The following is a 43,038-nucleotide window of genomic DNA, read 5'->3' on the forward strand; positions in this document are numbered from 1 at the left end:
TACTATAATCATCAGCGACCGCATCAATCGCTCGACAATCGAACACCTGTTGAGGAGGAGCTAAACTAGACAGTGCCAAGCAAATCGATACGTACCAGAGGAATCAGATCACGTTCATCGACAACAATTCTCTCAATCGTTTGCCACAGAATACGTGCTTTGACATCGAATCACTGACTGGCTGTCAACAACGTTCGAGGATGGGATCGGTGGCCGAGCTCACTCTGGCCGTGGCGCATTTTCGTATTTAACCATCTTCTCAGATTTGTCAGAGATCGTTTCGTAGATGCGTTGCAGGGTCTCTTCAGCGGCGAGGAGATTGTGTGTCTTGAGGAACTTGCGACCCTCGTCTGTCAATCCATAGAATTTCCAGGGATATCCCTGTCGGCGCTGGTCGTCGGAAAGTGCAACCTCCTTTACGATACCTGCCTCGATCAACTTTTGGATGTGTTTGTACACGGTAGCGTCGCTGACACTCGGGTTAAGCTGTTCGAGCTCGTACATTGACGGGAGTTGTCGTGGGTGTTGAAGGATATTGGTGAGGAGTGCAAACCGAGTCTGTTGGGTCACAAAATGTACCAGTTCGCGGTTGTCCGCACCGTCACCAGTTCCCAACTCTGTACTCATATCACTAGCTACGAACTGGTGGCTCAAGTAGTTTACTCTAAGGTAAATTACTCCAGAGTAAACTGAACCTCTTTATTCGGTAAATTACTTAGTAAACTCTTTATCTCCTGTGTAATATAGGTCCCGTATGCCAGACGAGGAGTCGCCGATTCCAGAGGACATTCTCATGAGCGCGACGTCACAACTCGACCAAGAAGAGATCTCGCTGGCCGACAACGAAGAGATCATTCACACGCTAAGTGAATTGTCACCCGTGTACGAGAACGACCGCTCGTACTTCGTTCTCGGAAACTACGATCGAGAGCCAATTCGACGATTGAACCTGGTCACCGATCGTTTGAATCGTCGGGAGGACGCCTATGCGTTCCGAATGGTCGATATCCGCGGCGAGTGGGACAACAGCATCCAGAAATTCTGTCTTATCGCCGACCTCGTCACATACCTCGTCGGTGTTGCTGAGAAAGATCCCAGCGACTTCCTCGTCGAACAGGGGCTGCTCGTCGGTACCACCGAGTACTTCTCGAAAAGCTATGTTCTCAAACGCGAGTATGATGATGAAGAGCATCCGTTTGGGTGGATGCAAGATGGAGTTTTTGATCTCTTCGAGAACGAAGGACGGTTGTATCGATGGCGAACGGACGATGATCTTCTCGAAGCTGCCGAGTCACTTCCGTGACCTGATTAAGGATACCGAGGACCAGGCATTCCAAAATGTACTCCCTGTGGTATCGGTGATGGTGTTTCTTCTCTTCGACCCAAACACGGTGGCCAGTACTCATGAGTAGTCATTCAAAGTTAGTCCCGTCACGCGTCAAATCGGGACATCCAAATTCGCGCTCATGATGGGGTACTTGTTACATGTTTAGCGATTTCGGACATTTTATCGAACTGACTAGGTCATTGGTTTCGAAATCAAGATTCCATTTTGAGAGCTACTCGTTGCCTCGTGAGAGTTTCGTTATCCTTCCGTCCCAGGTAGATATTGCTAGGCAGGACGATGAGACCGTCCAGTCTACTTGGGGGAACTCTAACGGTGCCCTTCCTGAGACGCCAACAACGACGTGAGAAGCTCGTCTTTCGGTCATTGTCAAGGTTGGCTGTATTTTGCTGGCATAAAAATAAATAACATACTTCGATATCGTATCACTACTGTCGGAGTGCCTCTGACCAACTCGTCTCCGACATACCGTGAGGTCGCTTGGAGGGCAGACCTCACAGGTCTTCTGTGTCCAAGTATTTCCCAGCAGAACTACTGAGTTCTATAGTGTACTTCTTCGGTCGATCAGACCACCAATCCAGAATTTTGCTGGTTTGCAAGTGACTAACAAACATCCATACATCCCAACCAATGTCAGGTAGTCCATTCAACTAGAAATCATAAGCCTGACAACTCGTGGAGAAGTAGACGGTTCTCCTCCACGAGATCCACGGTATCGTGAGCTAGATGGGGATTTGTCGGAAGTAGCCATGTATAGAGATCGAATACATCTATTGTCGGAATCTCTCGCTAGCACCACTACGTATTCCGAGCGATTCGTAGATGAGGATAGTGTAGTCGCTCCGAACGGTTACAAGATAGTCCTCGATCGTGAATCGCACTTTTGAGTCACTCTTTTTGGACGCACTTGCTTCGATGATGTCTCCGAGTGCATCTGGATTCACATATTCGTACAGCGAGAACGTGGTCTGACCCGCTGCTGGCTCAAGCACGTCGATGAGTACATCGACAACGCCGGTGACAATCTCCGGACGCGATGCTCCGGTGTCAATCGTCTCAGACGCGACTAATGCGTATTGGGATGAGAGACTCGGGCCAGAAGCTTCTACGCTAGAGCCAAACCAAGTGGTCGTTTCGATGGTCATTGTGGTACTCAGTATTAGTTCGATACAGACTACAATTCATTAAGTACCTCCTGCCATTTATTTCGTTTAATATTTATCGTATTGTTTGTGCTACTCTCGAGGCGATCTTGCTCTCGTTGTTCAACTCTTCTTGCTTCACAGTATCTTGTTAGACGCTGCCACCACCAACTCAAAACTAAAATCAGATTTTGTGCTTACGGTACCTCCTTTATGTTCCTGGTCGTTGGTTTACATGCACTCACACAGTCCATAACAGAGCCACACTGTCTGGCGTCATCACCCAGAGACATCCTTCATGAGGGGCTGTCTGTGAGTTGCACCCCGAACTGCCGCCGTCCTCCCTTCTGACTGGATCTTCCATCGCTCATCCCATACTGGTTGTGATGAGTCCTTGGCTTTCGGAAGCGTGAATCGGAAACGGACAAATCAAGGGGGATTACTCAATATGGTCGGATTGTTTTGGAGTCGAATTGATGCACGTTTTGGTGCGATAGTCCAGTATAAATTCCTTCGGCAGCGTCCATCGATCTCCGAGGAATTACTCTGATCACTCATAGTGTTATCTTCGATCGATTCACCAAGCCGATTTCTTCACAAGTAGCTCCATGCCGCCCGGATTTCGCGTGCAAAGAAGATTCCTCTCTAGTCGAACCCGATGGACTGAATCGAATTTGTTGCACCGTTCTCACGGTGGTGTCGTCAGGTCAGAACTGCCGCCAATCTCGGTCTTGATTCCTTCTCATTATCCCAGTCGGCAGGTGGCGCTACCGATGCGTGTTGACGGCTGTTGTTGACGACAGTGGCGTGGAAATCAACGAGGTTGCATTTAGGTTCCAAACAGCAACCCAACGAGATCTTGAGCAGACCACAATTGCGGATGCAGTCGACACAGCGCGACAGAACGCCACTGCTGGTGCCGCCGGTGAGGATCTGACCGTCGGTAGTGTGCACTCGATCGTGACTGACTCTGGCTCGCTTCCTCGTCATTTGCGGGCCGGTCAGGCATCGACGATGGATACAGGTGCTTCGGGAAGTCCTAAAAGTGGTCCCAATCGAAGTTTCGGTTAGTGTCGAAGTAGAATATCGCCTTGAAGAACCCTAAGACGTAATCTTATCATCTAATCCACCTCTCGTCCGTTAGAGATATTTCTCTTCTAATAGCGTCTGTTTAGGATATGGATATTTTCTCATTTGAGCTAGATCGTAGTGACGTGTAGGGTAAATTAATAATGAAATAATCAGTTCCAATCCGACAGGCGTCTCTGCCATATCAACGGTGTCTTCAGTTACTACCTACATTTGTCATCAAATGCAACAACGTGTACAAGATCCAGACGACACAACCGATCCAGAAACAAACCCACCGACTGACGTGCTTTCCGAACTTCCACCAAGTGCAAAACTGGTCGCGAAAGTACTCGAATACAATGACGATGGGCTCACGCAATCTGAACTTGCCGATGAAACCCTGCTCCCAGCACGCACGGTTCGCTACGCACTCACGCGACTCGAAAACCACGATCTCGTCGACTCACGTTTCTCATTTACCGATGCCCGAAAACGCTGCTATTCTCTTACCTTCGACTAATTACGTATAAATGGTGTAAGAGACGACGGCTCTCAACAATCAACTCAATATTACACTGAAATCTGTGATGAAAATGAACGACGGTTGCTAACTGAGGTACCTATTGCTTTGCAATTCACCAGATAACGACCCATGGACTCAATTTCCTTCGTCCCATCTCAACCGCATCTGCGACCCACCAAGCGGTCACCGCTGGAAACTCGGACTCAGTATGCTCTCGATCGGTTTCCGTCATGATGGCTCGGTATCGGCTTATTGCCTGCAGGTTTTGTATCGCTTATTGGCGATCGCAAACCCTTTGCAACATCTCAGAGTATGAAATATAATGAATCCTCGCCGTCAAGGTACCTGGCTCGTCGTAATCGGTGTCATCCTTTTTGTATTGACTGTAGTGGTCAGTGGGGTCCTTGCGCCAGAGATTGGTTCCGTCGGTGATAGCGATAGCCGCCGAACTTTGGTGGGATCACAAGGTGGTGGACCTGGTTGGCACGAGTATGGAAGTGTATATCTCTTGACTGGGAGAAATGTGACGTGGCGCGAAGCCAGTGCAGGTAGCTATTTCGACGTAACGAAGACGGGCAACGGAACAGTATTGGCAGGGTTTATGGATGGAGGATATCAAAAATGTGCTCCGTATGAATCTCCATGTTCTCGCTCAGGGTTTCGTGTGATTGATCCCACACCCACCCCCCATGTCATCTCGGAATATAGTTTCCCAGTTCGAGACAAAAAGGACAGTGAGGTCCACGATGTTGAGCGTCTCGCTTCAGGGGAATATCTGATGACCGATATGGAACACGAGCGCATCTTTACGGTAAAAAATGGCGCAGTTACATGGCAATGGGACGGGCGTTCATTCTACGACGCGCCAAGTGATCCAACAAAGTCTGATTGGCTGCATATCAACGATGTCGACGCCATTGGTGATGGTCGATATCTGATTTCGATTCGGAATACAAACCAATTATTGGTCATTGAACGAGGCAAAGGTGTTGTCGAGGTAATCAACAAGGATACATCAACAAGCTCTGATGCAAGCTGTCGACGATCGGGGCAGTTGGCTGATTATGATAACGATGGCGATGTTCGCTGTGGTGACCCTTCCGTGCTTAATCATCAACACAATCCACAGTGGATCGGAGATGGTGCCGTACTCGTTGCCGATAGTGACAACGACCGCATTGTTGAACTTCACCGCACCGAGAGTGGGGAATGGCGTCCTATTTGGACGGTGGGAAGTGCTAGTGGCGTCGAATTTAATTGGCCACGTGACGCTGATCGGCTGCCAAATGGAAATACGCTCATCACCGATACACTAAACAGACGAATCGTCGAGGTGAATTCCGATGGCGAAGTCGTGTGGAGTACCAGAACACCACGGATTCCGTATGAAGCGGATCGACTCCCCGTGGGCGAAACAGTCGGTGGACCGCAATACAGTTCGGGTACGTCATCAATCGTTGCTCCGGGGAATGATATCCCGATTCTCTCATCGATCCTCGTTCTCATTCGAGCGATTGTCCCAGCGACACCGTTCTGGTTCGGTATCCCGCAGTTAGTCTTGTCACTGCTCTCACTCGCCTTGATCCTTATTGGAAGTATTCGATATCTACGTCATTGATGATTGAGGGTCCTCAAATCGCGGATGGACTGGCTGTCGTTTCACCCGAACCGTATTTGTTACTCACAGGGTGGTCATTGCCAGAAACTCGAACTTGCGAATCACTTGTAGAACAGATGCCCATTATATCGACTATCAATCTCATCTAGAGAGCTTAAACTTCAAGGAAAATTCCCAACAGGACACCATTTAAGAATGAGCGAGGAACTGCTTAGTGATTCTATAATTAAGTGGTGTGGATTTGTGACTAGCGGTAATGTACTATGTGGGCGTCGACCTGGGTGCAACCAACGTTCGTGCTATTGTCGGTGACGAAACAGCGACAATAATCGGCAGCGCACGAGACTCAACCCCAGGTGGACCGACGGGAAGAGCGATCACAGATTCAGTTTTACAAGTGGTAAAACAAGCCTGTAATGATGCGGACGTTCCCTTGACAGCCATCGCAGGGGCAGGTATCGGATCAATGGGAACAATGGATTCAACTGCCCGTTCGATTGAGATTCCAACAAATATCTCGACCGAGATTGATTCAATCCCACTCGTTGAGCCACTTTCACGGCTTTTACACACTAATAACGTTCACTTATGTAATGATACCGTTGCGGGTGCTCTTGGTGAACGGTTCTATAACTACCCGTCGGTCGACAATCTCGTCTATCTCACAATTTCTTCCGGAATTGGCGTGGGAATAATAGCCAACGGAACGGCATTTTCGGGCCAAGGTGGTAATGCCGGGGAAATGGGGCATACGACAATAGATATTGATGGGTTCATGGAATGCAGTTGTGGGAAAACTGGCCACTGGGAAGCGTATTGCTCAGGGAATAGTATCCCACGTTTCGCTAACGCTCTTTATAAGAAAGACCGCGTCGAAACAGGGCTCCCAATCGAAACCCCCGAGTTTACTGCAGAGGATCTGTTTGAACACGGTGGAACAGATGCGTTTGCAGACCGTGTTATTGATCGTCTCGCACATCTGAATACTGCTGGTATTGCGAATATCGTTCATGCATATGATCCATCAGTCATCAGTATCGGGGGTGCTGTTGCACTCAACAATCCAGATCACGTAGTCGAACCTGTCAGAGCGAGACTTAGTGATGCTATTCTTGTTGAAACTCCCGAAATACAGTTGAGTGAATTAGGTACTCAGGCGGTACTAAAAGGTGCTCTCACCCTTCCAATCACTGAAAATAGACAAACCTATCCAAAGATCTGATCCTCAACCAGAGCCACGAGAACCCCAGAGACCACCAGTACAGTATCTCTATTCGGTTGCATGCCCTGACTGATCGGTCGTAAGCGACACGGAGGGCGGGATCAATCGTGCTCCGGTTAATGTACTCTACATTCAGCAAGCTTGCTGAAACCACTCTGGTAGCCGTCAGACCAACCCCATCAACTACTATCAAAAGACACGTACTTAGGTGGGCACGGGTGCGCGTAGCGCTAAGAGGACACCAATAAGGGCGACTCCACCGGCGACGAGGAACGCCGAGCCGTAGCCTGCACGGTCGATAATCGTGCCGGCAGCGATGGGTGCAGCGAACGCACCCAACAGACCGACGCTCGTCAGCAACGAAACGGCTGTGGTCCGCACCGCCGCCGGGACGAGTTCGGCGATGTACGAAAAGAGCAGTCCAGTAACGAGCTGGATAGCGAAGCCGACGACGACCACCGCCCCGCTGACGAGCCCGAGCTGCGAGACAAACGCGAAGGCGACGACGGCGGGTGTAGCAACGACGAACGACAATACGACAACGGGGCGACGTTTCCCGCCGAAAACGCGGTCAGAGACGACACCACTGCTTGACCGTCCAATCGCTCCAATCGCCGGGAACAGCGCGGTCAGCAGGCCGCTCGCCGCTAGCGAGATGTCAAACTCGTTGACTAGATAACTCGGCAACCACGTGTTAACAAAGAGATACAGTGAGTAGGCGAGAAAACAGAGCACACAGACGATCCAGACCGCCTGATTAGTGAACAATTCGCGCAGTGCTGTACGATCCGGCGCAGACGCATCAACCCCGGGAACGTGATGACGGGTCGCGAGCAAGAAAATAGTGACACCGACGACGCCCATGGCGGCATACAGTGGAAGGATTGCAGGCCACCCAGCAACGGTAGCGATGAGGGGACTGCCGAACTGGCCGAGCGCGAATCCAACAGGTGCGCTTGCGGTAAACACGCCGACTGCGGTCGCCCGGTGGCGCGGTGCAACGGCGCTTCCAACGACGTTCGCACCCGCGTTCCAGAAGATGACATACGCGATACCGCCAAGCACACGCGAGACGAGCAGCCAGAGAAACGCACCGGCAGTGGCCGCATACCAGCCCCAGACCCCCGCGACAACAAGTGCGACGGCGCCGAAGATGGTCATTCGACGCACCGAAAAGCGGTCGATGGCGATACCAGCGGGAACACTGGTGACGACCGCAGTCGCGTACATAATGCTCACAAGCCACCCTGCTGTACTTGCCTTGAGTTCGAGTGATTCTTGTATCACTGGCAAAACGCTCGCCGGGGCGATTTCATAGGCTGCGGCCGCTGTCGAAAGCACGAAAAAACCGATGAGCAGACCGAGCGTCTCGTGGTGAAAACTTCCTATAGTTGGTCGGTCATTCACAGTCTGTGTACTCGATTCTCGGAGTGCTGGCAAACCCTTTCTGTTTCTTCACGAAGACAAATATTCGAAGAGCTATGCGGCAAACCCCGCTTTGCCAATCTGTATGCGGGACGATTGCACTAGAGATGACTGGAAACCGGTGTTCACCGTATTTCATCCCGACTTAGAATATGACTGCCGCGAAGATCTCCCTCCGAGGGGAGCACTATCAGAAAGATCGTCTGGAGTCATAACGCCGCTTACAGCCAGGCCACCGGCACCAAGGCTGATGGTTGCGACCAGAATCCCTGCCACTCGTGAAATTTTCATTCGATGACTGCCGGCTCCTAACCCCTCGCCTGTCGCCCGATATGCAGACAAATTGTTCCCCAAACCCGATCTCCTATACAGTTAGTGATGCTTCAACTGTCGATTGATTGGTCCGTATTCTATATGCCAAAGAATCGACTAATAATATGACAGAATCACCGTGCAAGATGTAGAGGATGTAGTCAGTATCTCCAGTACTGCACATACCAATCACCTTCCTGTCATTGACTTCGAATAAGGTTGGGCTTCGATGACCCCAACAATGATGCCATGGCCGAGCGTTAACCTAGAAGTTATGCTCAAAGATTCGCTCGAGGAGGCATTGAACGAACAGATCAACGCTGAGCTCTACTCGGAGTACTTGTACCTCTCGATGGCGGCCTACTACGAGGATGAAGGTCTGCCCGGGTTCGCGTCGTGGATGCGGGCCCAGGCCGACGAGGAGAGTGCTCACGCGATGCGAATTTATGACTTCGTCATCGAGCGCGACGGACGGGTTACTCTGGATACTATTGACAGTCCGCCAAGGGAATGGTCCGGTCCGTCTGACGCCTTCGAGGCAGCCTACGAACACGAGGTCGAAATAACCGAGATGATCAACGACCTCGTCGCACTCGCCCGTGAAGAGAACGACAACGCGACCGAGAACATGCTCCAGTGGTTCGTTGCGGAGCAGGTCGAGGAGGAGGCGACAGCACAGGCCGTTCTGGATAAACTCAAGCACGTCGGTGACGACGGTCCCGGCCTCCTGATGGTTGATCAGGAACTCGGCCAGCGCGGTGGCGCCGGAGGGGACTCGGGCGGAAACGGAGCTTCCACATCTGAGCCCATGGGCGAGTAGTCAGAGACAGTGGCGTTGAACTTCCTATCGTCACATGATGAATGAGCGCTCTGTAGCTCACACCGTAAGGGAACTATCTGCTATCGGGCATCAGAGCGTAGAACTTTGAATCCATCAGTCCACGGTTGACGGACCACTGAATTCACATCGAGAACGGTGTCTCGGTGCCAGTATCCCCCTTACAACAGTTACTCAAATTAACCGCAGTGAATCGCCGGGAGCATCGCCGATTATATCTGTGACCCCGTACACTGAAATCGCATCTGTGTACCCTTATGCGCTAACCGCCCGTTCAACACCCTTTCTGGCTGGCTTATCGTCGATAAAACCAGCAGTCGACCGGTCTCGAAGGTATTGAATGGCTAATCCTGCAAGAATCGCAGCCGCCTTTTCGATCTCGTGTTCGGGTCGGGCAGTCTCATTCGCGATCGTTCGTCTGGCGATATCGCTCGCTGCGATGGCATCTCCGTCCGTTGGTGCTGGGGCGTCGATGACTTCGGCCCAGCCCTCGTCAAGGGCGATACGGACACGATCTGTCTCTGGGCCACCGATCTCACCGATAACGCGGTGAGGCAGTTTGAGTACGACGCCAGCGGCCTGCACCGCTCGTCGGAATCGTTTGTACCGCTGGTTTGTCGGATGCCCAATCGCCATAAAGATGTTCGCGTCGACGAGGACGTCCGTCTCTGGGGACAGCGGCGTATCTTGATCCATTTGTCCTGATCACTCGTCGCCCAGTGGCGGTTCAACCGGCATCGTCTCCATGTCCTCAAGAGCAGGGAGATCCATCTCATCATGGACATCTGGAAACAGATAGTCGAAGTAGGGATCGTGATCACGGCCGACGGCGAGCGCAGGGGCGAGAGCATACACGATGCACATCGCTTCCGTCTCACGGACATCGATATCACTCCCAATCATCCGCTGTGTTGTTTTCCCCGCGAAGTGCAGACCAGCACCGCGCAGCGCCGCGACGAGTTTGCCGATCCCATATCGATCAACAAAATATTCGACATCTTCGTCGACTTCCTGCAGCGCAAAAGCATGCAGCACAGTCGGCGTAATGATGATCGGGAGGTGCTGCTCAATAAGCACAATCGGATCGGCAGTCAACTGCTGAGGACGGGTTGAGTCATCACGCTTCACGAGACCGAGTGCGACGAGCCGGTCGACGTATTCGTACGTCGTCGATTTGGACAGCTCGAGTCCGTCCATCACCTCCGGTGGCGACACGGGTCCCCAGTAGCAAATGTACACGTAGACTCGGGTGAGTGCTGGGTGATTGAGAAGCTCGACGACGGTTTCTAAGCCGGGTGCGTTCTGTGCGAGTGTCTCTGGGGCAAGCGTTTCCTCGTTCAACGCGTCGATAGGTGGGTCGAGCGTGTCAATGCCTCCATCTGGGAGGGTACGACCGGGATTGGGTGTCTGAGTCATAGCTAATAGTCCGAAATCCATGTACTTCAGACTACCGCTGATTCCAAGGGAGCATACTTGGCGTACCACTATCCCATATAGACTGATCGGTCGCGAGCGATGCGAAGACTAGTGAGACGCAGTCTCACGTGGTCGCGGGATGCCAAACGGCCGAGGGCTTTCAGGGAATATGAGACTTACCACGGTTGACATTCCCTTGTCCGGCTTGTGAACCGCGAAGTTGGCCGGAAACAGATGATCCAATGTCTACATCAAGAGATAGAGACGTCCGATACCATAACCGGTGATCAGCAACCGCAGTATACTATCATCGAAATTCCTCTAAAGTTTCTTGATAAATCGCGTCGATCGTCGATACGAGGGCGGGATTCTCGATCACATGCTCGGTAAATGCAGTGTATAACGCTGTGATGTACGCAGTGAAGAAGTCAGAAGAATCAGCAACTGGAATATCATACGTCGCCTCAATCTGATTGTGCATGTTGCCAGTGAGTGTTGCACGAGCAGGGAGCGCTGCCATGATCTCCTCGCGACGTGCTTCGAAGTTTTCGACGAATGCATCCCGAAAGTCCGTCTCCTCATTTTCTAGATATCGGTTTGGCGGGGTATTCCGAAACTGGAATTTCAATGTGTGCTCACCGAGAGCAAGGTCTCGATGATGGTCTAATCGATGGAGGAAGCCGACCCGGACCCATCTTGATTCAATCGGTTCTGCAACTGGCTCGAATGTATCCCCACGCCGCCACCACTCGGTCTTGAAAATGAACGCCCAATCGGAATCATGTTCGTAGAACACCCAGTCATTCATGAGCTCCTCGTTACCAATTCGGTCGATCAACCGTGATTGCCATTCGTTCGCGAATGCTTCCCATCGATTCTCGAAGGCGTCACTGATGTCGCTGACAGCGTCGTAATATTCGATGTAGAGGTCTGCTTTTTCCTGTTCGGATTGCTCGTGATCAGACATGCCTGTGATCTCCTTGATATCGTACTCTAGTTCGCGAAGTTGGTTTACCGTCCGTTGCGGATATCGTGGGCCGTGCTGCAGCACGAAGGGATTCAGCACGTCCTGTACAAACTCCTCCCACGTCCAGTTCGTAAAACATGCTCCCGATGCTTGGGGTTTACCGTCCTGATGAAGGTACAGATAATACTCGCCAGATTCGTATTCGTCTTTCCACCGCCCATCAATTGTGTCCGCCTTGCAGTAGAAGGTTGTCCCGGTTTCAGCGGCCGAAAATTTCAGTTCGACGAGCAGGAACCACTCGTTTGGAACCTCAATCAGTAGATCCAGCCATCCCTGTGTGTCGGTCTCTCTTGGTGTGGCGGTGAGCGTCTTCACCGACACCTGTTCGTCGACCTCTATATTCGATAGCTCGTAGAGGTCCTCTCGGAAGTCACACTCTGCTGGGAGTCCCTCGAGAAACGCTCTGAGAAAATCAGTCCCCATTCCGTGTGGTTCATTTGAATCGAGGAGGTATCGTAGGAGTCGGTTCACGTAGACTTCTGCTCGACGCTGTTTCCCGAGCCCATATTCGACGACATTCATCAGCGAACGCGGTTGCTCTGGAGCATCAGTAATCGACTTCCACCGTCGCTCGAGGGTCTGTAAGCGCTCATTTATCGTTGGCTCTGATTCCATCAATACATCTTGCTCCATCTATTGTATGTCCTTGTTATAGAGGTTTTTCTTGCAAGGTATTTCTATTAGCGAGATCAAATCCAACTACCACCTAGTTCACTCTGTCGAGCAGTAAGCAGTGATGCCCATTGGACGTAACTGTTTACCTTCAAACTTCGGGCGAGCTATCGCTCACCTAGCACCCGCCCATCTGATTGCAACGCTAACGAATGAACTGACCCTTAGCGGACTACAAGGGTAAGGGCTTGCAAGACTGTGGACTGGTCACAGCGCAGTGCAGTAAAACCGAGTACGCGCAAGCGCCAGAGTCACACATTAGGAACGACCGTCCGCCCTAACTGTCTGTTCTCACTCGTCGAAGGAATTCACGAACAGCATCCGAAACACGCTCCGGATCACTCACAGGACCGTTGTGCCCCAAATTCTCGAACTCGACAAACTGGCTGTCGGTAACCGCAGTGTCGACCGCACGAACACTGTCCCGAAGATGCGATGGTCCATTACTCCCGGTCATCAAGAGCACTGGAGCGTCGATATCAAGCGTCCCCGGCAGCTCGTACGCTTCGATTACCTGGTTCATGCGGAGAGCACTCTCGACAAACCGAGTATAGTCGGGCCATGCAGGCCACTCGGCGAGCCACCGCTCGAACGCATCGTCATTGATGTCCCCATGCAGAACCTCGCGAAGATGCTGTCGCATTGCCCCGCGACGATCACCAGCATCGAGACGTTCCTGCATTCGGGTCACGAGGTCTGCCTGTTCGCGATAGTCACCGACGAGAACTGCAGGCTCGTACGCGACCACCGCACTGATCGACCCTCTTTGAGCAGCTTCGAGTGCTCGTAGGCCGCCGAACGAGTGTCCGAAGAGAACCGGCTCGCTGTCAACCGCGTCGACGACTGCACAGACGTCCTCAACCTCGCAATCGAGACTGTACTCTTCACTGTCGCCACTGTCTCCGCGCCCACGTCGGTCGGGAACGACAACCGTGTAGTCGTCGAAATAGGGAACGACCGGATCCCAGTATCGCCGTGTGCCACCGCCGTGCAACAGTATCAGCGGGCATCCATCGCCGTGCGTTTCGTACGCGATACGTGTGCCATCGGGCGAAACAACTGTCTGCATTGACGTCCCAGACTTGACTCCACTACCGGCTGAAACTGTCTCTCAGTGAGACGGCCGTTTAAGTGTTCGACAGCGATGACGCCCGCTTACTGTTCCGAGAGCGAGGCTTGGGCGAGAGTCGTCTCAGCAAAGTATACTTGTGCGCGCCGCAGTCGTTCAGAGAGCGATGACGCAGTGATACCAAGCGCCGCGGCAACGTCGGCTTGCGATGCCGACCGTGGGACCTCAAAGTAGCCCATCCTGTACGCGGTCTGGAACGCCTCGCGCTGCGGATCGGTCAGCCCTTCGTCCAGTGTCGCATCCCGCCCATCGTTAACCAACCGGCGAAGCGTAAACACCCCATTGTGCTGCCAGAATAAACGGAACTCATCAAGAGCCGCAAGGTCAGCAAACCAGCCGCTCTGAATCCAACCCGTTGAGGTCACACGGATCGACTCGATAGACGCGTCGGTGGCTGCAAGTGACTGAAGCCCAGCAACGTCGTCTACAGACCCCGAGAATTGTTCTTCCATTCCGACCGCAGGCTCGACTCGATACCGAGGTCTCCCGTCAGGACGCTGGAGGCATGTGAAATCACCGACGAATAACGCCGACTCAAGCGCCAGTTCGACCGACTCGGCCGCGCCATCGACTACGTCGACGACGAATGCAGTGTACCAGTTCTCGCTGGGCTGTAGCTTGACCTCAAGCGTCGCGTCGGGGACAGTTGCCGCGACTTCAACGAATGGTAACTCTTGGCAGGTGATCTCAAATTCGGCGACAAACCCCATGGGCTCGCAATGTAACTAACCAATACTGTCAATTCCGATTCTTCTTCAACCTGGGGTTACTGCGACGAGGGGATTGAATTCAGATTCGGTCACTCCTGGGCGAAGCGAGGCACTCTCTGCGGTTGTATCCCGATGTGAATAGTGAGTAAACGGCGGGTGGCAGCGGCGAGCGGGGAGTGCCGTTCACGAATCACCAGTAAAACAGTGAGCACCAAATCTCGATTATCCCCTCCGGGTGGGATTGAAAGGGGCCGATGCGCTCGACGAGCGTGCGGGGGCTTTCGAGGTGATACTGAACCGGCTAGCAGCTATTGGTCCACCAGAAAACGTATGCCATGGCCGTGTCGACACCTAGCATGGCTCCACTGACGCGTCGCTCCCTCCTTCGACAGATGACGATTGGGGGTGGGATAGTGAGTGTGAGCGGATGTATCGCTCCGACGATCCCAGGACTTTCGAACGGGAAGGGCATTCCCAAGCCGTTCACACACGACGCATACAAAGCGAGCTACGTCCCAGACGGTCGCTGGGTAGTTGAAGGCCATGACGGGGGACGAACCAGCTCTGCTGCGTCGACACTCCCCCACGGAGATGTTGGCGTCGCGTGGCTTCGCCGTCCAGGCACGGACCCTCACGGAGCGACGCCACCAATTGTCGGTCCGAATCGTGTCTATATCGGCTATACCGAATCATCAAACGACGCTAACAACCCAGACGCCTATCTTGCTGGGTTCGATGCGAAAACGGGCGACCAGCAACTCGATAAACATCTCGACACGGGTCGAACTGTGGGGCTCGCACTGGCTGGTGACAGACTACTTGCTGTAACCCGAAGCCCAAACTACGACCAGGCAACCCTGACGGCTCTCACACAGAATGGTGCGATCCAGTGGACCGACACGCTACCGGACGTGACTGGCTCGCCAGCAGTTGTGGACGGAACGTGTTACCTAGCAACGCGCAACGAGGAGAACGCTGTGTACGCCTATTCGCTCGATGGCACCCAACAGTGGCGAACATCCATCGATGGGGAGTGCTACACGGCGACTTGTGCGGACCGCGACGGTGTCTATGTCGGGTTAACCGACGGGCGTATCGCGGCGCTTGATGCGACCACTGGTGAGCAACGGTGGAGCAAACAGATCGCCACACCAGTTGAGTGTTGTCCGGACATTCAGGCCACCCCCACGGTAGCCGACGGGCGTCTGTACGTCCCGGGTCTCGCTGGGGAACTCGTCGCAGCTGATACCGCCAATGGTACCGTTCTGTGGCGGACGACCATCGGCGACGAAGACGACGGCAACGCGATTCCCTCACCAGCAGTCACGGCGGACACTGCGTACGTACAGACGTATCACGGAGGGCTCGTTGCAATCGATATTGCAGACGGGTCGATTCGCTGGCGATCAGCCGAGAAGGAGGACAATCAACCCCCCGCTGTCGGTGACGGTGGTGTGGTCGTCCCACAGAATGACTCGGTTGTTGCCTACGAGACGAGTGACAGCCCTGCGTGGACGATTGAGATTACGGTCCCAGACATCGGGATGGCGGGCTACATCATGGACACAGAAGTCGCCCTGGCACACGGGATGTGCTACGTCGGGGTCGCTGATGGTCGGATCTACGCAATTGGCACCCGCGAATAATACAAAACGCGAGTGAAACGAGTGGGAGCACGGAAGACTCACTTCGTTCGTCTTCCGGAGCGAACGTGGGCCAGCGAGACTGCATCTCGCGTGGTCGCGGGATGCCGAACGGCCGAGGGCTTTCTGTGAATCTCACTCATCGGTTTGTCTGCGGTGTCGTCGATTGTGTCTGAACCTGCGATGGAAGTCACTCTCTGGGGCTTTGCTTAGAGGCGTATCCGTATCGTCCGATGCTAAGCTGCCGTATTTGCACAACCTATCCGTTGACGACGGGCTAAATGCCTATTCGCCCCACAGTGTCGTAATCCGCTGTTCGATTTCGTCGAGAACGAGCGTTAGGACATCGCGATGATAGGTGGGCCACGATGCATCCTCGCCAAGCGTCGGAGCAGTGGGTGGTGGGTGAAAATGATCTCGCGAATTGTGCGGGTTCCGATGGCGATCCCAGCGACACTCCCAGGCGCTATCGGCGTGCACTTCTCGATAGTGAATTTTGAAGTCGTCGTTCGTGTACCATCGGACAGCGAGCGTCGCCTCATCCACCAACACTGGATAATACGGCTGGGCGAATGTAACGCGAAGCTCAAGATGGCCGTTCACGTCAGTGATGACTGCCTGTTCGACTTGCTGTGTGGCGATGAGTCTCGTCTGTAGAAACTCAAGGATTGGTCGGTCGATGGGCGCAGGACTGCCCCCATCGCCAGTTGGCGGTACCATTGCTATCCTGAAGCTTGTTCGTGGTCGGCGGTACCCGCACGTTGCTGGCGTGCTCGTTCATAGCGTGTTCTCTCTTCGCGAGCAGTCATCCAGTCGGCGAGATCACTGTACACGTCATCGATCGATCGATCAACGGTTGCCTCGACAACGGCTAGTGCATCAACGTCTGCCGGGGTCGCGGCGTCATACTCGTCTTCATAACTTTTGATCGTTGTCGTCAACGTACGCACGCGCTGCTGGAGTTCCTCAACCGAATGACGTGCCGCGAGCTGATTGATGCGTCGCCACTCGAAATAGGCGTCATTGCGCTCGTAGGTGGTCGGATGGCCGTCGTGCTGGGTGACGATCCCGAGATCCGCAAACCAGTTGAGGTATTTCCGGGCAGTTTTCGGATCACAGTCGATTTGATCTGCGATTGCACTCGCCGCCATTGGCTCGCGTGTTTGGAGAATCGTTCCATAGATTTGTTGTTCGACGTCGTCGCCGCTGAACGCGTCCTCGAAGGGAGGTGGTCCGTCGGTGGGTGAATTAGCCATACTTATTGTTCGAGCTATCAGGATATAGTTCTTACTTCAAGGAACTATTTCCCTTCTGATGGAGAGGGCAATTTTTCACGGGTGTGCCAGAACGGCACTCCGAACACTAACTTTTGGTGGTGAGAGACCGGTCATTTCGCATGCCACTTAATCCTTATTCACGCCGTAACGTTTCACCTCTCGGGACGTACTATTTGCATTCTACTTATGGTGTATATTCTGATAGAATGTGATAAGCGATCACGATTTTATGCTACTCACGAGATGGGTCTCTCTTGATTTGATCGATCGTAGCATCCGTTGATTGACCAACAGTAGATACACGTCCTTTTCTCAGAATATCTGAATGCTGAAAACTCATCTGAGAGAACCCAGTGGTCACAATCACGCCAGTACTAGCTGCTGTTTGACTACTCATTGTTCTTCTGTGCTGTCGCATCGCCACGCCGTTTTCAGAGTCAACATTGCTCGACCCACCTATTCCAATCTAGCTGATAATTCATTGATTTGCTGTGCTTTCTCGTTCTGCTTGCTTTCCCCCGGTCGCGCATGTCCCGTTCGTTCTTCGTACCCCCCTATTACTTTGGACGATTTTAGAGGTACGCAAAGCAATATGACGGGCACAGATTTGCATATAATCGCTTAGGGCTGGTTTCCGGCCGTAAAATCCAGCCTTAGGATTGATCGCAACACTCTCAAATGATAAATACAGCCTCACAGGCTTTCAAACTGGTGAAAATAGCACATTAGGATGTGGCGGCCGGTTATGTTAGCAATCCAACCTTAGGTTTGATGTTTCTTGTTACTATTCCAACCTTAGGATTTGAGGGTGAAAACCGCTGAGACGGTCGAAATAATGAGAGAGAACGTCTAAATCCAGCCTTAGGATTGAGGCAAGTTGACGAGTCACTGTAGCACTGTGATTACTGTCTAGTTAGTTAAACAAATCCTGCTCTGGCAGTCAATCGGTCGTCACGCCAGCCGGATTATCGAGCTGGTCATACAGTTCTTCAGGGAACGGGAGACTACCATAGATTGAGTAGGGACACTGATCACGGCCGATACAATATCGTTGCATATCCTCATTCGAACAATTCATTGGGAGGGGGATCTCACCGCCGATATCATTGTTGAGTTCGTACCGAATCTGGTACTCGGTCACTTCGTCATCGTACCACGGCCACCGGGCGAACACCTCCTTCATATCGCTGATAAATTCGTCCGTGCTTGCGTCTCGGTACTGGGGCAGCCACCACGCCATTCGCACAAGATTGTAGAGATCTTTCCGGACCGGTTTTTTCTCCTGCAGCCGCTCATCCATGGCCGCCAGACAGGGGAGTTCGAAGAGATCCTCGAGGTCGTCGACGTGAATCGGTTGTGCGCCATCACTATACCGGGTGAGTGTATACCGATTCAACCGATCGTTTTCGACGGTGACGCTTGGATGATCTCGGTTCGTAGAGAGAATCGTTCCGAGACTACGAGGGGTCGATATGGAGTCACAGACCTGTTGCTCCCACGATCGTTCAGAGTCGTACGCCTCAAGAGCTTCGTAGAGTTCGCGTGCGGTATGTGTCTGGCCGATTCGGACGATATCGTTGTCTGCCGCCTGAACAGCGTTGATAATCGTCCGGAGTTGCTGTTTTTGCTGACTCCAGTTCTTCCAGAGGCGATGAGTTTGCCCGGCGGCGAAAAAGCGATCGATCCGCTCGGTGATCGCCGATTCATTTGCCGTCAGCCAGCTGCGTTGCTCGGGTGTGAGTGCTTCTTCCTGGGCCGCGAGAAGTCGTCCAAACGCATCCTCGGCATACGATCGATACTTCATCATAAAATCAGTGACCGGGACATACAGGTGGTTATCTGCGACGTGTGCTTGAATCTCGCCTTGCTGGTCGCCGTCACGATCCGTCCGTGCCAAGCATTTCCGTGAAGCAGCGACGAGTGGGATCTCAAGATAGCATCCGTCACCGAACTCAGGGCGTGTCGTGATGTCTGTACAGACGCGACCAGAGTGAGGGCCGTCTTCACCCGGCTCTTTCGCATAGAGAATTTCGGCGATCTCCTGGTGAAGAGTGAAATCATCATACTCGCGAATGAGCGAGCCGATGTTGTTCACATAGAGTTCGCGTAGATCACCAAGGAATGCGAGGTGACGTGGTGGTGTCTCTTCGAGTTTCGGGTGATCCATGATACAGACTGCACCGAGAGTGGTAAGGACTGCAAGCATTCCTGGATCATCAACATACGGTCGCTCTGCCGCTTTCCGACGTGTGCTTGGCGCAAATGCATCGCACGTGAATCGCTCAATGTCTGCAAGCAACTTCTCGGTTTCTTGTGTATCGTCGACCGTCCAGCGCTGATACCCACGGTCGAATAGCTGTGTGAGCTGGAACTGACCTTCATCACGGGGTAGTGCCGCCACTCGATACGCCATGTACTCGTCGTTTAGTGGTGTTGTTCGGCTCATGGTTCGAGAAAACTGGGGACAGCTTCGGTTCGGAAGTCGAAATCCGGGCTCTCGACCGGTTGGACGATACGTGAGACATCGGCGTGCAGCGAGTATGGCAGTCGCAGTACGCGGCGGCGGTCAGCCGTGACAACCGGATCGATGGGGATCTCGTATTCTTCGAGCAGCAGGTCGTTAATCACTTCTCGACTCTGTTCGTCGTAGCGATGTTTGCGGTCAGTATCGAGCAGATAAACGTGACAACCTTGTCCCGAGTACACGACCATCGTTTCCGTGGCTGCAAAGTCATCCTCGAAGATTTCCTGGACAGTAAATCCGAATTCGAGAGCGTGCTCGATATCCGCAAACGTATAGGGGTAACCCTCAGGTGCGCTGTCAAGAATGCCAGCATCGCGGAGCTGGTCAGATCCGACTGATTCCGTAGGCTCGGCGGTCGTTTCCATCTGGGACGCTGCCCGTTGTGCTGCAATGTCTTTGGCGTCGATATCGACGGCGAGCACCCACGGACGTTCCCAGTGGTCAAGTGCATAATAGACCGCGTCCGGTCGTGGCTCGGGCCGTTCGAGGAGCTCCGGATCGGCAAGCGCATAGTTACTTCCGTGGAGCGGATCGTGCCGAGATGGATACTGGATGAACTCGACCAGTTCGTCTAGTGAGTCGAAGTGCTGTGCAATTCGATCACCCGAGTCGCTTGTCTGCCACGTTTTTCGGCGGATGAACGTTCGATCGGGTGTATTCTGCTTCCGAACGGGGTATGGCTCGCGGAATGCGAGAGCGTACTCTTTCGGCCCCTCGACAGTAATGAACGGCGGCAGTCCGTCGGTTTTCTCTGGAAATGACTTCGTATAGTAGGTATGAAGCTCGTCGTGAGTTGCTTTGCGCCACGTCGACGTCATCGCTCCGTGTCAACCTCCGTTTTGAGACTCCGGAACGTATTCACCGCGGTCATGCCGGGGATTGCCGTTTGGCTAAGAGCGGCGCGAAGCGCACTGACCGTCTGTTTCTGGGTGGCAGTCAGCGAAAGATCGAGCGGACCGGTCTCGATGAGCGTGTCGATCACGTCGATCGCACACCCTCGATCTTCGAAAGCCCACGCAGCGTTTGCATCGGCCTTCGCGAGCTTTTCGTAATCCGCGATCACGGCGTCCGTATTATGACTCGTCGTTTCAACTTCGCCGACCCAACAGAGCTCGCCTGAAGCGTTAAATCCTGCAACATCGAAAACAGTCCCCGAGTCGTGCTGATAGTAGCGTTCTGTCCGGTCGACATCGTGGTACTGGACAAGCCATTGTTCAAGGAATACGACACCGGCTTTGTGTGGGGTTTTCTCGCCAAGATCACCAATTCCCGGGTTCACAGCCAGTGATCGGTCGAGGAAGGTTCGCCCGGCTGGCAACACGGTGTAGTACGTCTGCCGAAATGCTCGATGTTTCTCGAGGAACCCCTTCTGTATGAGCGTCTCTACGTCGAGAGTGGAGAATGGCTCGTCGAAATCGGCCATACTCTCTGTGAGCGAGTACTCCTCAAGCTGGTGGTTCATCGCATCGAGCACGAGGCCGAGAAACGCTGCCTCATCGCGTGTCACACCCTCTGCTCGGAGCGTCTTGTCTGGAATGTTCGTCGTCGCTTCGTTGAAACGACCTGCTGGCGTCGTATCTGGAGCCTGTGTCTGTTCGGGTTCTGGACGTGGCTCTGACGTCTCTTCCTCCAACGGGACGGATTCAGCAGGCGAGTCGAGCGATGCAAACTCTTGGATAGAGATTTCAATGCCGTAGTCTTCGGCATGGGCAGCGATTTTCCGGAGTCGATCGAGAAGGTCACTAGTAGACTCAGTCGTTTTGTGCGCCCGCCGAGCGGCAACGAAGACCTCGTCTTTCGACGCAAACTGACAGCAGGCGCTTGCTCGTCGCTTCTCAGCGTCTGTATACTCAGTGCCACAGAGATCACAGACGTAGCAATCGGTCTCCGTATCGTAGTGAACATGCTCGGAGAGCGCAGCATCATCGGGTCCGTCTCCCGTGTTATTCGTGTCTGTCGGCTCTTCGTCACTAGGTCCATTCTTGGTACCCGTTTCTGTCTGATCGGGTGAGGCAGATGTCGGTGTGTCGTCGGGCGGTGACTGCTCCGTCGTCGGAGCGCCGAACATGGAAGCATCTCCGAAATCCTGTTCATCACTTGGCCGGTCGCTGGCTGGTGTGTCTCCCATTCCCGTCGGGACCTCGCCATCTGCAGATGTGCCTGTGGCGTTACTCACATCGCTTCCACCGAAGAACGGTGTCTCACCGTCGGCAGCTTCAGCGTCGGCTGTGTGCTCTTGAGACCCGTCTGTGCCTGCAGTGTCCTCCTCACTCATCTCTGCAAGCGTATTCCGTGCATCCCCATGCCCGATCTTGCTCGGCCGATTGGGGATACTGCATTCGCTCTGGGTTCGGCGTCTGACCTGCGGACGGGCCATCTCCTCAAAAAGGTGACGTGCGTCACCGGTGAGTGGTTCATCACTTTCTGGATGCCCTTTGGGAATGGGTAAGGGTGCGAGTGAGAATGTCGTGGGATCTGTTTCGCCAAACCCGGGATTCCGGAGTTGCACGACCCACTCGCCAGACGGCAACCGTTTTATCCGATTGCTGAGTTCCTGTTTGGATAAATTCTCGTGTGCCATCGATTTCGCGAGTTCATCGTCAACCTCGATGTTCCCGATGATTTTCGTCTTCACGTTGTTCAAAATCTCATTGTACGGTCGATTGGATCGACTGTGATCGTTCGACCCCGTGTGATTGTTCACTTGATCGGGGTACTGCATGATCAGGCCAAGGCTCACACCGAAGCCCCTGCCTTGGGGCAAAAACTCCTCATAGACGAGTTTGGAGGTCGCAACCGCTGCTGCCTCTTCAATGATAACGTTCGCAATCTTCTCATCAGCGGCCATTGGTTCGTCCTCTCCTGTCCGGCTATCATCGGACCATCCCTGCGTGGCATCCCAGAGATTGCTCAGCAGAACCATCGTCAGCGCGTTGCGCGAGTCGGAACGCAGTTCACCGATATCGAACAAAATCACTGCATCTTCATCGAGGAAGTGCCGAAAGTCGAAGACGTTCTCCGCATACTCGCCAGCCTCATCATCCCACTCAGGGACGTGATTGAAGATCTGATAGAGGTGTTCGAGTTCGACCAGTTTGTTCAATCGATTCGCAGCCCCACCCATTGACTGCTGGAACTGTGCCTCGTCCAGCTCACATTGCTGGAGTAATGCCCGCTCGATATGCGCATTCTCGTCACAAATTTCCGGGATGATGCGTTCATGGCGCATCTGATACACGGCCTCAATGAGCGTATCCAGGCTGAACGCAGCCTGGCCATACTCCTTGTCAAACAGTGCTTTGATCAAGAACGTCAGGATCTCGTTCGCGACAAATGCTCGATCGTGCGTTTCTGTCCCGAGAATCAGCCGCATGACTTCATGGAAGTGCTCGACGGTATCCTGGATCGCATCTTCGCGGCGCCTCCCCATCGCAAGCTTGGGACGAATATCGAAAAACGAGAATGCAGGCAGCATATCCGGCGCATCGAAGTGATAAACGTTATCGAGCGTGCCGAATTTCGCGTAATGGGCTTTGAGATAATTTTCGACCATTGCATCGCCTTTCGACTCAAGTAACACCGTTGCCCCCCCGACGTGCTCGCTCAGTGTCAGCATATCATTCAAGACGCTTTTGGATTTTCCAGAGCCAGTCGAGGCGGCGCGAAGATAGTGAGTGATGAGCGTCGATATGTGGACGTACACCGCGTCATCAAGGGGTTGGTTCCGGTCTTTGAGCGGCAGACCAATTGCCATTCCCGGTGCTGATAATCGGTCTAACATCTCCGGTGCTGGGAGTGACAACGGCTGGCGGAGTCGCTCCTTGCCACGAGTCCCACGGGCGCCCTCAGTGGTCAGTGTATGTGCACTCGGGACGGCCACGAAATTGGCGAGTTCGTCCGCATTCAAAATGAGCTGCGAGCGTTTGCGCCCTTGGCGAGAGATGTTGAGTGACCGATCGAGCAGCCGTTTGAGCTCCTTCTTGGCTGGGTCACGAAGATTGGTCAGTCCTTTCGTGAGACGGTTCCCGTTGAGTTCATAGTACGCCCCATCGAGATGGTTGAACGCGTTCGCAAGCGCGTCGACGTCACTCTCCACCATTCCGATCGTCGGATCGTCTGCATCAGCAGGTGGCACCCCCGCTGCACGCATGTTTACCAGATACGTCTGGGACGGGTTTTTCTGGTCGATGAGTGTTTGGCGAGAGGCCACCCCGCCGCTCGGCGTGTGTGGTGATTGGCCGATATTCTCCCCGATCTGTGGCGCGTCTCGGCCACGCCGTCGATCGCGAATCTCTTCCTCGTCATACCCCCGAAGCATATCTCTGAAGTTGGTTTTCGTGGTCTGGACGAACCCATCACGTTTCGTCTGAATATTCTCCTTGCGAGTGTTGGCAACCTTCTCCCAGTCCGCATACCGAGTGAATAACACTTGCAAAACGGTGGGGGCACTCGCGTTCGCAAGCCGCTCGACTGCCGTTGCAAGCGGGGCCTTTGCCGATGCACTATCGCCATTCTGTGTCGTGTGGAGCTGTGAATACTGTGTGAGCGGCGTCATCCAGTCGTCAGTACGCGTTGCCACGCCCTGCCACCGAGCCGCGATTGGCGACCGGTTCACTAGTTCCGAGCGCGCATCATCGATCGACTGGGACTCGGGTGAGTCTTCATCTTCGTCCGTGTCGGTGTTCTCTGTGGACGGGCCGAGCAGTTCCTCTGGGAGCGTGAGTTCTTCCTCAGAGAGATTGTAACTCGCCGGATATGCAGTAGTCAACTCCGAACGGACCGTCGACAAGAGCGATTCGTCAGTGGTACCGAGATAGAAGCGCACCGGCGTTTGGTTCCCCTGTGTGAGCGCGAGAAACTCGAACGTGGGTGCATTTTTCAAAGGATGGTATTTGACCTTCCAGCCAGACTTCAGTTTGCGTAGGCCGGCGAGGCGAGAGATGATATCGGAGGGTGTGACACGTTCGTGGGCTGGTTCGATTCGAATGTAGCGACGAGTGGTTGTCATGGGCGGTGAATTGATTCCTGTAATTTCGTGTGTTAGCTGGTCGGTGCAGTGGATTCGCGAGCCTGTTCGAGCAGTGATTGAGGAATGTCGTACTCTGCGGCGCGTCCGTCCGCAAGCAAATAGGAAACATCGCTCGTGTCGAGCGCATTCTGCTCGATCAAGTACTCCCACGGATCGAGGTCTTCGTCGAGCACGTGGACAGCAAACTCATCGACATGCAGTTGAATGCGCTTTTTCCAGTCGTTGACAAGCAGCAAGCTCTCGGAGTGAGTTCCGTCCTCACCAGTCTGTGCGGAGGCGATGAACCGCTGTTCGTTGTGGGTAAGATCGTGGGCAGCGATCATCTCCTCGCTCACTGATTCGTGCCGGAAAATCTGCTTGATATTACAAAGGTTGTAAATCTCGCGGGCTTTCTCGAGCGCGTCTGCAGACTGTTCGGTGGATTCGGCGAGGAACTCATCCACCGTCTGGGAGATCAGCGTCAGCCCGGTGTTGAAGTGGCGACTATGCCGAATGAACAAGTCGATCAAATCCGTCGTGGCTGCTCGGCGCAAGAGGTAGTGTGCTTCGTCGATCGTCACTTGTGTGCGGCGATCGCTGCTTTGAGCTCGCTGGTAGATCCAGTCGAACATCACGTGCATAAACAGCGGCGCTTGTCCCGTATCGGAGAACATCGACATGTCGATGGTCACGAGCCGATTGTCGAGTTCGACGTTCGTCCGTCCGTTTAGATTCGCGTTCTCGCCACCCTCTTGGAAAGCCTCGAGTCCAAGGAGAAGTTGGTAAGCAAGCCGCTCGTCCGTCTCTCGGAACCGATCAGCGATATCCTGCACTTTCGGAGCAACTCGTCGCTTGTCGGCATCAGGATGATAGTCGAGGAACTCAGTAGGATCATCGCCATCGGTGATGTGTTCGAGGATATCAATGATATCCCCGATTATTGGACTCGTGTTCTCGTGTGTTGCTGGATCCTCGGTGATTCCGTACTGATAGTACGAAAGCAAGACAGCACGCCGAAGAATGCCCTCTTGCTCATTTGAAAGGGCTTGTCCGTCACCGGCTGCAAAATGCAGCCGAAACAACTCCATCACCGACCGGTACTTCTTGAGGAACGGATCTTCGACGACATCGTCAATCCCACGACGGATTTCGAGTGGGTTGATCGTGTTCTCGCCACCAAAGCGAATCACTTGCCCGCCAAGATCTTCGGCAAAGTCGACGAAATCCGCGAGTGGATCCAGGACGAGGAGCTCGATTTCGGGATCCATCATCATCCGATGAAACATCTCGTACTTCTCGGCGAATGTCTTCCCAGAGCCCATCTCACCAGCAATCACCTTCGAATACGAGGAGAACCGGTAGCGATCAAGGAGAACGGGGGTATGTGTCCCGTCGAACCCGTAGTAGGCGCCCTCGTTATCAGCCAACGCTGGTTCGATGAACGGGAACATGGTCGCGACAGCTGTCTCCTGCATGAGTTGGGTGGCTTTGATCGGATCACTTCCGAGCGGTGCAAGGGCGTCCTGTGACTCGACCTGGCGTTTTTCGAGTGGAACCGCTTCTGTATTCGCCTTGGCGATGATCTCCAAAGCACGCTCGGTCGCCTCATTTAATTCCTGCTTTGAGTCGGCAATTATCTCGAAGTAGATGGCAAACGTGAACAGCTTCGTCTCGCCGCGAATGATATCCCAGATGAGATCGGAGACGGCCTCGTGGTCGGATTCGAGTTCGTGGGTATCACTCTGATTTTTCTCGTCTTTCCGATAGAGACGGGCGCGGAGCTGTGTGAGGCGATTACGGAGTTTCCGCAGAATTTCGTGCGAATCACGCGGTCGGATATGCTGTGTCACCCGAATATTGTCGTGCGTCGTATAGAGGTCATCAAGCCAGCCGAGCGGAACACGTTCGGGATAGCCATGGATCGTCATCGTGCGGACGTACTGGCCACCACGAACCATGTAGCCCGACTCTAAGAGCCCTGATTCCTCGGTGATTTCGTGTGGTGCGATGATATCCCGGTCAGCAAGCGAGCGTTCTGTCTCGTCTTGCAGAACACCCAGGCGAATCTCACCGTCCTCGGCTTCTTCGAGTTCGAGCAGATGTTTCGCTTGGGCCTGGATATTTTCCTTCGAGAGTTCGTCCCCATTCGCTTCGAGGATGGCGGTCGCTCGGTCGAAGACCTCATCATCAATCTCATCGAGTCCTGGTTCGCTCTCTAACCCAGGAATAAGCGACCGGAGTCGAGAGCCCATCGTTAGATCTCCCCCTTGGAGAATGTCGCGTGATCAAAGCGGTCGAACTCTGGTTTCACGTGATTGTAGTAGTGATACAGGATCTCCATCGTCTCCTGGCGAGTGTTGACCAGCTCTGTTGTGACGTCTGTCCGTCCAAGCTTGTCGATCACGCGGCGCTGGCGATTGTGCACTTCCCGGATGCACAGTTCGGTTTCTGCCTTCTCGTGGTTCTTGACCCACGGAAGCCGTTTGAGAATGTTTGCGCCAGCAGAGCCGATGAGCGGGAGTGTGCTCAGTTGATTGAGGACACTTCCGGTATCAAGGTTTGTCGTGACCTGCGCGGCGTTGACGCGAATAACGATGTAGTAGTCGCGTGTTTTGATCCCAGAGCCGTCGATATTGTCCTGAGCCCATTGGATGTAGTAGCGCCGGCCATACTGCAGAATCGGAGACTGTCCTCGTGCAGCAACGCTGGTGCCACCACGAATGAACCTGTTGTAGTGCTCACCGAGATCGAACTCCCGGGGATAGCACGGGATGGCGATCGACCAATCAAGTGCCATCAGAAACGAAACGTAGTCGCTCATAACCTGCCGACGTTGCTCATAGTTGAGTGTCAACCAGTTCCGGGGCTGGACTTTCACGAGTCCGATATAGTCGTCACCATCAACGGCAATCCCATCATCACGAACGTAGTCAAAGCCAAGCTGGGCTTGTGTCGTCGTTTGCTTGTTGAGTTTATCTTCGAGATGGAACTGGTCACGAGCTCGTGCTTCCTCACGAGCCGTTGGGAGGTCCGTGTCAATTGCTTCGAGGGTGGCATCCATCGCTCGGAGGACGTCCAAATCTGATTCAGGCCGTCCCGCATCGGTCTCAAGGTCGCGATCGGCTATCCCGAGCGCTGTCCGTACTGTGGGACCGTCAGGGGATGGCTCTGTGGCTGATCCGTCGGTTGCAGTCGTAGAATCAGATTCGATCGTCTCGGTCTCTGCTTCGTCTTGCGTGCCAGACTGTCCAGTACTGGCTGTCGAGGTGTCGGTGGCAGGCGGTGGTGAATCCATGGTGGTTACTGGTGGGAGTCGTGGTCGTCTTCCGCTTCGATTGTCTCGATGTCGAGGCCGGCGTGGCGAACACCAACCACATCTAGGGTTTTCGTCGTTTCCGTGGCGGGTCGTGTCCGACGATTTCGGTACGTGGTGGTGCCGAGGTAGTAGTGCACACAGGCTCGAGCGTAGCTGAGCGGGCGTTGTGCAGCAGGCGTGATGAGGAGAATCACGACACCGAGGGCAAGTGCAATCCCGGTGGCAATGAGAAAGAGATCGCCAGAAGCGCCGAGACTCTGGGCAATGCCAAGGCCGAGAAACGGAATGACGAGTGCTTCGCCAATGTCGCGGGCAGTCAGCCCAAAAATGAGCTTTGTGTTGATGATCTGACCAGCGATTGGGAACGTTTCCATTTGATATTATCTTATGCTGTGACTAGTTAATAATTACTCCATGTGTCGGCTTTTGTTTCAATTCTCACTAACACTAAGGTATATTTTAATCGGTGTGTGACTCCCTTCCATAAAAACATACTCGTGAGATGTTGACGCATCTAATTTAAATGGAATACGCAGCAATAGTTCCTTCACGTATTGATGACCCGAACGGACTACCTGCACACGCTGGTGAACGTTTTCCAACTCAGCTGGAACGAGCGCACCGATCGACCATGCGCCCCACTTCGGCTCTTGTTCTCAATGATAATAGTCATGTTTGCAATTATAATCGGACAGGTCGTGTTCGGTCTCGGAACTACTCTTCTAGGCTATCTTCCATCGGTTGGTCTCGGCGACATTCTTATCGTGCGGATGATCTCAGCAGTGAGTGGCCAGTTCATCGGCTCTGCGTCGTGGGTTCTTGGCTTTATTGCCGCTGCCTGGTTTCTCGACCGGCGCTATCCCTCTGATATGGGGCTACAAATCACCCGTGAATGGGTCGGTGAGTTCAGCGTTGGATTTCTGCTTGGTATCGCTCTGCAAGGTGCTATGCTGCTCATCGGGCTTGCCGCCGGTTGGCTCACGATCACCGGATGGCTGACAGGCGAAGTAAGTCTCGCACTGGTCCCGTGGTTCATCATGACTTTCGTCTTCTATCTCTGTATTGGTGTCCGAGAAGAAGTCCTGTTTCGTGGCTATTTAATGACAAATATCGCGGAGGGATTGCTCTGGTTTGATGGTGTTGACCGGTCGATAGCGGTTTGGATTGCAATCGGTATTTCATCGGTCTGTTTTGGCTTCTGGCACTGGGGTCGGTCAGTCAGTTTTCTCATCTTTGCCGTGGTATTCGGGCTGCTCTTTGGACTCAGCTATGCACTGACGGATTCGATTGCGCTCCCGATTGGGTTGCATGCTGCATGGGATATGGCCGAAACATCTCTTTTTGCCTCACATGAGCTCCCAACGAACAAACTCATCGAGACTACCGCAACGACGTCTTTCACTCTCATCGGCGACGTTACCCCCCTTGATCTGCTCTCGTTCGCTGCGTTGCTTCTTGGATCCGTCGCTGTGATTGGCTGGATCTATTTCCGCACCGGCAGGCTTTCGATTCATCAGGATATTGCCGTCCCGGATTTACACGACAACCACTACTCATGGATACGGAACCTATTCGTGGTAGAAGGGGTTGATGATCTCTATGATTCCACCGGAGTCGAAAAGGAATGAGATGATTGCGTCTGTGGTGGCGATCTACTTCTCCATGTTGCACTAAGCAGAACTAAGGAAGTCTGGTAAGCGTATCGAATTTGTGTACTGCCGCTTCTCGATTTTATATAGACTCGGCCGTATTGCTCGAACCAAAGAGTCGTCTTATATGACACCAATAGGAACATCGATAAGAGAAAAAAATAGATCGCCACATCGGGATTAGAGCCACTCATCGGGGAGTTTATCTGTGTGAGTGTGCCTCAATTCGAGAAGTGGCTGAGCCTCGTCAAAGCGCGGCCCCTTACGCATAGGTGATGGGAATCTCTTTTGGGAGTGTGCCTCATCCTGCCAGTACGACCAATATTCCAGTCGTAACGAAAATCGATGGTGTCAACTGTCCTCAGAGCGACCTCACGTATCTTCTGGTGGAGATTTCGGTAGAGGGTTGTAGAGTTCGAATATCCTCGTTGAGTGCCCCAAAGGACTACGGTCGTCCTTCTCATGTGCGGATTTTATTGTCACTGACCGTCATCTGTGGCGGTTGGAAATAAGAGGATAGACGGACAAACATAGTGCAATGTCGCTATATGAGCAACGGCGGTATAATGGCTACTTTCCAAGTAGGCGATATAAAAATTTTACTCTCGCTCTATCCGCTGTCGTTGGATTTTGGAGCTACTGGGCGTTCTCACGTGGTATTGTCTTTGCAACGATGTATATCGTTATGTTCGGTTTCCTGGGAATCTTGTTCGTACTACTCTGGGAGTGGTAACTCCCACATTCGATCAAGATATAATCTAATTCACGACTTTGATCGAGTTAGAGATCAAGTTACCTCCTCTAGAATCACCCGAGGTGGACAGTCCAATAAAGAGCATACTCGATGTCTCCTCTCTTTTAACCACTTCAGGCACCGTATAACAATAGTCAACGCAGTCATTGGAAAAGGTGTGAGCGTCGTAGGAACGTGCCTGGAACCATGCGCCTGCGACGTTCAAGCACAAAGAATCAAATGTGATCATCTCACGCCAGTTCCATACCGGCGTAGTCGTGCCCACTCTTCCCGGCACGACCACGCTCTACTCGCAGGGGGTTCCGGGACGAGAACGGGTTGCTTGTTGGTAGAAGCACCATCGACCCCACGTCGATGGCGGCCACTTCGTGGCCCAGGTGGTTCGAATCCACCCCCGTTCGTATCAGAGCATATTCTCACAGTCTTCACACGCCGACCACTCCTCGGACTTTTGGAATGTGGTCAGGTCAGCCTCCGCTGCTAAACGGTGGTTTTATGGGTTGTAGGAGCACTCTACCGTGAATTGCCAACACGTGTAAAAGTGAAAGACAGAGTTTGTCTACGACGTCAGCAGTTAGAAACTGTATCAGCAGAAGAGAACGGTGAGAGATGTCGGATTAACAACTGCCGAGATTCTGGAAGTCGCTCTGGTTACACTTTGAACAACAGGATGGTTTCGAGATAAAAGTGGTTCCGCATTCTTCGCATTCAAAAATATCACCGGTCGCCCGCACCTGCTGTTCGGTCTGCTGAGACGGGGTTTCTGAACGAAAGGCACCGCGTAACCGATGTAGTAGTTCCATAGCAATGCATAGACACTTTCTCAATACACATAGATTTTATCGCCAAAATGGCATAATAATCCCATTATTACTGTGTTGAATATTGTCAATGAAGTCGGCTTACCGGTTCCGAGATACCGCTGAAACCCACATAGTCGCACTCCTGTGGTTCATCATTCTTATTCTTCATAGAAAATCCCACGCGTTCAGGAAATACTCGGCGGCGATATCAGCCGCGTGCTATGGTGTTTTCCCTCCGATGTATCGTCGGCCGCAGCGTTCGCGCTTTCCGTGAGTATTCGCTGGTCGGTGATAAAACATCAATTGGCACGACAGGGATACAAAGGGCTGATGCGGTAGTTCGTTCGGCAGTTCCGTCCGTTCCGTTTGCACGCATGGCCAGCACGGGAAGCCACCGAAACCGTCACAATCACAGTCTTCGGCATCGTTGTCATCCTCCGACGGGGACGCATTGAGCGTCCCGTCGTCAGTTGCGGTTTCGACGGCGACCATGTGTTTGCAGAAGGCGTTGCGGTGGACGTGATGCGAGCACGTGCAGGCCATCAGGTTTTCAGTCACTACGTTGGTGGAGACAGTATATTGGTGTTTTTCGGGGTTCTCGTGGCTCTCGTTAGAGACTTGGATAAGTCCAGGAGTATCAACACGAAAGCCGGACTGCTCCCACGGTGGGCGTTTCTGTGCCGTCTCGTCAGCTTCACGGCCTGTATACAATCTTGATAGCCAAAGCATCTATTAGTGTTTTATCGAATGGAACAAACATGCCCCACTGTGATAATTGCGGATCGTTTGTGACCCGACACTATGTCCGTGTGTTCACACCGGATGACGTCAAGAAACCTCGTGTTTGTCCATACTGTGAAGATATAGTTCGAGATGGAAATGAGATACGGCAAGCACGCTCTCCACGAAGAAGTTCATGATGAAAGAAGGGAATCCGATAGTCGTAATCATTGACAAGAAACATAGCATTCGAGAGACCATGGTTCTCAGCCAGTTCAAACAGAAACGTAGCCACTGGATTAGTACTCTTCTAATCGAACCCAGCGACGCTGAGAAGCAGTTTTACGAGACATAGTGAACTGCCCCGGGGTCAAGTCCTGAGGCACTCGCCCTGTTCCACCTGTACATCCTCGGTTTGTTTTCTCCCTGTTGTCGCTCTTTCATTTGGAGAGGTGAACAACACTTCTTGGGACACTCTTCTCCTGATCATTGGTGATCTCGTTTCTGGTCTTATAACTGACTGCCTTATTTTCGAACTGTACTACAAAGCATTTACCGAACTCTCCCAAGCCACAGTTGCGGCGTAGTTGCCGCTGACACCCTGAATAGGCTGTGGATCTGGTCCCATCACTCCTGATTCATCCCCATCTCGCTGCATCCTCCTCGCTGCATACCACTAAATCGCCACGCTCCGAGCTGAAATTCTCACAGTCTTCATTTCCAAGTTAAGCTATTCATCCATTTGTTTTAGGCTACTCTTACCAGTAGTAATTGGCTCGAAACAAAGGTATGCCTTCACGATTTGCAAACCATGTCTACAGAAGCAACCATAGCCGACCAGGAATTCACGGAAACGATCCACTCATTCCTCGAGGATGCAGACACCGTCCACATCATTAATCCAGCACCAGAAGTCTTCCGAACAGTGATCCAGACAGCAACCGAATTTGACGATGATCTACCCAAATTCCAGGTGCTTGCCACTCCTGACGTACTCAAAGCAGCGGTCGACGATTTCATTCTCGCGAGTCAAGCAGCTAATCTAATCGAGGAAGGAATCCTCTCACTGCGGACAACCACCGATGTCGCACGGAATTCCCTGCTCATTAGTGACGAGCAAGTGGTGGCGGTCGTCAAACTCAATGCGGCGTTGACAGGGCTTCACTCGACGGACGATGACTTCGTCGAGACTGTGCAGACGACGTTCATGGACGAGTGGGACGCCGGCGAAGAGTTCGGGTTGCGAACGCCACCGCTGTCACGGGTCCGGGACACCCTTCGTGACGATTTCGGGGAAGATGTTGAAAAGGACTTCATGACAATGCTGGAGTCGGTTGAGACCGTTCCCGGTGAGGAAGACGAACTCGACGAAGTTACAATCGCGTTGTTGGTCGCAGCGAACAACGAGATGCTGCTCTATGATATCAGTAAATGGGGTGAAGATACTGGTGTGGCGAGCAAGGCAACATTCTCGCGGACAAAAACACAACTTGAGGATCGCGGCCTGCTCGACACGGAGAAAGTGCCGATTGATGTCGGTCGGCCGCGCCTTCGGTTGGTCTTAGCGCCCGATAATCTCGAAGATGTGGATATGCTTGCGGAACAGGTGACTGCATAGTTCGGGAGAGAAAAAGATACCTGAGACTGGGCCAGGGATGGTAAGTATCATTCTGCGGTGTGAGTTATAGAAGAATGAGAGTAAGGAGAGACATCGGGAAAATTAAGCTACGTAATCAGGTTATTAACCAAATAAAGGAATGCATAGAAAGAGGTGTACTGAGGTCGGAGCACTTCTGACAGATGGGACACGAAACCGTCGCTAATCCACCGGTATCGAAGGCTCTGGATTGGGCTGGCTTCCCAGGAGTGAACGACCTTCGATGAGTCCGGGGGCATCGGCGTCGAAGGAAAACTGTTCGGCCTGTGTGCGGTGCTGTACCATCTCGGGCAGCGTCGTAGGCCACAGATGAGGTTGTACTCAGGGATTTTACGATTGTTTTAGGAAGGAACAAAATACACCAAGACCCGACAAATAGCACTACCTCGCATCGAGAAACTAGCCCGAGAGTTAATTTGTCTCTAGAATGGATTGTGTCCATGGCCACGTTCGAAGTAGCCTTGCCTGACCGTATCGAGAGTGATATTGATCGCCTTGTCGAACAAGGTGATTTTCTGAATCGAGAACAAGCGATCGAAGAGCTTCTCACATTGGGGTTATCGGCCCAGGAAACTGGCGATGAATCCGAAGCGGAGTTGGATGAAGATCTGTTTACAGATGCTGTTGATGAGCAACAGGATCCGGCCGATCAATACAACGATCCGCTCTAATCTTCCTCTCGAAACGAGGAGCCAAGACTGCCTTCCACCTCGAGTTTAATGAGACAATCGAGGTTTTCTGGTCAATTATTTCGACTAGTCCGTCTCGACCAATCTGTCGGGCAACACCCGACACAACCTGCCGATTCTTCGTTCTGTTTTCTGACCTGAATATCCAGTTTCAGTCACTTATATTGAATTTAGTTATGGCTATATTTGCGGGAGGGAAAACGGATGAGGCACATCAAACCAATAGCGGTGCTTCTCGCATTCATTATGGTTAGGGAGTGGATATCGTACCAGTGGCGGCAATCTCGCATCAACCGGCGAGTTCGTAAGTGAGTCAACACCAGGGCGCCGGGCAAGTGAACGTCAACCATCAATCGCACAATTATGGTGGTGTGCAGGTGTCCATTCAGAAGAACTCAAATCGCCAGATAGCCGTGTCGAGTGCCGGAAATTATAACCATCAATCGAGTGGTGGCGGCAATCAAGTTGGTCATAGATAGGGGATGAAGACGGCGATCTCATTTTCTGCACTACTGATTCAGCGCATAGCAGATGTTGAAGTCCGGGTTCGTTCCGGATGCTCGCCACTGCATTTCGAGCAGTCGCGTAGCAAGCCGCTCAGCGTCAATCTTCTCGTCACGCATCTCCCCCAAGATGGTTGCAAGCTCACCTGGAGGGTATCGAACAGAGGCTTTCACGGTGCATAGAAGATCCCTCACTAGGATACGCCGTAAACAGTTGACAGCCAAACCGTAAGTGAATACATATAGTGTTAGTATAATCTACTAACCTATGTGAATACCGGTACCAAGCAAATACGAACGAATCGGGAAAGTCGAAACCGGTGGCGGAGTTAGTGAGGTTCCGCAAGGACGTCTGCCGCCCACACCTCAGGGCGGGTAGGGGCAAGTCCCATTGTAAGCATTGCATTAGGAACAGCGAGATGGTACCCGCATGAACTCAAATGGACCAGAGATGGTCCAGCCATCGTGATCGTCCTAATAAGCCGCAGACAACGGGACAACGGTACTCTATCCTTATTACCCCGCAGTCGCCACAATTGTACCTCTCAAGTGTTTGACGGCCTTGGAGCGCCGGTAACGCGCGAATTCCCCATCACAGCCTTCGCAAATCACCCACCATCGGCGATGTGAACCGCTCGCAGTGCCAGATTGTGTCGAGGGCGTCAGTCCAAGGCTTGAACGGCTCATTGTGATCCGCTTCGCCGAACTCGTGGCACTGCCACATATGAAATGACTTATGACGCATAGTCCCGCCAAACTGCTTCCCGTCCAAAGATCGTAGGCCGCCTACATGAGTGCAATCGGGAAGCATGACAAGGTCACATTTTGTGATGCCCGACTCTCGCTAAGTGCAGTGTGAGTCCTCCTAAACAATTGCTTTCACTCATAAATTTAAAGTAATCTATCAGGGAGGTCATTGGGAATGAATGATTGGGAAACTAAGTTCTCGGCTTATCCAGGTTGTTCAAGGACTTTCGCAATGGTAACGATCGCATCAAATTCCGTTGGTGTTCCCTGAATGTTGATTTCTCCTTCATCACGATCGTACTCAATAGAGTCAATTTCGGCTGCTTTCGGAAGATGCACCTGGCGAAGCGTGAGTTCAATCCGATCATACTCTTCGTCGGGAATATTTCCGTCAGGAGCGTTGCTTTCAAGATTTGCAACATAGTCAACGACTTCATTTACTGATACAGTTCCGCTGTGTTGATCAAGATAATACAGTGCGTATCGTCGTCGCTTCTTACTAAAAAGGTCAAAGACTGTGTCTAGCGTCGCCATGATTCCTACCACTGCCTAGTCAATCACCGATGATATTGCTTAGGGATTCGGCTACCCTCTTGGAGGAAACGCTTTGTTCCCATTGTGTTAAAAATATTTTATTATATGTGTAGCTAGTATATTTGGACTAGATGAAACGGCCATATTAATCCGGGACGGGTAACGAGAAGAGTTTTATTACCTATGCAGATCCCAGCAAGTCGCTTCGACTGACCCACCCCTGTCATTCGTGGTCCCGACGGTCGCCGCATATTGACCAAGCACCCGCTGATATCTCGGGCGTATCGTCGATCGCTGTATTCTCCTTTCCTAAAGCATTCACTGGTCGGTGATATTCCAGACCATTAATCGGCGTCTCTTGGCTAAAAAAGCTGAAGTGATGGTTCGTTCGGCAGTTCCTTTCGTCCCGTCTTCACGCATGGTCAACATGGGAAGCCATTCAGGCCGTCGCAGTCGCAATCTTCGGGTTCGGCATCGTTGTCGTCCTCAGACGGGAAGGTCTTGAGCGTCCCGTCGTCGATGGAGACAGATTCTGGTGGTTTGCAGGATCTCGTGGTTTTCGTTGGTGACTTCAACGAGTCCAGGTTTACTACCTCATTTTTTCTAAGCGGGTATGAACACACCTAATTTTGAGTGAAGAACCACTGGTGGGAACTGCCAATTGCTACCAACAACGCGGAAATTCCGACGACCATCCGGTGTCAATCTCCCAGACAGTTCGGACAGACATTCTCCTCGAGATAGATTGTGAGGACTGATCTGCCACAGCTAGCACACTCCTCGACGAGTTCGGTGTCTGTATCTTCGGAGTGCTGGTCTTTCATCATGTATCAGTCCCCTGATCCGGTTTCTTCGACGAGGGTAAGATACTGCTGGAGACGCGGTGATTCGTAGTAGCGCACGATTTCATCGTGCTTGCCATACTCGATGATATCGTAGTCGACGAGCCTCGGAAGGTGCTTGTGGACAAGCGCAACCCGTGCTTGTTCAGGAGACGTGATCGCGTCGACTTCCTCGTGAACGTATTCGACCAACGTTTCGAATGCAGCTGTGTGCGTCTCCTCATCGATGAAAAACTGCACAGCAGCACGTCGAGTGGGATTCGCGAGCAGTTCGCAGACAGTACTAACCGTGTGGTCTGACGCCGATTGGTGATCGGTTGTTGGTGGGTGAGTCATGGGTCTGGGGTTGTGAGGGTGTCCGTGACACCAGTGTCTTTGTCCTCCAAGCCCGCAGAGAGCGAACGGAAACTACTTTGGAGTGTAACGATGCCCATTCAGCTATATGATTATAATCACAACGCTCTCATTAGGTCCTAGGGCTGTCCAAACAGGGTGGTTAAAACCACTGAAAGATAGAACCAGGCTAACTAGGCGAAGTATCTCGTGATGACCCGAGAAGCGCGTGTTCAAGAACGGCCTCATTGCCACGCCGAATCAAATCCGAGAGAGACTGCTGACTAATGCCGAACTCATCCGCTAATTCCGAGAGCGTAATTTGTCGGGGAGTCTGGAAGTATCCGTGCTGGAGTGCAAGCAGAAGCGCATCTCGCTGTTTTTCTGTCAGAACACTCTCTACAAGGTTGTCGCCAGCTTCACTGAGTGTGTGCATCTGCCCGAGTGTATACGGAATTTCGTTTTCGCGACAGTGATTATGGAACGTGGTGAGATCATCCTGAGAGGGAAAGAGGACTTCGAACTCCCAGGCGTGAGAATCGTAGCCATAGGCACTCCGGATGATCGTTTCGGCTGTTGTGAACCCTTCGAAAAAGCCGCCGTCTGGAATATCCCAATTCAAGAGATACAAGCGTCGATCCCCGAGTTCCTCAATCTCGCTGAATTCGCGGACATGGTCGTTAGCGCGGACGCGCTGTTCGAACGCATCTAAATCGTCATTCCACGCGAAAAACAAGGGAATCGCATTCGACCCAACGGGAACGATTCGCTCGAATTCGATTTCGATCTCCGAGTCAGCTGTAAGTAAGCGGCCAAGCGCGAAGTCTGTGGCTGGGAGCGAGAACTCAACGAGGGTTGCCATTAGCTTATAAACAAACTATCTGGTGTCTCTTAGGTCTCTTGGCGGGGAACACCGAGCAACTTTCGTATATGATTGGTTCACGGCTACCGGAGACACTTCACTGCTGCTTCTAATGGTATCTGTTATGGTGACCTACCAACCACTTCATCATTGCACTTGTCAGTCGTGATTGAATAGCCTTCCCTGGCAATGAACGACCAGACAGCTCGCTCCCGTTGACTGTTGATCAGGATAAAATCGACCAGCGATCGTAATGAATCGAGTCGGGACGCCAGAAGTAGCAGAAACAGGTTCCAACGAAGATGTGGCCTCTGAGTGAAACCTATCGGTGTTTTAGCGACTCTCACCGTCAATTGGCGCGAGTTCAACCGTCCGATCAGCGTGGACGGTAACCTGATAGCCACAGTATTCGAACATCACTTTTCCGTGTCGTTCGGATTCTCTGTGAAGTGGAGCAAACAGCGTCTCAAGTGCATCTGGATCAATAGCTTCGTATAATGGTGGGCACTTACTCGTCTCGGGACCGTCACGGGCAGCGATCGCGTCCTGAATCAACACCACTATTGATGGCGCTCTTACGGTCGACTGCTTGTCATTCAGTGAGTTGGTCGTTGTTTCTCCCATTTTTTATTCTTTCCCCGGAGTCCTCGTGACTAGTGGGGGTATCCCCATCATGAGCACTCCATCCAAAACTCTGGCCTGTAGTTATAAACATCCTCTGGCGAGAGATGAAGTGGCGACTTGACTATTCAACGCTCACACGCGCAGATAAAGCGATTCTCCGTTATCCAATGGAGCAGAGTTAGACCTCGTCTCGTTCTCACGTTTCGGTCACGGACAGACACTTTTCCAGTGTCGGGTGACCGCAGTACCGGATGGTTTCGCTTTGAGTGTCATATTCGATCACCCTGGCATCGTCCAGTTTCGGGAGATGGTTATGCTGCAGCGCAACTCTCACAGCATCGTCCTGAGTGCATTGTATGCTCGTTTCGGTTTCTGATTCCTGCTTCAAAATGAAGGAGACAAGATCAGCTACTGTTGCGAGATCATCCTCAGTCTGTGAAAGATATGAGAGAAGATGGCGGCGATGCGAATGAGACAGGATATCGAAGATCGTGTCGAGGGAAAGCTCCGGGGATGACGAGCTATCGTTACGCTCGGACGTGTTCGTCGATTCGCGGTCGAGCTGTGTGGTTCTTGTCTGGGAATCTGAACGACCAGGTCGATCGCTGTCGTGTGGGTTCATGGGTACGTGTTTTTTGAGAACGCACGGGGAGTGTGCCCCGCGTACCGACAACGCGTATGAACCCGATCTGAGCACGTTGGGGATCATCGGCCCTTCATCATTGGGACACGGCTCGGACACACATTCTGTCTCGTGGTTCTTCAATACAATAGAAGAGTTGCTTTAATAAACTCACGGGTTGCGTTTGCAAGTATCCACTACGTATCTACCTTTCATAGAAACAGGGATTCGATATTAGCACTATTACTGCTAAAGCAGTAATTTGAGGCACTGAGGGCGGCATAACGGTTCTAAGGGGAGGTTACCTGATGCCCAGTCGCACGAAAATGCCGTATTGCACGCCGATTGACTTCATGCGACGAATGCTCGCGGGTGCTTATTCGCCACTGACAGTCAACGCAGGTGAGGAGCCGTTCAGTTGTCATACGCTCAGGTCCGAACTAGAAATGATTAATCAGCATGGTTGCTTTCCCAAGGGGTTCATTTCGACCCCCGTTTTGCTGGGTTTATCGGCACCCTGGCCGAGAACAATAGAATTTTCAACAAGACTGCCATGGCCTCGTCGAAGTCGTTCGGAAATCGCTTGGTATAAAACCCTGATCTCAGCAGCGAGATCTTCAGTTGTTGTCCGGCGTGGAATCTCATAATATTCCTGCTCATACGCGGCTCTCAGTGGCGTTTGTTGCTCATTTGAAAGTTCAAAGTGACTCTCTGAAACAGATGAGCAAGTACACAGTCACCTGCTGCCAATTGAAAGACAATCACAGCCACACACTCGTCAATGTCTGGCTGCAAGCACTGATCGGGCACACTAGTGATTCAGGTCAGTACCGCGTCAATACCGGATAATTTCGGTTGTCTCTCTAGGAATAGATTACTACTCATATATATCACGTTACGGCGATTCGGTGCGTATGTATCGATATGGTCGGGAAATCACACTCTATAGCGAATTCTTAAGACTATTCACACTCCTATATGAGCTATGACGGGGAACGAACCACCTCCCGACAAGAGGGAGACACATTCTAGTCGGACCGTCGAGGAGAGTGCCGCCGAACGCGATCTCGACATTGATGTCCCAGAGTCCATCCTCGAGTTGCAACCCGTCTTCGCGGCGATTGCACAGCCACGACGACGCTACCTCGTCTACACCCTCGCTGAAGAGACCGAATGGTCACTTGATGACCTCGCAACCAAACTGGCTGCCTGGGAAACTGATACTCCAGAGACGGATATCGCAACGCTCACGCGCCAGGAGATGTACACGTCGCTCTATCACACGCACGTCCCGAAACTCGTTGACCTGGACGTAATCGAGTTCGATGCTGACACCGAGACGATTACTCCTGGTCCATATGCAATCCAAGTACTGACAGTGTTAGAGGGCGTAGGCGGCAGTCTCGACAATCAGCAAGAAACGCATGCTCGCAGTGAGTTCGACCGAGAGGATACTCAGTAACTCATGGCTGGGCAAAGAGGTATCACTGCCTTGGGAATACCACAACTTCACGACACATTCACACGGAGAACGACAGATGACGTCAAGTAAGGACCACACCGATGATGGCACTGAACTTGCACAGGATGGAAACGGACCCGACGACCCCGACATGACCTTTGTGACACAGGCGCACTATGACCGCGAGAGCCATCGCGATCTCACCACCGAAATCATCTTCGCGATCGCGGACGCCGAAGATGTTGCGCCGATAGAGATCAAAGATCCACCCCTATACGAGTGTGTGGATATCGCCGCGATCGAAGACGGCTTCTTTGGCAAGGAAGTCAACGGTCACTCACGCGATAGCGAGGGCAGTGTTGCCTTCCGATATAATCAGTATCACGTTGAAGTTGCCAGTGATGGGTGGATTACGGTGTCCGAGCCCGCGGAGTATGAGGAGATATCAGGCTCTGAGTGATTGCATTTCGAAAAGGGTGAAGATCAGCTCTCACGTTGCTCCTCTGCCGTTTCCTCACTGAAATGGAAATGATTGAATGGCTGGATATGCCGCTCGCGTATGATCTCGGAACTCTCAATCGTGAGGCCTGCGTCGTGCAGCGTGTCCGTGATGCGTGTGATATCCTTTGTACTCGTCCCAACCACTTCCACGTAGATATTCCGTTTGCCGACAAGCATCTCGCGCACATCGACCACACCTTGCACAGCAAGTATTTTCTGGACAAATTCGGCTTGTTCGGTTGCTGGCGCGGTACACACGAACAGTACGCTTAGCGGAAGGTTGGCAGCTTCATAGTCAATATCGGGGTGATAGCCCTTGATGATACCGTCTTCTTCGAGTTGCGAAATCCGGTTCCGCACAGTGCTCGCGGAGACACCGACTGTTTCGGCAATCTCTTCGGTGGTTGTATTTCGTGCGTCTCGCTGGAGATGATACAAAATGCCCTGATCAACGTTGTCGAGTCCTCGGCTCATACGCAAGAATAGGTGGAGTAAGCGTAAGTAGTCTGTGAGAAACTGAGTGAACGCCACCAGCCCTCGTTCAAGTTATTCACTCACTTCCTCAAACAATTGCTAATCCGAAAAATGAGAGGTGCTTATCCATGTACAATGTGTTGGGATGCAGGAACCATGACGCTTAATGAGCAACTCTCAGTCCTCTCGAATCACCACCGACGACAACTCCTTGTCGCCTTAGCACAACGGACTCCCCACCCTGACCGACGAGCTCCGTCCCGAGGGTTAGCGACGGACGGTGGAACCCGAGATCAGACAATCGCAATGCAGCACGTCCATCTCCCCAAATTAGCAGATCACGGCTTCATCGACTGGGACCAAGACGCACAGCGCGTGACAAAGGGGCCGCAGTTCGACGAGATCGAACCATTGCTCACCGTGCTGAGTGAGAATCAAGATGTGCTTTCTGACCGTGGCGTCCCCGACTAATGTCGTATCCCACCCCAGTGCCATCGGTCGCCGGAAATTATCAACTGCCGAAATCAGACAACAAACCAGGCTTTCACCCTCCGCCTGCAGATGGGTCGTGTAAGTGCTCGCGGTCGCTATTGGACATAATTCGAACAGGAATCAATCAGCGCAGAGGTTCCATTGTTTTCAGTGTTCGGTTCATAGCCAGAGGTATATATGACTGGCACGTAGTCGCTCACGATAAAGAAGCAAGGACGCACTGTGTGTCTGTTTCCATTTGTGGTGGAAGCAAACCTCTCAGGCCTACTCTGGCTGTTTCACATGACGCGTGTGGGGCGCATCACACTGTTTTCACTTCTCTTTGGTACCATGACGAATCATACACCCCCCACCGATGAGCATCCTGATGAGTCGGACGATGACACCTACCAGACAGAGTTTGATCCGCTCACGGACAACGTCAGCGAAGAACTCATCAAAGCTGTCGCGACACTCAATGACGCCGATCCCACCGAGCTATAGTAGACATTAGAAGTAGTTGCTCACTGTTGGAAGAGATAGCTGGTCGAGAGCGGTATCAATCGCCGTGGT

The 43,038-nt window shown here is 52.5% G+C and carries 38 protein-coding genes and 1 pseudogene; 14 read left to right on the forward strand and 25 right to left on the reverse strand.

Going from position 1 to position 43,038, the window contains the following annotated elements:
• Positions 1 to 219: 219 nt before the first annotated feature.
• Entirely contained in the window at positions 220 to 627 is a 408-nt protein-coding gene (locus tag AC1XDK_RS28905) for a PadR family transcriptional regulator (RefSeq protein WP_483353483.1), read from the reverse strand.
• 127 nt (positions 628 to 754) lie between these two features.
• Between AC1XDK_RS28905 and AC1XDK_RS28910 the strand changes: the two genes are divergently transcribed.
• Entirely contained in the window at positions 755 to 1,303 is a 549-nt protein-coding gene (locus AC1XDK_RS28910) for a DUF8170 family protein (protein WP_483353484.1), read from the forward strand.
• Positions 1,304 to 2,115: 812 nt separating this feature from the next.
• On the opposite strand, the gene AC1XDK_RS28915 is transcribed toward AC1XDK_RS28910, so the two are convergent.
• A complete protein-coding gene (locus tag AC1XDK_RS28915; protein WP_483353485.1) occupies positions 2,116 to 2,490 on the reverse strand; it encodes a HalOD1 output domain-containing protein in 375 nt (124 codons plus the stop codon).
• Positions 2,491 to 3,799: 1,309 nt separating this feature from the next.
• Between AC1XDK_RS28915 and AC1XDK_RS28920 the strand changes: the two genes are divergently transcribed.
• From AC1XDK_RS28920 to AC1XDK_RS28930, 3 genes are all read left to right on the forward strand, one after another.
• Positions 3,800 to 4,078, forward strand: coding sequence for a winged helix-turn-helix domain-containing protein (locus tag AC1XDK_RS28920; RefSeq protein ID WP_483353518.1), 279 nt, complete (start codon positions 3,800 to 3,802; stop codon positions 4,076 to 4,078).
• Positions 4,079 to 4,403: 325 nt separating this feature from the next.
• Positions 4,404 to 5,699, forward strand: a complete 1,296-nt coding sequence (locus AC1XDK_RS28925; RefSeq protein WP_483353486.1) for an arylsulfotransferase family protein — start codon at positions 4,404 to 4,406, stop codon at positions 5,697 to 5,699.
• A 256-nt stretch (positions 5,700 to 5,955) separates the two neighbouring features.
• Positions 5,956 to 6,921 (forward strand): ROK family protein, encoded by a 966-nt coding sequence (locus AC1XDK_RS28930; protein ID WP_483353487.1) that lies wholly within the window; start codon positions 5,956 to 5,958, stop codon positions 6,919 to 6,921.
• Positions 6,922 to 7,125: 204 nt separating this feature from the next.
• Here AC1XDK_RS28930 and AC1XDK_RS28935 read toward each other — a convergent pair whose 3' ends face one another.
• Positions 7,126 to 8,328, reverse strand: coding sequence for an MFS transporter (locus tag AC1XDK_RS28935; protein WP_483353488.1), 1,203 nt, complete (start codon positions 8,326 to 8,328; stop codon positions 7,126 to 7,128).
• Between the two features lie 604 nt (positions 8,329 to 8,932).
• Here AC1XDK_RS28935 and AC1XDK_RS28940 point away from each other — a divergent pair.
• The gene (locus AC1XDK_RS28940; protein WP_483353489.1) at positions 8,933 to 9,478 is read left to right on the forward strand and encodes a ferritin; all 546 of its coding nucleotides are present in this window, start codon (positions 8,933 to 8,935) and stop codon (positions 9,476 to 9,478) included.
• 192 nt (positions 9,479 to 9,670) lie between these two features.
• On the opposite strand, the pseudogene AC1XDK_RS28945 reads toward AC1XDK_RS28940, so the two are convergent.
• From AC1XDK_RS28945 to AC1XDK_RS28965, 5 genes and pseudogenes are all read right to left on the reverse strand, one after another.
• Positions 9,671 to 10,192, reverse strand: a pseudogene (locus AC1XDK_RS28945) (PIN domain-containing protein).
• Positions 10,193 to 10,201: 9 nt separating this feature from the next.
• Entirely contained in the window at positions 10,202 to 10,933 is a 732-nt protein-coding gene (locus AC1XDK_RS28950) for a DUF7437 domain-containing protein (RefSeq protein ID WP_483353490.1), read from the reverse strand.
• A gap of 286 nt (positions 10,934 to 11,219) precedes the next feature.
• Positions 11,220 to 12,461, reverse strand: a complete 1,242-nt coding sequence (locus AC1XDK_RS28955) for a PD-(D/E)XK nuclease family protein (protein ID WP_483353491.1) — start codon at positions 12,459 to 12,461, stop codon at positions 11,220 to 11,222.
• 427 nt (positions 12,462 to 12,888) lie between these two features.
• A complete protein-coding gene (locus tag AC1XDK_RS28960; RefSeq protein ID WP_483353492.1) occupies positions 12,889 to 13,680 on the reverse strand; it encodes an alpha/beta fold hydrolase in 792 nt (263 codons plus the stop codon).
• Positions 13,681 to 13,766: 86 nt separating this feature from the next.
• A complete protein-coding gene (locus AC1XDK_RS28965) occupies positions 13,767 to 14,450 on the reverse strand; it encodes a helix-turn-helix domain-containing protein (RefSeq protein ID WP_483353493.1) in 684 nt (227 codons plus the stop codon).
• A 356-nt stretch (positions 14,451 to 14,806) separates the two neighbouring features.
• Here AC1XDK_RS28965 and AC1XDK_RS28970 point away from each other — a divergent pair, with 356 nt between their 5' ends.
• On the forward strand, positions 14,807 to 16,096 hold the full coding sequence (locus tag AC1XDK_RS28970; RefSeq protein ID WP_483353494.1) for a PQQ-binding-like beta-propeller repeat protein: 1,290 nt from the start codon (positions 14,807 to 14,809) through the stop codon (positions 16,094 to 16,096).
• Between the two features lie 282 nt (positions 16,097 to 16,378).
• On the opposite strand, the gene AC1XDK_RS28975 is transcribed toward AC1XDK_RS28970, so the two are convergent.
• The 8 genes from AC1XDK_RS28975 to AC1XDK_RS29010 all read right to left on the reverse strand — a co-directional run bounded on the left by AC1XDK_RS28975 (position 16,379) and on the right by AC1XDK_RS29010 (position 28,592).
• Positions 16,379 to 16,813 carry a toxin-antitoxin system TumE family protein gene (locus AC1XDK_RS28975; protein ID WP_483353495.1) on the reverse strand — a complete coding sequence of 145 codons (435 nt, stop codon included), beginning with the start codon at positions 16,811 to 16,813 and terminating at the stop codon, positions 16,379 to 16,381.
• 2 nt (positions 16,814 to 16,815) lie between these two features.
• Positions 16,816 to 17,349 (reverse strand): DUF7342 family protein, encoded by a 534-nt coding sequence (locus AC1XDK_RS28980; RefSeq protein ID WP_483353496.1) that lies wholly within the window; start codon positions 17,347 to 17,349, stop codon positions 16,816 to 16,818.
• Between the two features lie 961 nt (positions 17,350 to 18,310).
• Positions 18,311 to 19,816 (reverse strand): primase-associated protein, encoded by a 1,506-nt coding sequence (locus tag AC1XDK_RS28985; protein WP_483353497.1) that lies wholly within the window; start codon positions 19,814 to 19,816, stop codon positions 18,311 to 18,313.
• On the reverse strand, positions 19,813 to 20,712 hold the full coding sequence (locus tag AC1XDK_RS28990; RefSeq protein WP_483353498.1) for a bifunctional DNA primase/polymerase: 900 nt from the start codon (positions 20,710 to 20,712) through the stop codon (positions 19,813 to 19,815). Before AC1XDK_RS28990 ends, AC1XDK_RS28985 begins: the two co-directional genes overlap by 4 nt.
• The gene (locus tag AC1XDK_RS28995; protein ID WP_483353499.1) at positions 20,709 to 24,902 is read right to left on the reverse strand and encodes an ATP-binding protein; all 4,194 of its coding nucleotides are present in this window, start codon (positions 24,900 to 24,902) and stop codon (positions 20,709 to 20,711) included. Before AC1XDK_RS28995 ends, AC1XDK_RS28990 begins: the two co-directional genes overlap by 4 nt.
• 32 nt (positions 24,903 to 24,934) lie before the next feature.
• Entirely contained in the window at positions 24,935 to 27,154 is a 2,220-nt protein-coding gene (locus AC1XDK_RS29000; protein WP_483353500.1) for a VirB4 family type IV secretion system protein, read from the reverse strand.
• Positions 27,155 to 27,156: 2 nt separating this feature from the next.
• The gene (locus AC1XDK_RS29005; protein ID WP_483353501.1) at positions 27,157 to 27,963 is read right to left on the reverse strand and encodes a TraC-like domain-containing protein; all 807 of its coding nucleotides are present in this window, start codon (positions 27,961 to 27,963) and stop codon (positions 27,157 to 27,159) included.
• Positions 27,964 to 28,202: 239 nt separating this feature from the next.
• Positions 28,203 to 28,592: a hypothetical protein gene (locus AC1XDK_RS29010; protein WP_483353502.1), complete on the reverse strand. Its 390-nt coding sequence runs from the start codon at positions 28,590 to 28,592 to the stop codon at positions 28,203 to 28,205.
• A 183-nt stretch (positions 28,593 to 28,775) separates the two neighbouring features.
• Between AC1XDK_RS29010 and AC1XDK_RS29015 the strand changes: the two genes are divergently transcribed.
• Positions 28,776 to 29,846 (forward strand): CPBP family intramembrane glutamic endopeptidase, encoded by a 1,071-nt coding sequence (locus AC1XDK_RS29015; protein ID WP_483353503.1) that lies wholly within the window; start codon positions 28,776 to 28,778, stop codon positions 29,844 to 29,846.
• Between the two features lie 1,005 nt (positions 29,847 to 30,851).
• Here the strand turns inward: AC1XDK_RS29015 and AC1XDK_RS29020 are convergent.
• Positions 30,852 to 31,013, reverse strand: a complete 162-nt coding sequence (locus AC1XDK_RS29020; RefSeq protein ID WP_175424185.1) for a hypothetical protein — start codon at positions 31,011 to 31,013, stop codon at positions 30,852 to 30,854.
• 630 nt (positions 31,014 to 31,643) lie between these two features.
• Complete coding sequence (locus AC1XDK_RS29025; protein ID WP_483353504.1) at positions 31,644 to 31,982, reverse strand: hypothetical protein; 339 nt, start codon at positions 31,980 to 31,982, stop codon at positions 31,644 to 31,646.
• Positions 31,983 to 32,182: 200 nt separating this feature from the next.
• On the opposite strand from AC1XDK_RS29025, the gene AC1XDK_RS29030 reads away from it, so the two are divergent.
• From AC1XDK_RS29030 to AC1XDK_RS29040, 3 genes are all read left to right on the forward strand, one after another.
• A complete protein-coding gene (locus AC1XDK_RS29030; RefSeq protein WP_483353505.1) occupies positions 32,183 to 32,344 on the forward strand; it encodes a DUF7563 family protein in 162 nt (53 codons plus the stop codon).
• Between the two features lie 611 nt (positions 32,345 to 32,955).
• Entirely contained in the window at positions 32,956 to 33,762 is an 807-nt protein-coding gene (tbsP, locus tag AC1XDK_RS29035; protein ID WP_483353506.1) for a transcriptional regulator TbsP, read from the forward strand.
• Between the two features lie 479 nt (positions 33,763 to 34,241).
• Positions 34,242 to 34,472, forward strand: coding sequence for a DUF7120 family protein (locus tag AC1XDK_RS29040; protein WP_483353507.1), 231 nt, complete (start codon positions 34,242 to 34,244; stop codon positions 34,470 to 34,472).
• Between the two features lie 1,472 nt (positions 34,473 to 35,944).
• Here AC1XDK_RS29040 and AC1XDK_RS29045 read toward each other — a convergent pair.
• From AC1XDK_RS29045 to AC1XDK_RS29070, 6 genes are all read right to left on the reverse strand, one after another.
• Entirely contained in the window at positions 35,945 to 36,274 is a 330-nt protein-coding gene (locus AC1XDK_RS29045; protein ID WP_483353508.1) for a DUF7344 domain-containing protein, read from the reverse strand.
• An 830-nt stretch (positions 36,275 to 37,104) separates the two neighbouring features.
• Positions 37,105 to 37,452: a DUF7344 domain-containing protein gene (locus AC1XDK_RS29050; RefSeq protein ID WP_483353509.1), complete on the reverse strand. Its 348-nt coding sequence runs from the start codon at positions 37,450 to 37,452 to the stop codon at positions 37,105 to 37,107.
• 187 nt (positions 37,453 to 37,639) lie between these two features.
• Positions 37,640 to 38,311 (reverse strand): helix-turn-helix domain-containing protein, encoded by a 672-nt coding sequence (locus tag AC1XDK_RS29055; RefSeq protein ID WP_483353510.1) that lies wholly within the window; start codon positions 38,309 to 38,311, stop codon positions 37,640 to 37,642.
• 333 nt (positions 38,312 to 38,644) lie between these two features.
• Complete coding sequence (locus AC1XDK_RS29060; RefSeq protein WP_483353511.1) at positions 38,645 to 38,935, reverse strand: HalOD1 output domain-containing protein; 291 nt, start codon at positions 38,933 to 38,935, stop codon at positions 38,645 to 38,647.
• 196 nt (positions 38,936 to 39,131) lie between these two features.
• On the reverse strand, positions 39,132 to 39,557 hold the full coding sequence (locus tag AC1XDK_RS29065) for a DUF7344 domain-containing protein (RefSeq protein WP_483353512.1): 426 nt from the start codon (positions 39,555 to 39,557) through the stop codon (positions 39,132 to 39,134).
• Positions 39,558 to 40,011: 454 nt separating this feature from the next.
• Positions 40,012 to 40,293, reverse strand: coding sequence for a helix-turn-helix domain-containing protein (locus tag AC1XDK_RS29070; RefSeq protein WP_483353519.1), 282 nt, complete (start codon positions 40,291 to 40,293; stop codon positions 40,012 to 40,014).
• A gap of 249 nt (positions 40,294 to 40,542) precedes the next feature.
• Here AC1XDK_RS29070 and AC1XDK_RS29075 point away from each other — a divergent pair, with 249 nt between their 5' ends.
• Positions 40,543 to 41,019, forward strand: coding sequence for a DUF7344 domain-containing protein (locus AC1XDK_RS29075; RefSeq protein WP_483353513.1), 477 nt, complete (start codon positions 40,543 to 40,545; stop codon positions 41,017 to 41,019).
• A 76-nt stretch (positions 41,020 to 41,095) separates the two neighbouring features.
• The gene (locus tag AC1XDK_RS29080; protein WP_483353514.1) at positions 41,096 to 41,479 is read left to right on the forward strand and encodes a HalOD1 output domain-containing protein; all 384 of its coding nucleotides are present in this window, start codon (positions 41,096 to 41,098) and stop codon (positions 41,477 to 41,479) included.
• Positions 41,480 to 41,502: 23 nt separating this feature from the next.
• On the opposite strand, the gene AC1XDK_RS29085 is transcribed toward AC1XDK_RS29080, so the two are convergent.
• Positions 41,503 to 41,994 (reverse strand): Lrp/AsnC family transcriptional regulator, encoded by a 492-nt coding sequence (locus AC1XDK_RS29085; RefSeq protein WP_483353515.1) that lies wholly within the window; start codon positions 41,992 to 41,994, stop codon positions 41,503 to 41,505.
• Positions 41,995 to 42,150: 156 nt separating this feature from the next.
• Between AC1XDK_RS29085 and AC1XDK_RS29090 the strand changes: the two genes are divergently transcribed.
• Together AC1XDK_RS29090 and AC1XDK_RS29095 are read left to right on the forward strand one after the other, a co-directional pair.
• On the forward strand, positions 42,151 to 42,465 hold the full coding sequence (locus AC1XDK_RS29090; RefSeq protein WP_483353516.1) for a DUF7344 domain-containing protein: 315 nt from the start codon (positions 42,151 to 42,153) through the stop codon (positions 42,463 to 42,465).
• A gap of 264 nt (positions 42,466 to 42,729) precedes the next feature.
• On the forward strand, positions 42,730 to 42,969 hold the full coding sequence (locus AC1XDK_RS29095; RefSeq protein WP_483353517.1) for a hypothetical protein: 240 nt from the start codon (positions 42,730 to 42,732) through the stop codon (positions 42,967 to 42,969).
• Positions 42,970 to 43,038 lie beyond the last annotated feature (69 nt).

It is taken from the genome of Haladaptatus sp. HS23 (assembly GCF_056892285.1).

Bases quoted from the DNA above. Each gene is read 5' to 3' on its own strand.
- AC1XDK_RS29060 (WP_483353511.1), bottom strand. From the start codon at position 38,935: ATGGGAGAAACAACGACCAACTCACTGAATGACAAGCAGTCGACCGTA.
- AC1XDK_RS29065 (WP_483353512.1), bottom strand. From the start codon at position 39,557: ATGAACCCACACGACAGCGATCGACCTGGTCGTTCAGATTCCCAGACA.
- AC1XDK_RS28950 (WP_483353490.1), bottom strand. From the start codon at position 10,933: ATGGATTTCGGACTATTAGCTATGACTCAGACACCCAATCCCGGTCGT.
- AC1XDK_RS28930 (WP_483353487.1), top strand. From the start codon at position 5,956: ATGTACTATGTGGGCGTCGACCTGGGTGCAACCAACGTTCGTGCTATT.
- AC1XDK_RS28960 (WP_483353492.1), bottom strand. From the start codon at position 13,680: ATGCAGACAGTTGTTTCGCCCGATGGCACACGTATCGCGTACGAAACG.
- AC1XDK_RS28955 (WP_483353491.1), bottom strand. From the start codon at position 12,461: ATGAATGTCGTCGAATATGGGCTCGGGAAACAGCGTCGAGCAGAAGTC.
- AC1XDK_RS29050 (WP_483353509.1), bottom strand. From the start codon at position 37,452: ATGACTCACCCACCAACAACCGATCACCAATCGGCGTCAGACCACACG.
- AC1XDK_RS29090 (WP_483353516.1), top strand. From the start codon at position 42,151: ATGACGCTTAATGAGCAACTCTCAGTCCTCTCGAATCACCACCGACGA.
- AC1XDK_RS28915 (WP_483353485.1), bottom strand. From the start codon at position 2,490: ATGACCATCGAAACGACCACTTGGTTTGGCTCTAGCGTAGAAGCTTCT.
- AC1XDK_RS28910 (WP_483353484.1), top strand. From the start codon at position 755: ATGCCAGACGAGGAGTCGCCGATTCCAGAGGACATTCTCATGAGCGCG.
- AC1XDK_RS28905 (WP_483353483.1), bottom strand. From the start codon at position 627: ATGAGTACAGAGTTGGGAACTGGTGACGGTGCGGACAACCGCGAACTG.
- AC1XDK_RS29015 (WP_483353503.1), top strand. From the start codon at position 28,776: ATGACCCGAACGGACTACCTGCACACGCTGGTGAACGTTTTCCAACTC.
- AC1XDK_RS29055 (WP_483353510.1), bottom strand. From the start codon at position 38,311: ATGGCAACCCTCGTTGAGTTCTCGCTCCCAGCCACAGACTTCGCGCTT.
- AC1XDK_RS28965 (WP_483353493.1), bottom strand. From the start codon at position 14,450: ATGGGGTTTGTCGCCGAATTTGAGATCACCTGCCAAGAGTTACCATTC.
- AC1XDK_RS29045 (WP_483353508.1), bottom strand. From the start codon at position 36,274: ATGGCGACGCTAGACACAGTCTTTGACCTTTTTAGTAAGAAGCGACGA.
- AC1XDK_RS28975 (WP_483353495.1), bottom strand. From the start codon at position 16,813: ATGGTACCGCCAACTGGCGATGGGGGCAGTCCTGCGCCCATCGACCGA.
- AC1XDK_RS29080 (WP_483353514.1), top strand. From the start codon at position 41,096: ATGACGTCAAGTAAGGACCACACCGATGATGGCACTGAACTTGCACAG.
- AC1XDK_RS28990 (WP_483353498.1), bottom strand. From the start codon at position 20,712: ATGACGTCGACGTGGCGCAAAGCAACTCACGACGAGCTTCATACCTAC.
- AC1XDK_RS28995 (WP_483353499.1), bottom strand. From the start codon at position 24,902: ATGACAACCACTCGTCGCTACATTCGAATCGAACCAGCCCACGAACGT.
- AC1XDK_RS29010 (WP_483353502.1), bottom strand. From the start codon at position 28,592: ATGGAAACGTTCCCAATCGCTGGTCAGATCATCAACACAAAGCTCATT.
- AC1XDK_RS28925 (WP_483353486.1), top strand. From the start codon at position 4,404: ATGAATCCTCGCCGTCAAGGTACCTGGCTCGTCGTAATCGGTGTCATC.
- AC1XDK_RS29000 (WP_483353500.1), bottom strand. From the start codon at position 27,154: ATGGGCTCTCGACTCCGGTCGCTTATTCCTGGGTTAGAGAGCGAACCA.
- AC1XDK_RS29085 (WP_483353515.1), bottom strand. From the start codon at position 41,994: ATGAGCCGAGGACTCGACAACGTTGATCAGGGCATTTTGTATCATCTC.
- AC1XDK_RS28970 (WP_483353494.1), top strand. From the start codon at position 14,807: ATGGCTCCACTGACGCGTCGCTCCCTCCTTCGACAGATGACGATTGGG.
- AC1XDK_RS29005 (WP_483353501.1), bottom strand. From the start codon at position 27,963: ATGGATGCCACCCTCGAAGCAATTGACACGGACCTCCCAACGGCTCGT.
- AC1XDK_RS28940 (WP_483353489.1), top strand. From the start codon at position 8,933: ATGCTCAAAGATTCGCTCGAGGAGGCATTGAACGAACAGATCAACGCT.
- AC1XDK_RS29030 (WP_483353505.1), top strand. From the start codon at position 32,183: ATGCCCCACTGTGATAATTGCGGATCGTTTGTGACCCGACACTATGTC.
- AC1XDK_RS29075 (WP_483353513.1), top strand. From the start codon at position 40,543: ATGACGGGGAACGAACCACCTCCCGACAAGAGGGAGACACATTCTAGT.
- AC1XDK_RS28920 (WP_483353518.1), top strand. From the start codon at position 3,800: ATGCAACAACGTGTACAAGATCCAGACGACACAACCGATCCAGAAACA.
- AC1XDK_RS28980 (WP_483353496.1), bottom strand. From the start codon at position 17,349: ATGGCTAATTCACCCACCGACGGACCACCTCCCTTCGAGGACGCGTTC.
- AC1XDK_RS29040 (WP_483353507.1), top strand. From the start codon at position 34,242: ATGGCCACGTTCGAAGTAGCCTTGCCTGACCGTATCGAGAGTGATATT.
- AC1XDK_RS28985 (WP_483353497.1), bottom strand. From the start codon at position 19,816: ATGAGCCGAACAACACCACTAAACGACGAGTACATGGCGTATCGAGTG.
- tbsP (WP_483353506.1), top strand. From the start codon at position 32,956: ATGTCTACAGAAGCAACCATAGCCGACCAGGAATTCACGGAAACGATC.